Source organism: Photorhabdus luminescens subsp. luminescens, from assembly GCF_001083805.1.
GTDB lineage: Bacteria > Pseudomonadota > Gammaproteobacteria > Enterobacterales > Enterobacteriaceae > Photorhabdus > Photorhabdus luminescens.
In genome coordinates, this window is record NZ_JXSK01000001.1 from 1,038,088 (window position 1) to 1,093,580 (window position 55,493).

General features: G+C 47.8%; 69 protein-coding genes and 2 pseudogenes (2 of these 71 only partly in view). 60 read left to right on the forward strand and 11 right to left on the reverse strand.

What is annotated here, in order from left to right; all coding sequences use genetic code 11:
- The 18 genes from fliF to TI10_RS04240 form a co-directional block, all read left to right on the forward strand.
- A protein-coding gene (fliF, locus tag TI10_RS04155) for a flagellar basal-body MS-ring/collar protein FliF (protein ID WP_049581950.1) crosses the window boundary here: on the forward strand, window positions 1-1,043 show its 3' portion. 661 nt of this gene lie to the left of the window's left edge; the window shows 1,043 of its 1,704 coding nt (coding positions 662-1,704); its start codon lies beyond the left edge, outside the window; its stop codon occupies window positions 1,041-1,043.
- Window positions 1,040-2,032: a flagellar motor switch protein FliG gene (gene fliG, locus TI10_RS04160; RefSeq protein WP_049581952.1), complete on the forward strand. Its 993-nt coding sequence runs from the start codon at window positions 1,040-1,042 to the stop codon at window positions 2,030-2,032. The genes fliF and fliG overlap by 4 nt, the downstream gene beginning before the upstream one ends.
- Entirely contained in the window at window positions 2,025-2,729 is a 705-nt protein-coding gene (gene fliH, locus TI10_RS04165) for a flagellar assembly protein FliH (RefSeq protein WP_049581953.1), read from the forward strand. Before fliG ends, fliH begins: the two co-directional genes overlap by 8 nt.
- Window positions 2,729-4,093, forward strand: coding sequence for a flagellar protein export ATPase FliI (fliI, locus tag TI10_RS04170; protein WP_049581955.1), 1,365 nt, complete (start codon window positions 2,729-2,731; stop codon window positions 4,091-4,093). Before fliH ends, fliI begins: the two co-directional genes overlap by 1 nt.
- Window positions 4,094-4,135: 42 nt before the next feature.
- The gene (fliJ, locus tag TI10_RS04175; RefSeq protein WP_049581956.1) at window positions 4,136-4,579 is read left to right on the forward strand and encodes a flagellar export protein FliJ; all 444 of its coding nucleotides are present in this window, start codon (window positions 4,136-4,138) and stop codon (window positions 4,577-4,579) included.
- Window positions 4,579-5,895 (forward strand): flagellar hook-length control protein FliK, encoded by a 1,317-nt coding sequence (locus tag TI10_RS04180; protein ID WP_049581957.1) that lies wholly within the window; start codon window positions 4,579-4,581, stop codon window positions 5,893-5,895. The genes fliJ and TI10_RS04180 overlap by 1 nt, the downstream gene beginning before the upstream one ends.
- A gap of 314 nt (window positions 5,896-6,209) precedes the next feature.
- The gene (gene fliL / locus TI10_RS04185) at window positions 6,210-6,686 is read left to right on the forward strand and encodes a flagellar basal body-associated protein FliL (protein WP_049581958.1); all 477 of its coding nucleotides are present in this window, start codon (window positions 6,210-6,212) and stop codon (window positions 6,684-6,686) included.
- 5 nt (window positions 6,687-6,691) lie between these two features.
- Entirely contained in the window at window positions 6,692-7,696 is a 1,005-nt protein-coding gene (fliM, locus tag TI10_RS04190) for a flagellar motor switch protein FliM (protein ID WP_049581959.1), read from the forward strand.
- Window positions 7,689-8,108, forward strand: a complete 420-nt coding sequence (gene fliN / locus TI10_RS04195) for a flagellar motor switch protein FliN (RefSeq protein ID WP_049581960.1) — start codon at window positions 7,689-7,691, stop codon at window positions 8,106-8,108. Before fliM ends, fliN begins: the two co-directional genes overlap by 8 nt.
- Window position 8,109: 1 nt before the next feature.
- Window positions 8,110-8,562 (forward strand): flagellar biosynthetic protein FliO, encoded by a 453-nt coding sequence (gene fliO / locus TI10_RS04200; RefSeq protein WP_049581962.1) that lies wholly within the window; start codon window positions 8,110-8,112, stop codon window positions 8,560-8,562.
- Window positions 8,563-8,611: 49 nt separating this feature from the next.
- Window positions 8,612-9,328 carry a flagellar type III secretion system pore protein FliP gene (fliP, locus tag TI10_RS04205; protein WP_049582171.1) on the forward strand — a complete coding sequence of 239 codons (717 nt, stop codon included), beginning with the start codon at window positions 8,612-8,614 and terminating at the stop codon, window positions 9,326-9,328.
- A 20-nt stretch (window positions 9,329-9,348) separates the two neighbouring features.
- Window positions 9,349-9,618 carry a flagellar biosynthesis protein FliQ gene (fliQ, locus tag TI10_RS04210; protein WP_049581963.1) on the forward strand — a complete coding sequence of 90 codons (270 nt, stop codon included), beginning with the start codon at window positions 9,349-9,351 and terminating at the stop codon, window positions 9,616-9,618.
- Between the two features lie 2 nt (window positions 9,619-9,620).
- Window positions 9,621-10,403, forward strand: a complete 783-nt coding sequence (fliR, locus tag TI10_RS04215; protein WP_049581964.1) for a flagellar biosynthetic protein FliR — start codon at window positions 9,621-9,623, stop codon at window positions 10,401-10,403.
- A 191-nt stretch (window positions 10,404-10,594) separates the two neighbouring features.
- Window positions 10,595-11,002, forward strand: a complete 408-nt coding sequence (locus tag TI10_RS04220; protein WP_049581966.1) for a cytidine deaminase — start codon at window positions 10,595-10,597, stop codon at window positions 11,000-11,002.
- A gap of 583 nt (window positions 11,003-11,585) precedes the next feature.
- Window positions 11,586-11,822: a hypothetical protein gene (locus tag TI10_RS04225; protein ID WP_049581967.1), complete on the forward strand. Its 237-nt coding sequence runs from the start codon at window positions 11,586-11,588 to the stop codon at window positions 11,820-11,822.
- 204 nt (window positions 11,823-12,026) lie between these two features.
- On the forward strand, window positions 12,027-12,584 hold the full coding sequence (locus tag TI10_RS04230) for a LemA family protein (RefSeq protein WP_049581968.1): 558 nt from the start codon (window positions 12,027-12,029) through the stop codon (window positions 12,582-12,584).
- A 17-nt stretch (window positions 12,585-12,601) separates the two neighbouring features.
- A complete protein-coding gene (locus tag TI10_RS04235) occupies window positions 12,602-12,877 on the forward strand; it encodes a hypothetical protein (RefSeq protein WP_049581969.1) in 276 nt (91 codons plus the stop codon).
- A gap of 311 nt (window positions 12,878-13,188) precedes the next feature.
- On the forward strand, window positions 13,189-13,764 hold the full coding sequence (locus TI10_RS04240) for a recombinase family protein (protein ID WP_049581970.1): 576 nt from the start codon (window positions 13,189-13,191) through the stop codon (window positions 13,762-13,764).
- Between the two features lie 44 nt (window positions 13,765-13,808).
- Here TI10_RS04240 and TI10_RS04245 read toward each other — a convergent pair whose 3' ends face one another.
- Both TI10_RS04245 and TI10_RS04250 read right to left on the reverse strand, forming a co-directional pair.
- Entirely contained in the window at window positions 13,809-15,164 is a 1,356-nt protein-coding gene (locus TI10_RS04245; protein WP_053093416.1) for a transposase domain-containing protein, read from the reverse strand.
- A 39-nt stretch (window positions 15,165-15,203) separates the two neighbouring features.
- Window positions 15,204-15,431 carry a helix-turn-helix domain-containing protein gene (locus tag TI10_RS04250; RefSeq protein WP_036775847.1) on the reverse strand — a complete coding sequence of 76 codons (228 nt, stop codon included), beginning with the start codon at window positions 15,429-15,431 and terminating at the stop codon, window positions 15,204-15,206.
- Between the two features lie 150 nt (window positions 15,432-15,581).
- Between TI10_RS04250 and TI10_RS04255 the strand changes: the two genes are divergently transcribed.
- The 42 genes and pseudogenes from TI10_RS04255 (at window position 15,582) to TI10_RS04450 (ending at window position 44,381) form a co-directional block, all read left to right on the forward strand.
- Window positions 15,582-16,226: a helix-turn-helix domain-containing protein gene (locus tag TI10_RS04255; RefSeq protein WP_049581971.1), complete on the forward strand. Its 645-nt coding sequence runs from the start codon at window positions 15,582-15,584 to the stop codon at window positions 16,224-16,226.
- Window positions 16,227-16,482: 256 nt separating this feature from the next.
- On the forward strand, window positions 16,483-17,163 hold the full coding sequence (locus TI10_RS04260) for a Mu transposase C-terminal domain-containing protein (RefSeq protein WP_074525113.1): 681 nt from the start codon (window positions 16,483-16,485) through the stop codon (window positions 17,161-17,163).
- Between the two features lie 248 nt (window positions 17,164-17,411).
- Window positions 17,412-17,870, forward strand: a complete 459-nt coding sequence (locus TI10_RS25825; protein ID WP_244161515.1) for an AAA family ATPase — start codon at window positions 17,412-17,414, stop codon at window positions 17,868-17,870.
- Window positions 17,845-18,294 (forward strand): annotated as a pseudogene (locus TI10_RS04265) (DUF3164 family protein); the annotation flags it as partial. The gene TI10_RS25825 and the pseudogene TI10_RS04265, both read left to right, overlap by 26 nt.
- A 1-nt stretch (window position 18,295) precedes the next feature.
- Window positions 18,296-18,484 (forward strand): hypothetical protein, encoded by a 189-nt coding sequence (locus TI10_RS04270; protein ID WP_049581974.1) that lies wholly within the window; start codon window positions 18,296-18,298, stop codon window positions 18,482-18,484.
- Between the two features lie 75 nt (window positions 18,485-18,559).
- Complete coding sequence (locus tag TI10_RS04275) at window positions 18,560-18,988, forward strand: hypothetical protein (RefSeq protein ID WP_049581976.1); 429 nt, start codon at window positions 18,560-18,562, stop codon at window positions 18,986-18,988.
- On the forward strand, window positions 18,985-19,335 hold the full coding sequence (locus TI10_RS04280) for a DUF4406 domain-containing protein (RefSeq protein ID WP_049581977.1): 351 nt from the start codon (window positions 18,985-18,987) through the stop codon (window positions 19,333-19,335). Before TI10_RS04275 ends, TI10_RS04280 begins: the two co-directional genes overlap by 4 nt.
- Window positions 19,328-19,852, forward strand: coding sequence for a gp16 family protein (locus TI10_RS04285; protein WP_049581978.1), 525 nt, complete (start codon window positions 19,328-19,330; stop codon window positions 19,850-19,852). The genes TI10_RS04280 and TI10_RS04285 overlap by 8 nt, the downstream gene beginning before the upstream one ends.
- Window positions 19,849-20,358, forward strand: coding sequence for a hypothetical protein (locus tag TI10_RS04290; RefSeq protein ID WP_049581979.1), 510 nt, complete (start codon window positions 19,849-19,851; stop codon window positions 20,356-20,358). The genes TI10_RS04285 and TI10_RS04290 overlap by 4 nt, the downstream gene beginning before the upstream one ends.
- A gap of 1 nt (window position 20,359) precedes the next feature.
- On the forward strand, window positions 20,360-20,824 hold the full coding sequence (locus TI10_RS04295) for a hypothetical protein (protein ID WP_049581980.1): 465 nt from the start codon (window positions 20,360-20,362) through the stop codon (window positions 20,822-20,824).
- A 10-nt stretch (window positions 20,825-20,834) separates the two neighbouring features.
- Complete coding sequence (locus TI10_RS04300) at window positions 20,835-21,257, forward strand: Mor transcription activator family protein (RefSeq protein WP_049581981.1); 423 nt, start codon at window positions 20,835-20,837, stop codon at window positions 21,255-21,257.
- A 99-nt stretch (window positions 21,258-21,356) separates the two neighbouring features.
- A complete protein-coding gene (locus TI10_RS04305) occupies window positions 21,357-21,866 on the forward strand; it encodes a glycoside hydrolase family 108 protein (RefSeq protein WP_049581982.1) in 510 nt (169 codons plus the stop codon).
- Window positions 21,866-22,123: a hypothetical protein gene (locus tag TI10_RS04310; RefSeq protein WP_049581983.1), complete on the forward strand. Its 258-nt coding sequence runs from the start codon at window positions 21,866-21,868 to the stop codon at window positions 22,121-22,123. The genes TI10_RS04305 and TI10_RS04310 overlap by 1 nt, the downstream gene beginning before the upstream one ends.
- Window positions 22,117-22,377, forward strand: coding sequence for a hypothetical protein (locus tag TI10_RS04315; protein WP_049581984.1), 261 nt, complete (start codon window positions 22,117-22,119; stop codon window positions 22,375-22,377). Before TI10_RS04310 ends, TI10_RS04315 begins: the two co-directional genes overlap by 7 nt.
- The gene (locus TI10_RS04320; RefSeq protein WP_049581986.1) at window positions 22,370-22,972 is read left to right on the forward strand and encodes a hypothetical protein; all 603 of its coding nucleotides are present in this window, start codon (window positions 22,370-22,372) and stop codon (window positions 22,970-22,972) included. The genes TI10_RS04315 and TI10_RS04320 overlap by 8 nt, the downstream gene beginning before the upstream one ends.
- Window positions 22,969-23,196, forward strand: coding sequence for a TraR/DksA C4-type zinc finger protein (locus TI10_RS04325; RefSeq protein ID WP_049581988.1), 228 nt, complete (start codon window positions 22,969-22,971; stop codon window positions 23,194-23,196). The genes TI10_RS04320 and TI10_RS04325 overlap by 4 nt, the downstream gene beginning before the upstream one ends.
- Window positions 23,180-23,482, forward strand: a complete 303-nt coding sequence (locus tag TI10_RS04330; protein WP_074525114.1) for a DUF2730 family protein — start codon at window positions 23,180-23,182, stop codon at window positions 23,480-23,482. Before TI10_RS04325 ends, TI10_RS04330 begins: the two co-directional genes overlap by 17 nt.
- A gap of 8 nt (window positions 23,483-23,490) precedes the next feature.
- Window positions 23,491-23,778, forward strand: a complete 288-nt coding sequence (locus TI10_RS04335; RefSeq protein WP_036845708.1) for a VpaChn25_0724 family phage protein — start codon at window positions 23,491-23,493, stop codon at window positions 23,776-23,778.
- A gap of 2 nt (window positions 23,779-23,780) precedes the next feature.
- Window positions 23,781-24,353 (forward strand): DUF3486 family protein, encoded by a 573-nt coding sequence (locus TI10_RS04340; protein ID WP_049581990.1) that lies wholly within the window; start codon window positions 23,781-23,783, stop codon window positions 24,351-24,353.
- A complete protein-coding gene (locus TI10_RS04345; RefSeq protein ID WP_139180583.1) occupies window positions 24,353-25,915 on the forward strand; it encodes a terminase large subunit domain-containing protein in 1,563 nt (520 codons plus the stop codon). Before TI10_RS04340 ends, TI10_RS04345 begins: the two co-directional genes overlap by 1 nt.
- Window positions 25,906-27,486, forward strand: a complete 1,581-nt coding sequence (locus TI10_RS04350; protein WP_080984986.1) for a DUF935 domain-containing protein — start codon at window positions 25,906-25,908, stop codon at window positions 27,484-27,486. The genes TI10_RS04345 and TI10_RS04350 overlap by 10 nt, the downstream gene beginning before the upstream one ends.
- A complete protein-coding gene (locus TI10_RS04355; RefSeq protein WP_049581991.1) occupies window positions 27,470-28,795 on the forward strand; it encodes a phage head morphogenesis protein in 1,326 nt (441 codons plus the stop codon). The genes TI10_RS04350 and TI10_RS04355 overlap by 17 nt, the downstream gene beginning before the upstream one ends.
- A gap of 134 nt (window positions 28,796-28,929) precedes the next feature.
- Entirely contained in the window at window positions 28,930-29,400 is a 471-nt protein-coding gene (locus TI10_RS04360) for a phage virion morphogenesis protein (RefSeq protein WP_049581992.1), read from the forward strand.
- Window positions 29,401-29,563: 163 nt separating this feature from the next.
- A complete protein-coding gene (locus tag TI10_RS04365) occupies window positions 29,564-30,760 on the forward strand; it encodes a phage protease (RefSeq protein WP_049581993.1) in 1,197 nt (398 codons plus the stop codon).
- Complete coding sequence (locus TI10_RS04370; protein WP_049581994.1) at window positions 30,760-31,683, forward strand: Mu-like prophage major head subunit gpT family protein; 924 nt, start codon at window positions 30,760-30,762, stop codon at window positions 31,681-31,683. The genes TI10_RS04365 and TI10_RS04370 overlap by 1 nt, the downstream gene beginning before the upstream one ends.
- Before the next feature lie 59 nt (window positions 31,684-31,742).
- Window positions 31,743-32,177 carry an HI1506-related protein gene (locus tag TI10_RS04375; RefSeq protein WP_049581995.1) on the forward strand — a complete coding sequence of 145 codons (435 nt, stop codon included), beginning with the start codon at window positions 31,743-31,745 and terminating at the stop codon, window positions 32,175-32,177.
- Complete coding sequence (locus tag TI10_RS04380) at window positions 32,178-32,630, forward strand: gp436 family protein (RefSeq protein WP_049581996.1); 453 nt, start codon at window positions 32,178-32,180, stop codon at window positions 32,628-32,630.
- Window positions 32,630-33,181 carry a DUF1834 family protein gene (locus tag TI10_RS04385; protein ID WP_049581997.1) on the forward strand — a complete coding sequence of 184 codons (552 nt, stop codon included), beginning with the start codon at window positions 32,630-32,632 and terminating at the stop codon, window positions 33,179-33,181. Before TI10_RS04380 ends, TI10_RS04385 begins: the two co-directional genes overlap by 1 nt.
- 5 nt (window positions 33,182-33,186) lie before the next feature.
- On the forward strand, window positions 33,187-33,363 hold the full coding sequence (locus TI10_RS04390) for a DUF2635 domain-containing protein (RefSeq protein ID WP_074525116.1): 177 nt from the start codon (window positions 33,187-33,189) through the stop codon (window positions 33,361-33,363).
- Window positions 33,364-34,836, forward strand: a complete 1,473-nt coding sequence (locus TI10_RS04395) for a phage tail sheath subtilisin-like domain-containing protein (RefSeq protein ID WP_049581999.1) — start codon at window positions 33,364-33,366, stop codon at window positions 34,834-34,836.
- An 11-nt stretch (window positions 34,837-34,847) separates the two neighbouring features.
- Window positions 34,848-35,207 (forward strand): phage tail tube protein, encoded by a 360-nt coding sequence (locus TI10_RS04400; protein WP_049582000.1) that lies wholly within the window; start codon window positions 34,848-34,850, stop codon window positions 35,205-35,207.
- A gap of 2 nt (window positions 35,208-35,209) precedes the next feature.
- On the forward strand, window positions 35,210-35,560 hold the full coding sequence (locus tag TI10_RS04405; protein WP_049582001.1) for a phage tail assembly protein: 351 nt from the start codon (window positions 35,210-35,212) through the stop codon (window positions 35,558-35,560).
- Between the two features lies 1 nt (window position 35,561).
- Complete coding sequence (locus TI10_RS26325; protein WP_279615310.1) at window positions 35,562-35,693, forward strand: hypothetical protein; 132 nt, start codon at window positions 35,562-35,564, stop codon at window positions 35,691-35,693.
- Window positions 35,694-37,535, forward strand: a complete 1,842-nt coding sequence (locus tag TI10_RS04410) for a hypothetical protein (RefSeq protein ID WP_049582002.1) — start codon at window positions 35,694-35,696, stop codon at window positions 37,533-37,535.
- Complete coding sequence (locus tag TI10_RS04415) at window positions 37,535-38,881, forward strand: DNA circularization protein (protein WP_244161503.1); 1,347 nt, start codon at window positions 37,535-37,537, stop codon at window positions 38,879-38,881. The genes TI10_RS04410 and TI10_RS04415 overlap by 1 nt, the downstream gene beginning before the upstream one ends.
- The gene (locus TI10_RS04420; protein ID WP_049582004.1) at window positions 38,874-39,956 is read left to right on the forward strand and encodes a phage baseplate assembly protein; all 1,083 of its coding nucleotides are present in this window, start codon (window positions 38,874-38,876) and stop codon (window positions 39,954-39,956) included. The genes TI10_RS04415 and TI10_RS04420 overlap by 8 nt, the downstream gene beginning before the upstream one ends.
- Window positions 39,953-40,495 carry a phage baseplate assembly protein V gene (locus TI10_RS04425; RefSeq protein WP_049582005.1) on the forward strand — a complete coding sequence of 181 codons (543 nt, stop codon included), beginning with the start codon at window positions 39,953-39,955 and terminating at the stop codon, window positions 40,493-40,495. Before TI10_RS04420 ends, TI10_RS04425 begins: the two co-directional genes overlap by 4 nt.
- Window positions 40,492-40,932: a phage GP46 family protein gene (locus TI10_RS04430; protein WP_049582006.1), complete on the forward strand. Its 441-nt coding sequence runs from the start codon at window positions 40,492-40,494 to the stop codon at window positions 40,930-40,932. The genes TI10_RS04425 and TI10_RS04430 overlap by 4 nt, the downstream gene beginning before the upstream one ends.
- Window positions 40,933-42,005, forward strand: a pseudogene (locus tag TI10_RS04435) (baseplate J/gp47 family protein).
- Entirely contained in the window at window positions 41,996-42,583 is a 588-nt protein-coding gene (locus TI10_RS04440) for a YmfQ family protein (protein WP_049582007.1), read from the forward strand. The pseudogene TI10_RS04435 and the gene TI10_RS04440 overlap by 10 nt, the downstream one beginning before the upstream one ends.
- 2 nt (window positions 42,584-42,585) lie before the next feature.
- Window positions 42,586-43,755, forward strand: a complete 1,170-nt coding sequence (locus TI10_RS25665) for a tail fiber protein (protein ID WP_075262241.1) — start codon at window positions 42,586-42,588, stop codon at window positions 43,753-43,755.
- Entirely contained in the window at window positions 43,755-44,381 is a 627-nt protein-coding gene (locus TI10_RS04450) for a tail fiber assembly protein (protein WP_049582008.1), read from the forward strand. The genes TI10_RS25665 and TI10_RS04450 overlap by 1 nt, the downstream gene beginning before the upstream one ends.
- A 135-nt stretch (window positions 44,382-44,516) precedes the next feature.
- Here TI10_RS04450 and TI10_RS04455 read toward each other — a convergent pair whose 3' ends face one another.
- From TI10_RS04455 to TI10_RS04495, 9 genes are all read right to left on the reverse strand, one after another.
- On the reverse strand, window positions 44,517-45,092 hold the full coding sequence (locus TI10_RS04455) for a recombinase family protein (RefSeq protein WP_049581970.1): 576 nt from the start codon (window positions 45,090-45,092) through the stop codon (window positions 44,517-44,519).
- A 294-nt stretch (window positions 45,093-45,386) separates the two neighbouring features.
- Window positions 45,387-46,745 carry a hypothetical protein gene (locus TI10_RS04460; protein WP_244161504.1) on the reverse strand — a complete coding sequence of 453 codons (1,359 nt, stop codon included), beginning with the start codon at window positions 46,743-46,745 and terminating at the stop codon, window positions 45,387-45,389.
- A gap of 20 nt (window positions 46,746-46,765) precedes the next feature.
- The gene (locus TI10_RS04465) at window positions 46,766-47,692 is read right to left on the reverse strand and encodes a DUF4123 domain-containing protein (RefSeq protein ID WP_049582009.1); all 927 of its coding nucleotides are present in this window, start codon (window positions 47,690-47,692) and stop codon (window positions 46,766-46,768) included.
- Window positions 47,692-49,662 (reverse strand): type VI secretion system Vgr family protein, encoded by a 1,971-nt coding sequence (gene tssI / locus TI10_RS04470; protein ID WP_074524875.1) that lies wholly within the window; start codon window positions 49,660-49,662, stop codon window positions 47,692-47,694. The genes TI10_RS04465 and tssI overlap by 1 nt, the downstream gene beginning before the upstream one ends.
- 572 nt (window positions 49,663-50,234) lie before the next feature.
- On the reverse strand, window positions 50,235-51,200 hold the full coding sequence (gene flgL, locus TI10_RS04475) for a flagellar hook-associated protein FlgL (RefSeq protein WP_049582011.1): 966 nt from the start codon (window positions 51,198-51,200) through the stop codon (window positions 50,235-50,237).
- Between the two features lie 138 nt (window positions 51,201-51,338).
- Window positions 51,339-52,982 (reverse strand): flagellar hook-associated protein FlgK, encoded by a 1,644-nt coding sequence (flgK, locus tag TI10_RS04480; protein ID WP_049582012.1) that lies wholly within the window; start codon window positions 52,980-52,982, stop codon window positions 51,339-51,341.
- A gap of 130 nt (window positions 52,983-53,112) precedes the next feature.
- The gene (gene flgJ / locus TI10_RS04485; protein WP_049582014.1) at window positions 53,113-54,054 is read right to left on the reverse strand and encodes a flagellar assembly peptidoglycan hydrolase FlgJ; all 942 of its coding nucleotides are present in this window, start codon (window positions 54,052-54,054) and stop codon (window positions 53,113-53,115) included.
- On the reverse strand, window positions 54,054-55,163 hold the full coding sequence (locus TI10_RS04490; protein WP_049582015.1) for a flagellar basal body P-ring protein FlgI: 1,110 nt from the start codon (window positions 55,161-55,163) through the stop codon (window positions 54,054-54,056). Before TI10_RS04490 ends, flgJ begins: the two co-directional genes overlap by 1 nt.
- Before the next feature lie 12 nt (window positions 55,164-55,175).
- Window positions 55,176-55,493 carry the final stretch of a flagellar basal body L-ring protein FlgH gene (locus tag TI10_RS04495; protein ID WP_049582016.1) on the reverse strand. It continues 435 nt past the right edge of the window, so only the last 318 of its 753 coding nucleotides appear in the window; its start codon lies off the right edge, out of view; it ends in the stop codon at window positions 55,176-55,178.

Consider the following 55,493-nt stretch of genomic DNA (forward strand, 5'->3'; position numbering starts at 1 on the left):
TGTTGACCCAAGCCGATGCTACTGGACGCGATCTAAATACCAGCCAACTGAAATACATTCAGGAAGTGGAAAATCGTTTCCAGCATCGTATCGAAGCGATTCTATCCCCAGTTGTCGGTCGTGGTAACGTTCACGCACAAGTGACAGCACAGGTGGATTTTTCACGCCGTGAAGAGACAGCGGAAGAATATAAACCTAACCAACCTCCTAATCAGGCTGCGGTTCGCTCAAAACAGTTGAGTGAAAGCGAACAGAGCGGCGGGCCTATGGTTGGCGGTATTCCCGGCGCGCTTTCCAATCAACCGAGCCCGCCGCCGAGTGCGCCGATTGATAAACCAAATACCAAAGAGAACAATAAAAACGACAAGAGCGATAAGAAAGCCTCATCCGCTGGTAACAGTAACGAGCGCGTGGTGAACAATAATCGCAATAACCGCCGTGACGAAACCACAAACTATGAAGTGGACCGGACTATTCGCCATGTGCAACAGCAAGCCGGCGGTGTTGAACGCTTATCTGTCGCCGTTGTCGTCAATTATGTCACGGTGGAAGGCAAAAATGGCCCGGAAACTCAGGCATTAACACCTGAGCAATTGGCAAAAATAGAATCGCTGACCAGAGAAGCGATGGGCTTTTCTAAAGAGCGTGGCGACAGCTTGAATGTGGTTAACACGCCATTTACGGAAAGCAAAGAAAATATCGAAGTTATTCCTGTCTGGCAGAATCCGGTTCTGTTGGAAAAAGCCTTTGATTTTGGCCGTTACCTGCTATTGATTCTGGTGGCATGGCTGCTGTGGCGCAAAATGGTGGTTCCTCAACTTGCCAAAAAACGCGCTGCGGAAAAAGCCGCCCTTGAAGCACAGAAAGTTCAGAAAAAACAAATGACTGAATCGAGTGCGGAAATGGATGAAAAAACACGCCAGAGACTGACGCGTCAACGAGTCAGTGCTGAAATTCAAAGCCAACGCATCCGCGAACTGGCAGAAAAAGATCCTCGCGTAGTGGCGCTGGTGATCCGTCAATGGATGAGTAACGAACAATGAGCCTGAACGGAACAGAAAAAAGCGCCGTCATGTTAATGACCCTGGGAGAAGATCAGGCGGCCGAGGTGTTTAAACACCTGAACTCCAGGGAAGTCCAGCAACTCAGTATCACAATGGCGGGTATGCGCCAAGTTTCTAACCAGCAACTGGTGGATGTATTGGCAGAGTTTGAAGAAGATGCCGGCCAGTATGCAGCACTGAGTATCAACGCCAGTGACTATTTGCGTTCGGTGCTAATTAAAGCGCTAGGTGAAGAACGTGCTTCCAGTCTGCTTGAGGATATTCTCGAATCCCGTGAAACCACTACCGGTATTGAGACCCTCAACTTTATGGAACCTCAAATGGCAGCCGATATGATCCGTGACGAGCATCCACAGATTATCGCCACCATTCTGGTCCACTTAAATCGCGGGCAAGCAGCCGATATCCTTGCTCTGTTTGATGACAAATTACGCAACGACATCATGCTACGTATTGCGACTTTTGGCGGCGTACAGCCGGCGGCACTGGCTGAACTCACAGAAGTGCTCAATAACCTGTTAGACGGCCAGAATCTCAAACGTAGCAAAATGGGCGGCATTCGTACCGCGGCTGAAATTATCAACCTGATGAAAAGTCAGCAAGAAGAGAATGTTATCGAAGCCATGCGCGCCTACGATAACGAGCTGGCACAAAAAATCATCGATGAAATGTTCCTGTTCGAAAACCTTATCGATGTGGATGACCGCAGTATCCAACGCCTGTTGCAAGAAATCACCACTGACTCCCTGCTCATTGCACTGAAAGGCTGCAACCAGCAACTGCGCGATCATTTCCTCAACAATATGTCTCAACGTGCCGCAGAGATTATGCGCGATGACCTGGCAAACCGTGGTCCGGTACGTATGTCGCAAGTGGAAAGCGAACAGAAAGCGATTCTGCTTATTGTTCGTCGTCTGGCGGAAAGCGGCGAGATTATTCTGAATGGCGGCGACGATAGCTATGTCTGATAAGTTAAACAATGCTGACTGGCAACCCTGGAAACCAAACGAACTGACACAGTGGGAAAAACTACGGGCCAAACCAGAGCCCGTTGATGACTCACAGGAAGACTTGGAGCGTAATGAAATCCTTGAACAGGCGGCAATGCTGGATAACCTGAAAGAGCAGGCACGGCAGGCAGGCCATGAACAGGGATTTAGCGAAGGTCAAGCGCAAGGTTATGAAAAAGGCTACCAAGTCGGCTTAGAATCCGGTTTGGAACAGGGGTTACAAGAAGCTATTCAGCAACAGCAACCTATCACAGAGCAGTGGCAAAATCTGCTGGCCGATTTCCAACATTCACTGGAAGGACTTGACACGATCATTGCATCCCGCTTGATGCAACTGTCACTGACCGCTGCAAAACAGATCTTAGGTCAAGCTGCGATTTGTGATGGCACTGCCCTACTCAATCAAATCCGCGAATTTATTCAACAGGAGCCGATGTTGAGTGGTAAACCTCAATTACGGGTTCATCCACGAGATATGCCAATGGTTGAACAACAATTAGGCAACACGCTCTCGTTACACGGCTGGCGCTTACTGGCAGACAACAAACTGCATCCTGGCGGCTGCAAAATCAGTGCAGATGAAGGCGATTTAGATGCCAGTCTGGCAACCCGCTGGCATGAACTATGCCGACTAGCCGCACCGGGGGAATTGTAATGACAGCAAGACTCGGGCGCTGGCTGGCGACACTGGATGCTTTTGAGCAGAAACTAGCGAAAACCTCGCCAGTGCGTCGTTATGGACGTCTGACCAGAGCGACCGGACTGGTGATGGAAGCAACGGGTTTACATCTGCCTCTGGGGGCAACCTGCCTGATTGAGCGACAAAATGGCAGCAATATTGAAGAAGTTGAAAGTGAAGTTGTCGGTTTTAATGGCGAAAAACTTCTCCTCATGCCACTTGAAGATCTGGAAGGGATTGTCCCCGGCGCCCGTGTATACGCCCGCCCGTACAGTGAAGATTGCGGCAGCGGGCGTCAGTTACCGCTTGGCCCGGAACTGTTAGGCCGGGTTTTGGATGGCGCTGGTCGTCCACTGGATGGTTTTCCTTCGCCAGATACCGGCTATCGTGCGCCACTCGCCACACCGCCGATCAATCCTCTGCAACGTACGCCAATCAGTGACGTACTGGATGTCGGTGTACGAGCGATTAATGCCCTACTGACCGTAGGTCGCGGGCAACGTATGGGATTGTTTGCCGGCTCCGGGGTCGGTAAAAGTGTCCTGCTTGGCATGATGGCCCGTTATACTCAGGCTGATGTGATTGTCGTTGGCTTGATTGGTGAACGCGGCCGAGAAGTTAAAGACTTTATTGAAAACATCCTTGGCGCCGCCGGTTTAGCACGCTCAGTGGTTGTCGCCGCGCCAGCCGATATCTCGCCTCTGTTACGTATGCAAGGCGCTTCCTACGCCACCCGTATCGCTGAAGATTTTCGTGATCGGGGTAAACATGTATTGCTGATTATGGATTCATTGACCCGCTACAGTATGGCGCAACGTGAAATTGCCCTGGCAATTGGCGAACCGCCGGCAACCAAAGGTTATCCGCCTTCGGTTTTCGCCAAACTGCCGGCGCTGGTGGAACGTGCAGGGAATGGAGTCAACGGCGGCGGCTCAATTACCGCATTCTACACCGTACTCACCGAAGGTGATGATCAACAAGACCCGATAGCCGATGCGGCCCGCGCAATTCTAGATGGCCACATCGTCCTCTCCCGTTCGCTGGCAGAATCAGGGCATTACCCGGCAATTGATATTGAAGCCTCGATCAGCCGCGCGATGACCTCTCTCATTGATAAGCCGCACTACCGGCGGGTACAGCAGTTCAAACAACTACTCGCGAGCTATCAGCGTAACCGTGATCTGATTAACGTCGGTGCTTATGCGGCAGGCAGTGATCCGCTATTGGACAAAGCCATTGAACTCTATCCCTACATGGCGCAATTTCTACAGCAAGACATTGAAGAGCGTAGTGAATATGAGGCGGCCTGCATTCAATTACAACAGTTGTTACCTACGTAACGTAACGATTTTCTGGGTGTTGCCATTAAAGCGAGGAATAAGATGCAGCAACAATCACCTCTCATGACCTTGCGTGACCTTGCACAAAATGCAGTGGAAAAAGCCGCCACTCACCTGGCGCAAGTTCGTCAGAACCATCAGCAAATGGAGCAACAACTCGCAACGTTGATGGGCTATCAGGATGAATACCGGGAACGCCTGAATGACACACTAAGTCATGGTATGCCATGCACCACTTGGCAAAACTATCAGCAATTCATGAAAACACTGGAAAAAGCGATTGAACAGCACAAATTGCAACTCAATCAATGGCAACAGCGGCTTGATACGGCTTTATCACAGTGGCGGGAAAAACAACAGCGCCTCAATGCTTTCGATACCTTGCAACAACGGGCAGATAACAACCGAAGATTACATCAGAACAGAACGGAGCAGAAACAGATGGATGAGTATGCTCAACGTAGCGCACAACGGAGAAATAAATAATGAATCTCACTCTTTTGCCTGCCGACCTGAAACCGACAGAAAACCAACCCACTCGCAGTGATTCACTCACCGATGCCGATCAGACTTCGGATTTTGCTCAGTTTCTTAATCTGGAAACCGAACTAGCACAAAAAGGTGCGGTTAAATCAGGAAAAGTATCATCCAAAAAAGAAGAAAAAGAAATTACAGATGATACAGACAACGGTTTGTCGCCACTATTATCTACTTCAACTGAATTATCTATCTCAAATAAATTATCTATCCCAAATGAAATGCCGATGGAGTCTATTACCTCCTCGCTGATTCCTCTTGATGTAAAAACAGATGCAAACAAACAACCAGTTCCTGTTGATGAAAAGCTCATGTCAGCAGAAGAGCTGGCGGCAAGTTTACCCATACAATTATCCGGGTTAGCTATCAAATCAGAAAACCAGAAAAGTGGCCTCCAACCTGACGGGCTCACCAAGCATAATGATAAAAACCGTCAAATTAACGCTAAAGAGTTAGTCTCTACGGGATTATCGACTGAGGAGAATCCTCTGACAGAGATTGCAGAACAGCCAGAACAAACAGAAGAAAAAGCAGAAGTTCTTTTTAAAACCAAACCGGAAAACGGACTTGGGCAAAATTCTTCGGTAAAACCCAAGATTGCTGCCGCAACCCTCCAGCATGAAACGGCCACTCAGCCTCATCCGCGTGCATCAGTACTGATTCAGACCACCGCTCAAGCTGAGATCCAACACGCGCCGACCGCCACTGAAAATCAACAAATCGGGCAAATCTCCTCTGTAACAACCTCTCCCGTGCTCTCCGCAGGGCACAATCAGACAGCCCAGTTTCAGTTATCCAGTGCTTCTACCCCCTTACTGAATGCCCTGTTGGGTAGTGAAGAGTGGCAACAACAATTAAACCAGCAAATTATTTTATTCAACCGCAACGGCCTGCAACAAGCAGAGTTACGCCTGCATCCACAAGAGCTAGGCGCATTGCAAATCCGTATGTCCGTTGAAGATAATCAAGCGCAATTACATCTGGCATCGGCTCACAACCATGTCCGGGCGGCACTGGAAGCCGCATTACCCGGGCTTCGCCACGCACTGGCAGAAAGCGGTATTCAACTGACCCAAAGCAGTGTCAGCAGTGACAACGCTAGTCCGTGGCAACAAGAACAACGCTCTGATTCACAACATTCAGGCGGAACCGCAAGTCACAATGCTGATACCACCTCAGAAAACCATTCCGCTCCTGAATCCACAGTACGTTTAACCCCTGATCAACTGGCATCGGCTCGAGGAGGTGTGGATATTTTCGCCTGATGATGGAAGGTATATACCCTATGGATTTCAAGATGCATCGCGACGGCAAGGGAGAGAATCCCCGGGAGCATAGCAAACTATGTGACCCGAGTGACCAGGGTGAGCGAGCGCAGCCAACAAAGAGGCAACTTGAAAGATAACGGGTATAAACAAGACTCACAACAAACGAACGAGTTAGTAGTTTTTTCCCCGTTTGTTCCAGCTATTGCCTACGGAAATACGCGGGATAATGATCATCGATATTGATGGATAAGTCAGTCCACCACGGAACGCGTGGACATTTATCCGCAACAAAAACAGGAATTTGTCTGTCCATGTCTGACTATAGCTACGAGCGTAAACGCAAAAATCCATTTGGGATGATACTGTTAGTACTGATTGCCGTTATCGGCGCCGCCATCGGGGGATACAGTTGGTGGGCGCTTAAACAGGCAAAAGAGAGTGACTCTACAGCATCCAAGGCCATAGAAACCCCGGTCTTTATGACTCTGGAGCCTTTTACCGTCAACCTGATCGACAATGAAGATCACTTTGACCGAGTGCTCTACATTGGCGTGACTTTACGTTTAGCCGATGAAAAAACTCGCCAGCGCTTCCACGAGTATCTGCCGGAAGTTCGTAGTCGTATGTTATTGCTACTATCACGCCAGAAATCAGCCGATCTGGCGCATGATAGCGGTAAATTGCGTCTGATGGACGACATCAAGCAAACACTTCGCCCAACCTTGGTGCCCGGTGAGCCGGATCAGGTCATCACCGATGTGCTGTTTACCACGTTTATTCTGCGATAATCACCATGAGTGACAATATTCTTTCACAGGCAGAGATTGATGCTCTGCTCAATGGCGACAGTGCCAGTGACGACGCAGAAAATACCGCGTCCCGGGAAAATGAGATTCGCCCTTATGATCCTAATACTCAACGCCGTGTTATTCGGGAACGTCTGCAAGCACTGGAAATTATTAATGAACGCTTTGCCCGTCATTTCAGGATGGGGCTGTTTAACATGCTCCGCCGTAGTCCTGACATTACTGTCGGCGCCATAAAAACTCAGCCTTATCACGAATTCGCCCGTAATCTGGCAGTACCGACCAACCTTAATCTGGTTCATCTGAAACCGTTGAGAGGAACAGCGCTGTTTGCATTCGCGCCAAGCTTGGTTTACATCGCAGTAGACAACTTGTTTGGCGGAGATGGACGTTTCCCGACCAAAGTAGAAGGCCGTGAATTCACCCATACTGAGCAACGAGTGATTAACCGGATGTTACGTATGGCGTTGGATTCCTATCGTGACGCCTGGAGCGCCATTTTCAAAATTGAAGTGGAATACATTCGCTCTGAAATGCAGGTGAAATTCACCAATATTACGACATCGCCGAACGATATTGTGGTGACAACGCCGTTTCAAGTGGAAATTGGCGCGTTGAGTGGTGAATTTAACATCTGTATTCCGTTTGCCATGATCGAACCCCTACGGGAACGTCTAACCAATCCACCGCTGGACAATGTGCGGCAAGAAGACAGTCTGTGGCGAGAAAGCCTGGTAAAACAGGTTCAGCATTCAGAGCTGGAATTGGTCGCTAACTTTGTTGATATCCCGCTGAGGCTGTCAAAGATCCTGCAACTCCAGCCGGGGGATATCTTACCTATTGATAAACCCGAACGCCTGATCGTTCACGTCGATGGTGTGCCGGTGCTCACCAGTCAGTACGGAACATTAAACGGGCAATATGCCCTGCGTGTCGAACATCTTATTAACCCTGTTTTAAATGCTCTGGATGAGGAACAGCCCAATGAGTGATGCTAAGCAACCCACAGATACCGCTTCAACCGGATCTGCCGAAGATATGTGGGCAGAAGCTCTGGAACAACAGGCCGCGCAACAACAAACCTCTGACAGTAGCGCGTCAATTTTTGAATCTCTGGAGCCTCAGGATACGCTGGCTCACTTATCGGATATCGACCTGATTCTGGATATTCCGGTCAAATTATCCGTAGAACTGGGCCGGACCAAAATGACCATCAAACAGCTATTGAGATTGTCTCAAGGTTCGGTTGTTTCCCTTGATGGTCTTGCTGGCGAGCCATTGGATATTTTAATCAATGGATATCTGATCGCTCAGGGTGAAGTTGTGGTTGTATCCGATAAATACGGTATCCGTATCACCGATATCATCACCCCTTCTGAACGTATGCGTCGCCTGAGTCGCTAATATGGCTTTCCAGCCCTCTCTGCATAATGGCGCGGCGGAACCTGTCGCGCAAACCCAAGCGGTTACTCAAGTCGCCACATCCGCGCCACTGCCCGCAGGTCAGACACTGATGCAAGTCAGCAGCGCACTGGCGGGAGTGTTGCTATTGATTTTCACCCTCACTTGGCTAATACGACGTATGGGGCTGTTTTCCAGCAAAGGAAAAACTCAGCAACAATTGAGTATCAAAGCCAGTTGTTCTCTGGGACAACGTGAACGCGTCGTTATTGTGGAAGTTGAAGATAACTGGCTGGTACTGGGCGTCACTGCTCAGCAAATTAATTTATTACATCAGATGCCAATACCTGAATCCAACCGTGATAGCACCGAAGAACAAGTTATAAAACCAGCGCTGTTTGGTCAGATTTTAAAAAATACGCTGATGCGACAAGGCAAAGATGATGAAAAAAAGTAGTTCTTTCTTTATACCAAGGAATAAGTTTGCCTTGTCATGCCGCCTGGGGATGATACTCGTTGCGCTTATTTTACCGCTGGATGCTGCGGCGCAATTGCCGGGCATAATCAGCCAACCACTGGCAAACGGCGGGCAGAGTTGGTCACTACCGGTTCAGACCTTAGTTTTCATTACCGCGCTGACTTTTATTCCCGCAGCCTTGCTCATGATGACCAGTTTTACCCGCATTATTATCGTGTTGGGTTTACTGCGTAATGCTTTAGGCACCCCATCGGCGCCGCCTAATCAGGTTTTACTTGGACTGGCGCTATTTATGACGTTTTTCATTATGTCGCCGGTTTTCGATAAAGTGTATCAAGATGCTTATCTGCCTTTCAGTGAAGATAAAATCAGTCTGGAAACCGCTTTAGAAAATGGCGCCAAGCCATTACGGCAATTTATGTTGCGTCAAACAAGAGAAAACGATTTAGCGTTATTTGCTCGTCTTGCTGATCAACCGCCATTTGAAACTGCCGATTCCGTTCCTATGCGAGTATTAATGCCGGCATTTATCACCAGCGAATTGAAAACCGCTTTTCAGATTGGTTTTACGCTGTTTATTCCATTTTTGATTATTGATCTGGTGGTCGCCAGCGTATTAATGGCGTTGGGGATGATGATGGTGCCCCCCGCCACTATCTCACTGCCCTTTAAACTCATGCTATTTGTCTTAGTTGACGGCTGGCAATTACTACTGGGTTCTCTGGCGCAAAGTTTTTACGGTTGACCTGAAAAGAGACAGACATTATGACTCCTGAATCAGTCATGGCATTGGGAACAGAAGCCATGAAAGTGGCGCTGGCGTTAGCGGCGCCGCTACTGTTAGCGGCTTTATTATGTGGTTTAATTGTGAGCTTGTTGCAAGCTGCAACACAGGTTAACGAAATGACGCTGTCATTTATTCCCAAAATTCTGGCGGTATTTGTCACGACCGTTATCGCCGGCCCCTGGATGTTAAACCTATTGTTAGACTACATGCGTGAGCTCTACAGCAGCATACCCGTGATAATTGGCTAATTATGATCTCTTTTAACAGTGAAATGCTGATCCAGTTCGTCAGTGAATTTTTCTGGCCGCTGGTTCGGGTGCTTGCGCTGTTCAGTACTGCGCCATTATTCAGTGAAAAACAGGCGCCTAAGAAAGTCAGAATCGGACTGGCAGTGATGGTAACGCTGCTCTTGATGCCAAACCTGCAACCTGCGCAAGTGCCTATTTTCTCTGTTGCGGCATTCTGGGTGATGCTCCAGCAAATCTTAATTGGGGCATCACTTGGCCTGACAATGCAAATTGCCTTTGCCGCAGTACGTCATGCCGGTGAAATAATTGGTTTACAGATGGGGCTTTCATTCGCTACCTTTTTTGATCCCTCCGGCGGCCCTAATATGCCTATATTGGCACGAATCTTTAACCTATTAACCTTATTATTATTTCTGGCCTTTGACGGTCATCTATGGCTATTATCAGTTCTGGCTGATACCTTCCAGATTCTGCCAATACAACCATTACAACTCAGCGCCGAAGGATTTTTATTGCTAGCACAAAGCGCCAGCATGATATTTATCAACGGCATGATGCTGGCTTTACCATTAATAACGCTATTATTAACACTGAATTTATCATTGGGAATTTTAAACCGGATGACACCACAACTTTCCATCTTTGTGGTTGGCTTTCCGTTAACGCTGACTACCGGTATATTAGTACTCACGCTTTTAATCCCGATGTTAGCGCCATTTACCGAGCGTATGTTTAGTGAATTATTTAACCGACTGGCAATTATTATCAGTGGTATGGTTATTTAAAGGCATTTTTAAAACCGGAATTGATCTGAAAAAATTATAAGTATTCTATACAACATAAATCGTACTGTTCTATACTATAAATTCTGTCGATAAGAAAAAGACAAGCGCATTTTATTATCAACTAACCGCTTATTTTCAAAGATGTTATTAACATAGAAAAAATAAGCTAATTAGAACGGAGTAATAAATTAATGAATATAGAACAAGAGTTATATAATGCCGCAGTTAACTTAATTGAAAAACGATACCCTAAAGGATGGGGTGGCGCTGCCTCAGTACGGACAGAATCGGGAAAAATCTTAACCAGCATTGCCCCTGATACCAAAATTGACGCATTATCCCTTTGTATGGAAGTTGGCGCTTATTTAGAAGCCCATAAACTGAATGAAGCGGTAACACACTCTTTATGTCTCTACCGTGAAGATGCCGGCTGTGAATATATCATTTTGACGCCATGTGGAATATGTCAGGAGCGTTTGGTTCATTGGGGAGGCTCAGTAAAAGCCGCGGTGACTAATGATAAAAATGAACTGTTATTTAAAGCCATACGTGAACTGCAACCTTATCATTGGTCAGCCGTTAATGGAGAGAAACTCTAATATACCCGTTATCTTTCAAGTTGCCTCTTTGTTGGCTGCACTCACTCACCCCGGTCACATAGTTATCTATGCTCCCGGGGATTCGCTCCCTTGCCGTCGCGATGCATCTTGAAATCCATTGGGTATATATGTGATTTATTTTAACTTGGTTATTTATTTTATTGCCAAGTATTAACTATTCATTGTGGTTAATACTTGGTTATATTAAATGAAATTATATTTTAACAAAACATTACCACTAAGACATTAAAATAATATAACAATAATTTAATCATCAAGGTACATTAATTTTAAGCTTTAACAAGCCAGAATTAAAAACAATGACTATCATTTTCATTTATTAATTTAACTAAGGATTATCAATATACCATCTCACTCATTAAAGATATTTTAAATAAAAAATTCACAATATTATTTACGAGAATAAATAACAGACAATAATAAATTTTTTACAAATAGGTGACACTATTTCGGATTTAAATTTATCTAAATATTATATTTTACTATCCTTCTGGTAGTATTCTACCCACTTAAGTACTACACTATACTTACTTTGTAACACATTACAGTGGAATCATTAGCTATGAGCGAAACTACTTTTACCTTTAGGGTCGATGATGCCCTGAAAAATGATTTCACCGCGGCAACGAATGCCCATGATGCTTGGTTCCGCAGGCAAATAGAAATAGGCCAAGTTTCTGCCGATGCTGATAATCTAATTCCAGCCGAACAAGTTGAGGATAAATTTTTAGCCCGCCGCAAAGCTACACTCCGCCGTTTTGAGGCCAAGATAACTTTAATATCCCTTGAATTCTCATAGCAAGCGCAATTAAATCTTCTTTTAAAAAATTTCACTTATTGAATTAACTCTGCCCTCGATATAGTATTCTTAATACTTCTGTATTTTCATTTTTAAATGATTATGGCAGGTTAAACAAAGTGGGACCCTTCCCTGATGCTACGCCAATCAGCAGGGAGGGCATGACTTAACAATAAATATAACCGAATTCTCGTGGAGAAAAAGATGACAATCACCACTATTATTATCTCTCTCATTGCTGTAGGACTTATCGGCTGGGGGATCACAATTTATAATCGCCTGATTGCCCTGAAAGAACAGACAAGCAATACATTTGCCAATATCGATGTTATTTTAAAACAGCGTGCAGAACAGATCCCGCAGCTTGTAACCGTGTTGGAAAAGTCTATGGCACATGAACGTGATATTTTTACTCGGTTAAGTGATGCACGGCAGGTATATCTTAATGCCGATACCCTCACAGATAAAATCAAAGCCTCCAATGAAATGCACAATGCATTCCGATCTGTACTGGCCGTAGCGGAAAACTATCCGACACTGATTTCAGGTTCCCAATTTTCACAATTGCAGACATCGGTGACGGATCTAGAAAATAAAATTGCTCATCGCCGCGAAATGTTTAATGATGCAGTAACGGAGTATAATACGGCGATTTATCTATTCCCTGATCTGATTTTTGCCCGCATGTTTCATTATCAGAGGCTGCCTTTATTAGAAATCTGTCAGGAAGAAAAAGCCTATAACGGTATCAAATTTAAATAAATCAGATGGTAAACCTTATGATGACTATACTATTTTTTACTTTTATTTTTGTTTTTTCCTGTGTATTAATCTTTTCATTTGGGAAAAACGCGGCAGAGTATTATAGACAAGAACGGCAGTCCGGTAAATTTGCCAGCAAGGAAATTTGGAAAGTGATTTTAGGCTCGGCGGCTATTGCCATTTTTCTGATTGCCTTTTTTGTTTCACCCGGCGCCTTATTTGGTTTAATTTTATTACTATTTATCTATAACGGTCTGAAAACAACACCGGATGTAGCGAGCCGCGTAAATTGAAAAAGCGCGTCATTTAAATTGATAAAATTTCCGCGCCGCGCTTTTTATCAAAACATGTGGTTTATTTAGACCCTTTTGCAGTCAATGATTGGCTGCTTTTTGCTCATTTCTTTCTCCATTCTTGCAAACGCTCATTTTGAACGTTAATTGATCTAAAAAAGGCCACTTGAGAGACCTTATCCAGCGGTTAAATTAACAGGTCACCTATTCAGATGGAAACACTGTAAATCAGCGTGAGGTTTTCCGCACACTCACACATAGAGCTAATTTTGATAAATACAATTTATTCTATGTGCTGCGACGGAATTTACATGTCAAAGATTGGTTATATCCGGGTGTCAACAAATGACCAAAACAGCGATTTACAAAAAAATGCGTTGATAAGTATAAATTGTGAGCAAATTTTTGAGGATAAATTAAGTGGAAAAACAACCAACAGACCTGGTTTAAAGCGGGCTTTAAAACGACTTAAGAAAGGAGATACTTTAGTTGTTTGGAAGCTAGATAGGCTTGGTCGTAGTGTAAAGCATCTGGTCGATTTAGTTTCCGATTTAAGTGAACGTGGCATTCACTTTCAGAGTCTGACTGACAGTATTGATACTGGTACAGCAATGGGGAGATTCTTCTTTCACGTTATGAGTGCACTGGCAGAAATGGAACGGGAGTTGATAGTTGAAAGGACAATCGCTGGATTAATAGCTGCTCGTGCGCAAGGGAGGGTTGGAGGCAGGCCAATAGCATTATCAGTTGCTGAACAACAGCAAGCTGCTAGATTACTGGTAAAAGGTCACACACGTAAACAGCTATCGCTGATTTACAATGTTTCCCTCTCCACTATTTATAAATATTTACCAATAGAGAAAACCAGGCAAGAACAGCTAAAATAAATCACATATTTTGATAAAAAGCGCGGCGCGGAAATTTTATCAATTTAAATGACGCGCTTTTTCAATTTACGCGACTCGCTACACTCAGCCAGGGCGTTTAAAAATGTTTCGGCATCAACCACCCGTTCACCATAATTATCCGGCTTTGCCATCGGGTTAGCGCCCGTGTAAGCACCCGCTAAAGCGGGATGCTTATCAACCACTTCACCCAGCCCCCCATGAGAAAACGCCCGTTCAACCGGTTTGGCCTGCCCATGACCGCGACCAAATAACACGCTCGTCCAGTGCAGTTGAATGCCCAGTAGCGGAATGATGCCTTTCGGGTCATCTTCTTTGACTTTGAAGCGATAACGATTTGGTACACCGCCCGTCATCCATTTATTGGCGGCGGCCCGGGTGTTATCAATAGTGATGTGCTTTGGAATACCGTATTGCTCAACCACATCGGCCAGAGCCAGCCGGATGCTGTCACTGTTCTCTGACACATCAGTACGCCAGGCCAGAATTTTACGGGTACGGATATCCTGCCAAATCCAGGTCTTAGGCGGGATAACTTCACCGTTAAACCATTTAACAAAAACGTTATGCTGGTAACCGTCGCCGTTAATCCATTCCATCGCATCCAGTTCAAGCACAGTACGCTCTTGCGCAGGATAGAGCCGCATCAATGCGTGCTCACCTTCACGCAACAGAACCACCTGCTCGACTGGCACTTCGCGTTCAAGTTTCCGGCGCAGCGAGGAAAGGCTAGGTATCGTCCAGCCGTGTGCTGCTGCCGCTTCCTCAAGGCGGGCGTAGCAGGTCCGCAGCGCCGGTTGTTCCGGGCGCAGATAATCCGCTAAGAAGAAATCCCAGGCGGCAGATGTACATTCCGCTTCTTTCGCTTTGCGGGCTGCTACGCTGTGACCGTGTTTGCCAATCAGTGCCGCCAGCCAGTCGGAACGATCAAAAGGTTTAGCCTGATAGTACCAACGACGGATACTCGCGGGAGGAACCTGGAGTACATCACTGACAGAATCAAATGCGGTCAGCGTGTCGATACCGGTTTCAATCATGCCTGCAACGGCAATGACGGCTTCACATTTTTGGCGTGCTTTTTCACGCTGATTATTGTTCGCATTATTCCAGTTCTGCCACAACAGCTCGCGCGAGTAGCTTTCAGTCCGCTGCTTTTTAATGTCAAAGCGCCGGTTATTAATCTCTACCGCCCCTTGCTGTTTTAGTATTGCTGCACGGGCTACGGGAGGCAGGCAATTTATCGGGTATTCAAATGATTTTGAACCTGAGCGTGTGCGACGCTTCTCGCCTGCCAGCTTATCCAGATTTGCACGAATGTTATGTTGCATGCTGGGAAAGCCTGGCAAACCAATACACTCTTTAGCAGTAACCCAAATATCCATCAGTTCACACTCCCAAAATGAAGGGGATTGTTCCCGTAATTATTCTTTTGCATGGTTATAGCGACTCGGCCAGATAACTGAGGGGTCAACCCCAATTGCCTGGGCAATCAATCTTTCCCCCTTGGGCCAGGGGCGAACTAGCGCATTACGCAAAGTATCCTTAGCCAAACCTGCGCTGACAGACAATGCGCGTAGATTTGTGCCGCGTTTTTCTAAGGCTGCGCGGATATCTGCGCGATGCCAATCTGCTTGCTTGCTTGTCTGCATTGTGAAATCCTTATAAGTTTATCGGCACGGATAATCAGTATTGATTATCTGTGTGAGTATGAATATAAGGCACAAAAAACCGAATGTAAAGCCAAGTTCGGTTTTTTGTGCAAATTAATTTTTATAGGGCTTTTTTGGGGGAACAGTTCAATGGTAAGCTCTTACAAAGAAAAAACTGACGATAAAGAGAATAAACTGAATCGGATTATTCCAGATGAGCGAATAATCCGTTTTGGTGAGCGTTTACGTGAAGCTATGAAAGGAGAGTCTAATAACTCGTTTGCAAAGCGTTGCGGTATGTCTGAAAGGGTAATTAGGAATTATTTAGATGGCTCAACGTATCCATCAATTGATAGATTGGCTGTTCTAGCCAAAGCAAGTAACACTTCATTAGAGTGGTTAGCGACAGGTCAAGATGCCTCGGTTAAAAATGCAGGATCGGTTTTATATGCTGAACATGATGAACAATTATCCCCTTCACAAAAACAACAGCAAGCATGGTCTGAGATTTTAGAAAGAATGACTCCAGAGGAAAGAGAATCAGTTATTGACAGGGTTTTCAGACAAGGTATTAGTACATTACTGGTGCCTCCCCAGACAAGCATTCAGCAATCAGAATCGCAATTTCCTTGGCCGGAAGAGCTACCTGCAAAATTAGGGGTATCTAACCACTCATTGGTGTTTGCTCAGTTGTATGAGTCTTTAACTGATGAACAACGACAGAGATTTTTGGAATCTATCAGTGATAAAGAATGTCTCCCGGCAAACCACAAGATGAGCAGCAAAGCAGGTTAGCATTGGTTCAAAGCAGCCGATGTTTTAAAGTGTATTTAAAGATGTTTTAAATGACTGATAAGGCGAGTCCTGGTTTTATTAAAATAAGTGGCACAAAAGCAACAACCACAAAAATTTTCTCATTTTAGTTAGTCTGCCCGTCAGGGCAGGAATAAACTTACCATACTCACGCAACACCGCACCACCACTGAATTTATGCCCGCGAACTCCCGTTTATTTTCACCAATTCCCTATTTCTTTTTGTTTCTCATTACTTGTGGTTCAATACACTGAGGGGATTGCATTCTGGAACCGGCGCTCAAAACGCGATACCGAAGTTTGCCGGGGAATATTGTCTTTTGATGACGCCTTTGCGCAGAGTTACACGGAAAGCACGGTACGTAAAGCCACTGCCGAACAACGTCATTTACTGCTACTGCCCTCAGAGGCTGTCACGGTCAGTAATGGGGCCTTTACGTTAAACGCCGGCGGCAAAATCCGGTCACGCCGAAACCGGTACTATAACGAGCAGTTGCTGGGGATTAAGCCTAACAAAATCGTTATTCGTTTTGACCCGGCAGCCCTGCATGACAGTGTGTTGTGCTACACGCTGGATGGCCGATTTATTTGTGAAGCTCAGTGCATTGAGAAATCCGGGTTTGGTGATTCCCAGGCTGCGCGTGAGCATGACCGTAACCGGACCCGGTTTGTTAAACGCACCAAGGAAGCTACCGCTGCACAACGCCGCATGACAGCGTTAGAAGTGGCTGAACTGATGCCGGAAACTGTCCCGCCAGCACCGCCTGAAAGTCGGGTAGTCGAAATCTATCACTCGGCGGGTAATACCGTGCGGCGTGTACAGGTCGAAGCACAGACTGAGCCGGACACCGATTATGACTACGCGTTTGAAAATGCAGTGGCGCAACTGCATGAACAACAGCAGAAAAACACAATTTAATTTAGGAGACTAGGATGACCAATATTATAGCGTTGACTCAGATACAGACAGAGCAGGCCGATGTTCGTGCCGCTATCCGAACCCTTGTTGAAAGTGACGGCCTGACTTACAGCAATGTAGCCCGCGAGAGTGGCATATCCAGTACCGCGTTATCTCAGTTTATGAATGAAAGCTACAAGGGGGATAACAGCAAAGTTGCCAGCCAATTATCTGTCTGGCTGGAGAATCGCAGCAAACGCGTTAATGAAATGCCGGCAGCCCCGGATTTTGTCCAGACCAAAACCGTGCGGCAAATCTGGAGTGCGTTGCAATATGCCCAGCTTGCGCAATGTATCAGTGTGATTTACGGCAGTCCGGGAGTCGGTAAAACCAAAGCCTTGCAGCAGTTTGTGGCTGAACGGCCTAACGTGTGGCTGATAACCGTGTCACCCTCCCGCGCCAGCCTGAGCGAATGCCTGTACGAACTGGCTTTAGAGCTGGGCCTGGGTGATGCGCCTCGCCGGGCCGGTCAACTGGGGCGGGCAGTACGCAGAAAATTGCGCGGTACATCGGGGTTATTGGTGATTGATGAAGCCGACCATCTGGATTATCCGGTGTTAGAAGAATTGCGCATCTTGCAGGAGGAAACCGGGATTGGTCTGGCTCTGGTCGGTAATCATCAGGTCTATGCTCGTCTGACTGTTTGCCGATATCCAGGCTTTTGTTGATTTGTCAGCAGAAAAATACGGTACTGCGAAAGGCGGGAAAAAAGGCAATGTGACACTCTATTCTTATGACGGCCGTTTTAAAATTCAGCGTGCGATGCAAGACCGTATTGCTTTTGACGAGCGTTTGCAAGCGGCGAAGGAGCTGATTGACAATTGCCTGGCTGACTGGACAGAGGGCGCTCGCCCTGAAATTCATGCGCTAATTAATCAGGCGTTCTCCACCGATAAAGAGGGTGATATCAATACGGGGCGTGTTCTGGCACTGCGGCGGCTGGATATTGATGACGAGCGTTGGCAACAGGCAATGGTAGCCATTGGCGAAGCCTTGCAGGTCATTGGCAGTAAGTCTTATATCCGGGTCTATGAGCGGGTTGGGAATACTGACCAATATAAACCGATTTCGCTCGATATTGCCGGGGTTTGATATGAAAGCGAAACAGTTTAATCAGCGTTATCGGATTGGGGCCAGTTTTATTTATCAGCCCAATAAAATATTACGCGGCGGAACACCAGTCAAAACCGTTGATAAAGCGAAAGATTTAACAAACTGTACGGTAGTTGAAATCAGTACTGAACCTTATTTTGTCAGAACGGATTATTTAACTCCGGCGTAATTTTACACCCTACAAAATTAAATATGGCGTAAACCCGCCAGGGGCGCGCTTACGCCAAAATTGAGGACAGTAATAATGAATATTGATAAATCAGAATGGAAAACCATTGAAGAAGAGCTGAAAAGTCTATTTTGCCACGTTAGTTTTCAGTATCAGGGCGTTGTCATTAGTGTTAACCGGGAAAGGGTCAGCGAGAGCAGGAGTCAATTATTTGTTTATTTCAATAATAAGATGTGCCTTGCATGGGGTGACAAAGTCCATGATATGTATAACCCATTAACTGAATTATTTTGGCGTACAGTTACCAAGCCATTGTATAGCAAAGCAAGAATTGCAGAAGTAGAAAAGATGTTGGGTAAGCGTCATGCGAAAAAAGAATTGCCATACATCTATAAAAACTACACTTATCTTTCTCCTGGATTTATCAACGCCGTTCAATTAATCCGACAATACAAAAAGATTGCAGGGCTTGAATGGATTAAAGAATCGGAGGTTTCATCATGACACCCGTTGTTTTTATTTCAGGCCCAATGACCGGTAAACCTGATTTCAACCGTAGTGAATTTAATACCGTGGCAAAAATGCTAAGAAGCCAGGACCTTATTGTTCTGAATCCTGCTGTCTATCCTGACGGATTGACGCATGATCAATATATGCGTATGTCGCTGGCAATGCTGGAACAAGCTGATGCTATTTATCTGCTTGACGGCTGGGAACACAGTACGGGGGCTGTCATGGAGTTTGATCGCGCCAAAATGCACAATTTGATGTTTATGTATAACTCATGGGAAGCGTTCCGTGCTGCGGCTGCCCGAAGTCGCCAACAACGTGGGAGAATGAACGATGAATAAACAACAGTTGATCCGTCTTATTCATATCGCCAAAACGACGCTTAAGCTTGACGATGACACTTATCGCGCGGCACTGGCGACAGCAACCGGCGGGAAAACATCCTGCCGTGATATGTCCCATCATGAATTAAAGCAGGTATATGCGGCGTTTGTTGAACGGGGATTTAAACGCCGTTTTAAACGTGATTATCCGCATGTTAAAGGCCGCATGCGCACAGCAGAAATCAACAAAATTCGGGCTATTTGGATCACCATGTATCAGCAGGGGTTTATTGATGACGGGTCAGAGTCAGCGCTGAATAAATTTGTGATGCGCCAAACAGCCAAAATCAATGGCGAAGGAGTCGCGGAAGTCGGCTGGCTGACGCCAACACTGGTTTATCCGGTTATTGAGAGTTTGAAAAAATGGCATATCAGGCTGATGACAGAAGGCATGGCAGCCCGCAAGCAACCACTGCCCGCCCGCCGGGGATACGATGCGATATGTCACGCCTTTAATGTGGGGAAATCATCATGAAAATAGCCCGTTGCCCTATTTGCCATTCTGACTGGCATTTAGATGCGTTATGTGAAGATGACGCCAGCCGTCAGTTACTGAAAATACTCGCTGAGTTACCGGGCAGTTGTGCTCGGCATTTGGTGGCTTACATCGGTTTGTTTCGCCGTGAAAAACAAAATTTATCAAACAGCCGGGCATTAAAACTAGCGGAGGAAGTGCTGACGCTTTACACACCCAGTCGGGTGCTGGCTCATGCCTTGAGTGAAACTGTTGAACGTATCCGGGAAAAGCGGGCACAAGGGGACAAGAAACCGTTATCCAACCACAACTACCTGAAAACTGTCTATCAGTCAGCCGAACAGGTTATTGCCCAAAGCAGTAATATCAATGCGCGGGAGAAACAACAAGTTTCTGGCTCTGATAGTCGTGATGCCTATTTCAGACAAATGCAGCAATTGGGTATAGATCTTGCTAAGATTTCAGGCGGTTTAGAGTGGTTGAAAAGTCAAGGTGAGGAAACATGAGATGAAAAATATTTTATTTATTTTCTTACTATTGCCGCTTTCTGCAATAGCAAACATGAAAGATACCGTAATGGAATATATGAGGGTTAGTGCACAGTATCAGGTAAAAGTAACGGATTGGTATAAAAAGAATGATACATGGATTACTGAGTTAACAATCCACCATAACGAAAAAATGAAAGTCACAATATCGGGTGATAGGGTTGCGGTTCATTCGCATTTTTCAAAACCCATTTCAGATATGTTTTCCTCAGGTTGCGCATCAATTTCTAAGGAAATTATTCCTGAGGCGGGTTACTGGGATGAAAACGCTACTGCCAATACCAAGGCCATAAACCAGTTGTGGTCTGATAAAGATTGGCAGGAGAAGTTTCAAACTAAGACAGTGGTTATCGATGGTTGGAAGATTATTGCTATCAAAAAACCCTTAGAACTGTCATGTGTTATTGAGCCTGTATCTGTATAACGAGATAGCTATGAACCTAGAACTTTTCGACCACGACCATAAAGAACTTGGTGAATTATTAGATCAAATGGATGCCATCCCATTAGATGAGCTACAGACAAGGTGGCCGCAGTTATTGGCCGATATTGTTGATCTGTTTTCTTGTGAGCTACAACGGCAAAATACCAGTAGAGACAAAGCAGAACTTGCGGCGTGTAAGCTGGCAGGAGTATTAGCTCATTACTACGGTGGCAGAGCTGTTTATTTACCTACCGGCGACACATTGAAAATCGCATTACGTGATAATCAGTTATTTAATGAGTGGAGTTGTTCACGTGGTGAGGTTGTACAGTTAGCAAAAAAGTATCACCTTACTCATTCGACGGTATATGCTATTCTGCGTCAGCAATTAGCGCTCCACCGTAAACGCTATCAAGGTGAGCTTTTCAAGTAATCACTTGTTCTGATGGGGTTTGTTTGACCTCCCACAAACCCACTTTCTCCTTACTAAACACGATGATGAGCTACCGATTATCAACAACAGGTAGCCATCATGACTTACCATTACAGCGTTTCCTTTATCCATGCTATCCATTACTTACTGCCCGTAGAGGGCGGCTATGTCAATAACCCCAATGATCGGGGCGGCCAGACCAAGTTTGGTATCAGTCAGCGCAGCTACCCTCACCTCAATATTGCCGCATTAACCGAAGACGATGCCACAACACTCTATTATCGGGATTTTTGGCTGAAAGCCGGTTGCGATAAGTTACCCGCAGGTCTCTCGCTGGCGGTGTTTGATGCCGCCGTTCAGCACGGAATCAAGCCCGCCGTACAACAATTACAACAGGTGGTGAGCGTGCAGGATGACGGCGTTATCGGTCCTGACACGCTGAATGCCGTTGAAGCCTTTGCCGCGCCATATCTGTTTACCCGGCTGCTGAATCAGCGTGCGCGAACTTACGCCCGTATCATTGCTGTAAACCCGACACAAAAAGTCTTTCTTGACGGCTGGTTTAACCGCCTTGATAAGCTGGCATCCGCCGCGTTAGAGGTGTTGTGATGCTGCCGCCGCCAATTTCAGACAATCTGTTAAAAAGGCAAATCGCTGAACTGCGTAACCCGCGTTATCTCAGTATCTATGAAGCCGGGCGGGAACGTTGTTTACAGCAGGCATTGGCCGGCAAAGATATCAGCGACATGCCAATTTATAGCTATAACGCCACGTATCAATCGCTATTTTGCCGTGGCTGGCAATCCGTTTCTGCTCAAGATATCCGCTTATTACGGGCTGAACGCAACAGGAGGCCGGTATGTTAGCGCACTTAAAGCAGCTTATCAGCAATCCGGCAACCGGTCGCCTCTCAACCTCTGATACCACCTTATTTGGGGCATTTATTGCCAGCACAGCCGTTTTATTGTGGTGTGCGCTCGCCGGCAAGATGGATGAGTATCTGTTCGTCGGCTATCTGGCGGCGTGGGTCACCCATTCACAGGCATCAAAACAAGCCGCCATTAAGCGTGACAGAGAACTCAATGTGACAGAAAACCGCGAGGTGTTTGCCCGTGATTAATCCTATCCAACTCCGGCGCTATAGTAGCGTTGTAGTGGTGTGCTGTGTGGCTTTTTGGTTGGGTAATAAGCTCGCTGAATCACGTTTGCAACCACAAATCAATCAGGAAATTGAAAACCGTCAAGCGGCAGAACTGTCTTTTTATATGGCACAAAAAGCCACCGCCGAATTAAACGCCGGCGCGTTGCATGATTTGATTGAAAAACAGCAGGCACAGCAACATGCAAATGAAAAGGTTTCAAATGACTTATACGCCGCTATCACGCGTTTATCGCAAACCACACAGCGCCTTGAGCAAACGATTCCTGATGCTCTTAACCGCGATGGCAGTGCTTACACAGGCATCGGCCCTGACGGGTTGCGGCTCTACCAAACCGCTCTCGGTTACCGCCACGCCGCCCCTGGTGATTTCAGCCTGCCCGACCATTCCGCCCCAGCTGTTACAACTGCCGCCGAAACCGCCGATGCCCCGTTCCGGGGAACCCCAGGCGCTGCTGACCCACGCCAGCCGGTACGGGCAATGGAGCCAGGAACTGGAGCACAAGCTGCGGGCAATCAAAACCTGGGCCGGCCAACAACGGGGAAAACAAAATGAGCAGACTGATTGATAAAGCCTGTGAAGCAGAACAATGCCAGCGCGAATTGGCCCTAAAAGCCCATATTGAGCGCCCGGTTCAGACAGGGAACGGCATTTGCGGTCACTGTGGCGCGGTCATTGCTCCCGCCCGGCTGGCCGTGAATCCCGCGTTTGAACGCTGTATTGACTGCCAAAAACAGGTTGAATTCTGGGAGAAAAAATTTGGTGCTGGCCCTGCTTAAAGAAAACTGGTCGATGGTGTGGGCGGCAGTCACGGTCACCTTTAACGTGGTGCTGGTGTTGCTCAGTAAAACCTACGCCAAACGTGATGATGTGGAGTTACTCAAAGTGCAGGTGCGCCAACTTGAAGGTTCATTATCCACACTGCCTAATCAGAAAGAATTACACGCTTTACAGTTGGAAATGGCGAACCTGCGTGGGGACTTAAAAGCCGCCTTGCCAGAACTGCGTCAGCTACGCCACCTGAGCGATCTGTTATTGCAAAATGAATTGAAGGAAAAAAATTAATGTCATCCATGCGTGAAATCTTAAATACCGACCAGCGATTGGTGATTTTGCGGTCGCTGGCTGAGTGTGGCGGTGATGCTAATGAATCGGTGTTACAGACTTGCCTTGATGCCTACGGCCATCGTGTCAGTCGTGATGTTGTACGAACGCATTGCCACTGGCTGGCTGAACAAGGGCTGGTTTCGGTCAATGATGTTGCCGGTTGCCTGGTCATGACTTTAACCGGGCGTGGCGTGGATGTGGCAGAGGGTCGCAGTACCGTACCCGGTGTAAAACGGCCACGGCCTAGGGGATAATCATGAATGATAAACGGACACGTGGCCGGCCATCCAAGATTGATTTGTTGCCGCAGGCCATCCGGGACCAGTTGCACGGTTTGCTGCGTGACAAACGGCATACCCAGGAAGATATCCGGGCGGCAGTGAATGAATTGATTGATGAAGAGGGCTTACCGGATACGCTGAAAATTTCCCGTACCGGACTGAACCGTTATGCGTCCCGCATGGAAACGTTGGGTGCGCGTATTCGCGAGGGACGGGAAATTGCCGATGTGTGGGTCTCCCGGTTGGGTTCCGAACCCACCTCTGACGTTGGAAAACTGTTGCAAGAGTTTGTGAAATCCCTGGCGTTTGAAACCAGCATGAAGCTGGCCGAAGGCGGGGAGCCGGTTGAACCGAAGGCCTTGTCTCAGTTAGCCCTGGTGGCTGCCCGGATTGAACAGGCCGCCATGACCAGCACCAAGCGCGAAAAAGAGATCCGCGCGGCCTTTGCCGCGGAAGCGGCAGAACAGACAGAAACCCTGGTCAAACAGGCCGGCCTTACCGCAGCAGCAGCGGCAGAGATCAAGCGGCAAATTTTGGGGATTGCTTAATGTTGGTACAGGAATTAAATCCAGCGACGGAATTTATTCTCAACGCGGTTAACGATGAGACGTTTGATCCCCATGCCGTCTTGCTGGGTTATCAGCGACGCTGGATAGCAGATAATTCTGTCCTCAAGATTGCGGAAAAATCGCGGCGTACCGGGTTAACCTGGGCCGAAGCGGCGGATGCCTCATTGACGGCGGCTCAATCACGTGATGCCGGCGGCACAAACCATTTCTATATCGGTTCCAATAAGGAAATGGCCCGTGAGTTTATTGATGCGGCGGCCATGTGGGCCAAAGCCTACGGACTGGCGGCGGGTGAAGTGGGTGAGGAGGTCTTTGAAGATGAAGACAAAGCTATCCTGACGTTCGTCATTTACTTTAGCAGCGGATTTAAAGTCCAGGCCTTATCCAGTAACCCCAAGAACTTACGCGGGATGCAGGGGAATGTCACTATTGATGAAGCGGCTTTCCATGAACAACTGGCTGAAGTGCTGAAAGCCGCGCTGGCCTTGACCATGTGGGGTGCAAAAGTACGGATTATTTCTACTCATAATGGCGCTGAAAACCTGTTCAACGAGTTGCTCCAGGATTCCCGCGCCGGGCGTAAGCGGTACTCTGTGCATACCATCACATTAGATGATGCTTGCAATGACGGGCTGTATAAACGTATCTGTCAGGTCAGGCGTCAACCGTGGTCACAGGAAGCAGAGGACGAATGGAAAACCCATCTGCTCAACGATACCGCCACGGAAGAGGATGCGCTGGAAGAATATTATTGTGTACCGAAGCAAGGCAGCGGGGCCTATATTCCCCGTGTACTGATTGATCGGGCAACCGACGCCCGGTGTGTTGTTGTCCGTTTTGCTATGCCCAAGGGCCATATGACCTGGACAGAAGACGAGCGTAAAAACACGGTACTGACGTTTTGTGAAGAGATGCTGTTACCGGCATTACAAAAACTTGATCCCGATACCCGGCATGCTTACGGGCAGGATTTTGCCCGTTCCGGCGATTTGTCTGTCATCGGGGCCGGGAGTATTGAGCCCGACACTCGCCGCATTCTGCATGTCACCGTTGAACTGCATGATGTGCCTTATAACCAGCAGCGCCAGATAGCCTTTTTTATCATTGACCGACTCCCCCGCCTGGTCGGTATCGCCATCGACTCGACCGGGAACGGTGGGTATTTAGGGGAGGCCATGTTATTACACTACGGTGAAGATATGGTTGATGCTATCCATGTCACCGATAATTTTTATCGTGAGTGGTCGCCGAAATACAAAGCACTGTATGAATCCAATGATATCAGCATCCCGAAAGATGAAGACATTATTACTGACCAGCGTCAAATTCAGAACATCCGGGGCGTGCCCAAAATTGATAAAACCCGCCGGACCGGGACCGACGGTAAAAAACGTCACGGCGACAGTGCCGGCGCGTATCTGATGTTTACCCGCGCGACCTATATGGAGGGACAAATGATTGACTTTATTCCGTTGCCGGGTAAACACACCGTGGCAAATGATGATGACGATTTACCGACCTTTGAGCGAGGCTGCTGGTGAAAATATTAAACAGGTTAGTGGATGCGGTAGGTCGCCGGTTTTGGTTTAAACACGAGATGCAGACTCAGGATGATGAGTCACGCGTATCGCAATTACGCCGATACTACGGTGATCATCCGGTCAGTGGTTTGACCCCCGCACGCGCGGCTGAAATTCTGATCGAAGCCGAGCGCGGCCAGTTACTGGCACAGTGTGAACTGGCGGAAGATATGGAAGAAAAAGACGCGCATTTGCAGTCAGAATTGGGTAAGCGCCGGCGGGCTATCCAGTCGCTTGACTGGTCGATTAAACCACCTCTGCGGGCCAGCCGTGAAGAAACCCGGGATGCGGAACTGCTGACCGAAATCTTATCGGATGCCAGTTGGTTGTCGGATTGTCTCTTTGATGCCACGGATGCCATTCACAAAGGTTTTTCCTGTCAGGAAATTGAGTGGGAAAATGCCGGCGAGTTGATTATCCCACGCGCGGTGGAATGGCGTGATCCGTCCTGGTTTCAGACGCCCCAAGATAAACGTAATCAGTTGCGCTTGCGGGATGGGACCGCCAACGGAGAAGATTTGCAGCCATTTGGCTGGGTACAGCATATCGCCAAATCAAAGTCAGGTTATCTTGCTCGCACGGGGTTAATCCGAACCCTGGTCTGGCCGTTTATCTTCAAGAATTATTCGGTCCGGGATTTAGCCGAGTTTCTTGAAATTTACGGTCTGCCTATTCGTGTAGGACAATATCCAGCGGGCGCGACAGACAAAGAGAAACAGACGCTGCTCCATGCGGTCATGTCTATCGGTCACAATGCCGGCGGGATTATCCCGCGCTCCATGCTGATTGATTTTAAAAATGCCGCCGATGGCACGGCAGATCCGTTTATGGCCATGATGAGTTGGGCGGAATTGAGTATGTCCAAAGCTATCTTAGGCGGCACACTGACCAGTCAGGCCGACGGTGCAACCAGCACTAACGCGCTGGGTAACGTGCATAATGAAGTCCGTTTTGAAGTGCGCAACAGTGACGCAACCCAGCTCGCTGCTACACTGACACGAGACCTGGTATTTCCTTTGTATGCCCTTAATTGTCGATCGTTTGATAATCAGCGTCGCAAGCCGGTGTTTGAATTTGATTTGTCCGAACCTGAAGATGTGAGCGCCTATGCAGCGGCATTGCCCTCACTGGTCAGTCTGGGGATGAAAATTCCGGTGCAATGGGCGCATGATAAGCTGCAAATTCCTGTTGCCGCGGATGATGAAGCCTGCCTGAAAGCACCCGAACAACCTGCAACCCCCAATTTCTCTGCCTTTTTAAACGCCAAACCCAGTTGGACCGCATTAACGGCGGCACCGATGACGTCAGTCAATACCATGCCGGGCGCGGTAAGCGGGCAGGAATGGCAAAACGCGGTTGATCCGTTGCTAACCCCTGTCATTGAGGCGCTCACTACCGGCGGTTATCAGGCGGCAAAAAACAAAGCGTCTGAACTCTATGCTGAAATGGAGGATGAACAGCTTGCAGATATGTTACACCGGGCGATGTTTGTCGCCGAACTGTGGGGGCGTTTAAATGCCACAGCCGGTTGATTTGGGTATTGCCGCTAAATTGGAGCCAAAGCTGGCTGTTGATTACTTTCGGGCTAAAGGCTATGACATTAGCTGGAACTGGTCGGAAACCGATGCTGCCGCCCATGCGCGGGCATTCACAGTAGCCAAAGCGGCGCGGATGGACATTCTGACGACTATTCGTGATGAGGTGGATAAAGCGCTGAGTCAGGGCACCACCGAACGCGATTTTATCAAGACCTTAAAACCCCGTTTGCAAGAGCAAGGTTGGTGGGGGAAGCAAATTGTTGTTGATAGTGACGGTCATGCGGAAACAGTCCAACTGGGCAGCCCGGCCCGGCTGGCAACGATTTATCGCACCAATTTAGCAACCGCGTATCAGGCCGGGCGATACCAGCAGCAACTGGCAAGTACCGAGACTCACCCTTATTGGCAGTACATTGCCGTGATGGACAAGAACACCCGCAAAAGCCATGCCGCCATGCACGGGCGGGTGTTTCGTTTCGATGATCCGATTTGGAACACGCTCTATCCGCCCAATGACTGGGGGTGTCGCTGCCGCGTTCGCGCATTGACTGCCGCACAGGTTAAACGGATGGGATTAACGGTCGAGTCCAGTCTCGGTGCGGTGAGCACCCAACTTGTTGAAACGGGGATTGATAAGCAGACGGGGGAAGTTTACCAGTCGGAAGTCACGACGTACCGCCACGGCAAGCAGCGCATGACCACCGGCGCGGGCTGGTCAAACAATGCCGGGCAATTGGCAATGGGGTCGGATATCAGTATTGCGCGCAAGCTGATTGCATTGCAGAACCGCGAGCTCCGTCAGCAGGTTATCCAGTCGTTAAATAATGCCCCGGTACGACAACACGCGTTCGCGCAATGGGTCGGCCAGGTACTGACGCAACGGCGCCCTGGAAACAACATTCAGCCGCTTGGATTTATGACAGACGATATTGCCGTGGCGGTGGAAGAACGGACGGGTAAGCCTGCCGCCCGCGTGCTGGCTATCAGTGAAAAAGACCTGGTGCATGCTGACAGCCTTAAACACCAGAAAAAAGGCGTCGCATTGACGATGGCTGAATATCAGGCGCTGCCGCAGGTGGTCGCTAATCCCTCGGCTATCCTCTGGGATAGGCAGAATCAGAATTTATTGTATATCCGCAGTGATGATAACCACACCATTAAAACGGTGGTCAATGCGCCCTGGTCTGTACGCAAACAACCGGATGCCTTAGATGTGGTGATTAATACCTACCGGGTGCCGTTAACTGAACTGAAAAAAGGCGTAGCCGGCGGAAATTATGAGTTACTGAAAGGCACGCTATAACAACAAAGCCCCGAATAACGGGGCTTGTACAGTGGCGGGAGTTGAACCCACATAAACGTATGGCGCTCTGCGCTGACGTCGAATTACCGGTTATTCGTACACTGTTTAACCTATTTTACCATGAGTAAGAATGAATGCAACTTGACTATCAATTTGACGATGCGGCGATACAAGCAGCCTTTAAACGTGTTCAAAAGCTGGGGCGGGATACCACGCCGATCACCCGCGCGATTGCTGCTGTTCTCGCCAGTGAAAGCGAAGAGGCATTTGCAAAAGAAGCTGACCCGACAACCGGTAACCCCTGGCAACCGTTAACCGAGAAATATAAAGCGAAATTAGCCAAAAAAGGGAAGACGGGGCCGATGTTACAGCGCTCACAGGGGGGGCTGGCGATGTCGTTGTCAACCGCGTATGACGCAGTGAGCGCGGCCATTGGCGCCAATAAAGTTTACGCCGCAATCCATCAGTGGGGCGGGTTACCCGATATGCCTCCGGGGCCGGCAGCAGTCCCTGCCCGCCCGTATATGGGGCTGTCAGCGCAAGGCGTGGCGGATATTATCGACATTATCGATACGCAGCACGCAGCCGCATTGAAGCCGCGTTAGCCTGCCAGCCTTACAGAAAAAAAAGTTAAACGTCCCCCGGCATTTTTAAACGGGTTTTAAACGGGGTATAGTGTCACTGCTCACCCCCGTTTTATCTTTTCTTCCCAAGCAGGTGTGATCCGCCACAAACCCACCTTTTTTTCACATTGCCCAAAATGGCGATATGAAAACCAGAATACCCACCCCAAAAAAACGTGTCGCCATTTTGAGTGCCGTGATTTCAAACAGCGCCGATGGCTGGTATCAACTCCTGCCCGCCGGGCATTTCAGCGCCCGGGATGGTCGCCCGGACGATGTGCCTGGCGGGCAGTGGTTTATCGATACCAACATTGCTGAACAGTTTATTGCTGCTACAGCGGCCATCGGTCAGCCCGTGCTGTTTGATTACAACCATGTGACATTAAAACAGGATGAAGATGCTGCTGCGTGCAAAGACGCTATTGCCGCGGCGTGGCTGAAAAATCCCGCAACAGATATGCAGTGGCGCGAAGGTTTGGGGCTGTTTGTTCGCCTGTCGTTAACGCCTGCGGCTCAAACCGCCATCGATAACAGCGAATGGGCTTATCTGTCCGCCGTATTTCCTTATAACGAACTGGGCCATCCCCTTTATTTGAGGATGGGTGCGCTCACCAACGACCCCGGTTTAACCGGCATGCAATCCCTGGCCGTACTCGCGGCATCTGACTTATTCCCCAAATCTGAGGATACCTTTATGAATGACATTCTACTCCAGTTACTGGAGCAGTTGGGTATTGAACTGCCCGACGACACCGCCGAACTCAGCGAGGACGCGCTCAGTGATTTACTGAATCAGGCGTTGTCCGCGATTGAAACATTGAAAGCCTCGGCGCAAGCCGCTGTTGATACGCAGGACGTGATTGAAAACACCGCAGATCCTGCCAGCGTCACCAGCGGGGTAACTGATATCGTTGATGATGCCGCCGCCGATATCACCGAAGCGGAGCAAATCTTAGAAGACGCTGCATTGAGTGGTGTGGATTTAACTCAATTTGTTCCTGCTCGCGCGTATCAAATTCTGGCCCGTCGTGCGGCAGTATTAAATGCCCGTTCCGGCGCACAAAGTGCCGAGTCGATTATTACCACGGCCCGCAGACAAGGGCGGGTTGTCGCGGCGGAGGTCCCTTATTTGCGGACGTTAGCGCGACAACATGGTATTGCAGCACTGAATGCCGCCATTGCGGGCCGTACCAGCATTACGGCACTCACCAGCCGCCAAACACTGAGAACGAAAACCCCATCGCGTATGGCCGTTTTGTCCGCATCTGAAAAAGAAGCGGCCCGTCTTCAAGGGTTATCTGAAACCGAATTCCTGAAACGTAAACAAAAAGGAGCCAAATAATGGCGATTGTGACCCCTGCGCTGATTAAAGCGTTATTCACTGGCTGGAACGGCGATTTTCAAAACGGTCTGGATGACGCGCCGAGTCAATATGAAAAAATCGCGACCGTCGTGCCCAGCACAACAAAATCCAACACTTACGGCTGGTTGGGAAAATTCCCTGGTATGCGCGAATGGATTGGTGACCGCGTTATTAACGACATGCAGGCGCACGGTTATCAAATCATTAACCGGCCGTTCGAAGGCACAGTGGGCGTTGATCGGGATGACATTGAAGACGATAACGTCGGCATTTACTCGCCGCTGTTTACGGAGATGGGCCGTGCCGCCGGTGTACAACCGGATGAGTTGGTCTTCGGTGCGCTGTCAAACGGCTTCTCCAGTTTGTGTTACGACAAACAGAACTTCTTTGATGCCGACCATCCGGTCTACCCAACAGTCGATGGTAAGGGTGAAGCCAACTCGGTCAGCAATATCTTAACTGACGGCAGCTACAAAGGGCTGCCGTGGTTTGTGCTCGATAATTCCCGCGCGATTAAGCCGGTCATTTTCCAGCAGCGTAAAGCGCCGGAACTGGTGGCGATGGATAAAGTCGATGATGAGCAGAACTTTATGCGCAAGCTTATCAGATACGGTGTCGATACCCGTTGCGAGGCCGGTTACTCATTCTGGCAACTGGCTTACGCCGCTAAAGCGTCATTGACTGCGGACAACGTCTGGTCGGTGATTTCCGCCATGCGTCAGTTTAAAGCGGACGGAGGCCGCCCGCTGGCTATCCGGCCTACTCATCTGGTTGTGCCGCCGGCCATGGAAAAAGAAGCAACCCAGCTCCTTGAGCGTGAACTGACCGTAGACGCCAAAGGCGGCACTGTCAGCAATGAAATGAAGGGCCGCCTTGAGCTGATTGTAGCGGACTACCTCTAATCCCCTGTTAAACGGGGTATTAACCCCGTTTAAACCCTGTTTAAAGGACATGAAATGTTATGTCAGAGAAAATTTCAATGGCTGAAAACGCCGAAACAATGGGTGTTTGCGTGGTTAATACCGCCCATGATGGCTATCGCCGTGCCGGGTTTGTGCTTGTTCGGGGAGAAAACACGTTGCCGGCCGTTGATGTTGACCAGCGCCAGGCGCTGGAAGCTGATCCCCGTCTGTCTGTCACGGTTATTACGACAGATACCGATAATGACGAACCGAGGCGGCTGGCTCATCAAGATGATACAGCTACGTTAACCGGGTCTTATCAGCCCAGCCGTGATGAGCAGCTATTAGGAGCCGTGATGTGTGCCGAACAGGAAACAGACCCGCTGGTCTTTTTCACCAAAAGCGGTACGCCGCGTCTGGAAAAATGGCGTGAAATCGTCGGTGACGATATTACCGTTGATGAAATCACGGCGGCACTGGCGCGGGGTAAATAAATGAGTTATGCCCGGCTTGCTGATATGTACGCGCGTTACAGTCGTGACAGCCTGAACACGCTGACGGATGTCAAGATTGATAACTGGGCGGCATTAACTGATGACGAACTGACGATGGCGCGTCAGCAATTGATACAAACGGCGCTGGATGATGCTTGCGCGACGATTGACGGCTATATCGACAGTCGCGCGACATTGCCGTTGAAAACGGTTCCGTCTGTTCTGGTCAGAGTGGCCTGTGTGCTGGCGCGGTTTGCGCTTGAAGACGGCGCGGCAACAGAAAAAGCCACGAAAGACGGTGAAGATGCGATCCGTCTGCTGGAAAAAGTCGCCGCCGGGGATGTGAGTTTGGGCCTCAGTAAAGAGGCTGAACGCCCCGAGGGCGGTGATATTGCGCAAATCACCAGCGCGGGTAGCGTCTGGCAGCGCGAGAAATCGCGGGGATTTATCTGATGAAGACACCGGCCTCGATCACCAGTGATATTTCAGATGCATTGTTGGCGGGTATTCAGCAGTTGTTTGGTAAGACACTGCGCAAAGTGGATACCCACCCCGGCCAGTGGAGCGACAGCGCCGTCAAGCTGATTATCAATACCGCGCCGGCGGTTTACGTTGCCTGGCTAGGCAGTCGCCAGGGCGAGATACGTCATACCGCGATTAGCACCTGGGGCGTCTTTGTCAGCGCCAGCGTGTTAAATGGTCGGCAAACCCAGGCGCCGGGCATTTATCAGATTGTTGAACGACTCACCGCCTGGCTGAATAACCGCCGGATTGCCCCGGCGGGTAACTTCACACTGACTCAGGTTGGCAACCTGTGGAGCGATACGCAAAGTCAGGCAGGCGTAGCGGTGTATGGGCTGTATTTTGATGCGCCGCAACCGTTGCCGGACCCAATGGCTATTGACGATTTAGACGATTATGAAACGCATTATCAGCAATGGGGGCAGCCAGCGGGGACGCCTGAGCAGGAAGCCCTTATTGATTTACCTATTCAGGATAAATGAAAACCATGACTGAATTGCATATTAAACCCACACCGGGGTTGGTTGTTCGTGACCCTGAGACCTACGAACCCCTGGCTGAAAAAGGCGATAAAAAGCCGCGTATTGGGTACTGGTTACGTCGCCTGAAAGAGGGTGATGTAGTTGAAATTCCTGCTGTATCAACGAAAAAAGGAGCGCAATAAATGGCTCTCTCATTTAATGAAATCCCATCCAATATTCGGGTGCCGCTGTGCTATATCGAATTTGATAACAGCGCCGCAGTGACTGGCACACCGCAGATGTTGCATAAAACGCTGCTCTTAGGATTGCGTATGAAAACCGGACGGGTGCCCGCCGGGCAACCCTTTCGTGTCACTTCTGCCAGCGCCGCCGAAACCGCATTTGGCCGTGGCTCGATGCTGGCTGAAATGGCGGCGTCATTTATCAAAGGCAACGCGTTTGCTGAACTGTGGGCGCTCGCCCTTGACGATACTGACGATGGCGTCAAGGCTGAGGGGAAAATTCAGCTTATCGGTAAGGTGGCCCAAACCGGGCAAATTGCGCTGATGATAGCCGGCGTTCCTGTGCGTGTTACGGTGAAAGCCGGTGATGATGCGGGCGCGATGGCTGGCAAAATCCGCGAGGCGATTAACGCAAATGAAAAGTTGCCGGTGACGGCGAGCGCGGAAGCCCTGGCCGATACTGTGATGTTGAAGGCCAAATGGGGAGGTGAAACCGGTAATGATATTGATGTCCGGATCAACTACTACGACGGGGAAATGCTCCCGGCGGGCATCAATTTAGCGATCACCCCGATGGGTGGGGCCACGGGCAACCCCGATTTAGCGGCCGCCATTACCGCTTTCGGCGATACCTGGTGGAACTATATTGTTAACCCCTTCACGGATACACCGAACCTCGATTTACTGCGTGATGAGCTGAAAACCCGCTGGGGACCGCTGCGGATGATTGACGGGATGTGCTTTCTGGCCTACCGCGGCACACTGGCGCAAGCTTCAACGTTCGGGACGTTACGCAATGATTATCTGTTTTCAACGATGGCAACGGGTATTTCGCCGCAGCCAACTTATATCTGGGCGTCCACCCTGGCGGGCGTGGCGGTGGGTTCACTGAGTATTGACCCGGCCCGCCCGCTTCAAACGTTGCAACTGCCCGGTATTTTGCCGCCTGCCGCGAGTGACCGCTGGGCACTGAATGAACGTAACTTGCTGCTTTATGACGGGATGTCAACATTCAATGTCGCGGCGGGCAATGTCGTGCAGATCGAGCGTATGATAACGATGTATCGCCAAAACAGCTTCGGCGACCCCGACCCCAGTTATCTGGATGTTGAGACTATCGCGACACTTTCGTATCTGCGTTACTCAACCCGGGTGCGTATCACGCAAAAATACCCGCGCCATAAGCTGGCTAACGACGGCACGCCGTTTAGTGCCGGTCAGGCGATAGTCACGCCGTCAGTCATCAGAACGGAGTTGTTAGCCTTATTTACCGAACATGAATTTGCCGGTCTGGTGGAAGATTTCGACGCTTTCAAAACGACGCTGATTGTTGAACGCGACAGCAATGATCGCAATCGGCTTAATGTCCGTAGTAACCCGAATCTGGTTAATCAGTTCCGTATTTACGCTCACGCTATCCAGTTTATTTTGTAATAAGGAAAAATATGGCAAGCCCCTATCAATACACCGGTATTGCGTATATCCGGCTGAATGGCAAAGAGATTCCAACCAAGGACGGCGCGCAACTGACGCCGGGCGGCGTAACCCGCGACCCGGTTATCGGCGCCAGGGTTTACGGCTGGCAGCAGACACCAAAGGAGGCCCGGTTGAGCTGTGTTATTTCACAAGGTCCCGGCGTCAGTCTGTTTGTGATTAAAAATATGGTGGATGCGACCATTGAATTTGAATGTGACACCGGCGAGCGTTTTATGCTCGCCAATGCCTGGTGTGACGGCAATGTGTCCCTGACCAGTAAGGGTGAACTCTCCGCTGAATTTATCGGCATTGAATGTAAGGAAATTTAACCATGTTTCAGTTAAAGCACGGCCTGCAATACGGCCAGGATGACGAGGCCGAAAAGCAGTTTGATGTCGAGCTGCGCCAGCTCACCGCCGGCGATTTGATTGATGCCGAAACCGCCAGTGAGCGGGTCGTGATGACGGAAAAAGGCCCGGCGCTGCTCTCCAGTCCCGCCTTAATGGGCTATGAGCTGTTACGCCGCACTATCGCGCGTGTCGGAAACATCAACGGCCCGATCCCGATGGCACTGTTAAAAACACTGCATCAGGACGATTTGGAGTTAATCGCCGGCCAGGCTGGTTTACAGCGTCATGTCGCGATGGAAACCATGAAACAGGTGGCCGACGAGGGGCGATAGTTTGCAGTGCGTTCGGGCTATCGAGCGCACTGCCTTATCCGTCGGTATCCGGCTTAAAAGTGGGCCAACCTGGGCGCTGGCCTTACCGTTGCCGAAACTATTGCTGTACTCACACTGGCTGGAGAAACGTTAAGTGACAACGAAAAATCGCGCCGAATTTATTGTTAATCTGGTCGGCAATGTGACGCAAAAATCCCGGCAATTCGGGGCCAGTATCCGCCGGTTCGGCACAGAGGGCAGTCGCTCAATGCGGCTGTTTTCCAGTGCGGTCACGGGGGCGAACGGTATTCTGGATAAATTTGATAACCGCATGGTGGGATTCGTCACCGGCGGCGGGCTGGCAATGGCAGGGAAACAGGTTGCCGACCATCAGCAGACCATCACCGAACTGGGCACAACCTATAATCTGACGGCCGACCAGGTGATGAAACTGGATGCCGCAGTAACCAAAGTGGCCGCGCATCGTAAACTCAGCACTTCCGATTTAACGACCGGGGCAGAAGCTTTCCTGGGCAAAACGAATGATTTTGAGGCCACGTTAGCGCAACTGGACAATATCGCGCTCAGTATCAATGGGATCAAAATGGAAGCCAGTGCTGCCGGGAATGAATTGGGCGGGATGTTTAATGTTGGCTTTAAGTCCCCAGAGAAAATGCGAAAATGGCTGGACAGTGTAGTTTCTGCCAGCAAAGAGGGAACGGGCAATATCGGTGATCAACTGGCCGCATTAAGGGGATTGGGAAAAGATACAAAATGGCAATCCCAGTTAGACCAGCAGCAAATGCTGGCAATGCTGCGTATTGCTAATGCCGAATTCAATGATCCAGAGCAGGCAGTTTCTGCCATGCAGGGTTTTTACGACGTTATTAATGATAAAGAAAAGCAGAAAATTTTAAAACGAAAAGGCCGAATTAATGTAAAAGATAAAAATGGGCAGCTAAAACACCCTGCTGATCTCGCATTTGAAATCAGTAATGCAGCCAAAAATAAGGAACACAATTTAAAAGATGTTTTTGATGGCGACACCCTGAAACTGGCCATGGTTTTTGCTGATCCCAAAAAACGAGATTTGGTAAAAAAACTCGCACACCCAAATAATATTGAAGAGGGATTGCTGGAGAAAAAAGCCACGCAGAATGTCCAGACGTTTAATGGTGCATTAACGTCTCTAGCGAATACCGGGGAACGATTTGCGCAGTTAAAGCTGGCTAAGCCGGTTCAAGACCTGGCCGATGCCATTCATTCGCTGACGCCGGAAGAACTAGACAAATACGCCGCTGCTGTTGAAAAAGCCGCGTATGCGATAGGGGCGGCTGTGGCGGCGCGTTATGTGTATCGCGCCGGTAAAGGGGTATACAATTTTGCTAAATATATTAAGGGCGGTCCAGCGGGTTCAGCAGGCGGGGATACCTCTTCGGGAACATTAAGCGGTGCTGATGTGGTGCCCGTTTATGTCACGAACTGGCAAGACCAGCACAACAATAATCATGCCACTGGCCCTGATGATATCTTTAAATCAAAAAAAGGCAGGCTCCGCGGAGCGGCAATTACATCAACCGTCGCGCTGCCCTTGTTGTCATCCGAAGAAGCAAGTAAAAATCTTAATAAGTATTTTGAACAGATGCGTGAAAAATACCCTCATGCATACGATAAGAACGGTCAAGAACGCGGCTCTAAACTATTCCCGGTTAGCCTCAAGGAGTGGTGGTATAAGCGTAACGATCAGATAGTTAATGAAGGACTCAAACCCTCCCCTTATTTAACCGGAAATTGGGAGCAGAAGTCTCCCCCGTCGTTGGCAGAACCTGCAAACCCGCAGCCCCAACCGCAGCAAAATCCGCAAAAATCCCCAGAGGGGAAGATTGTTATTCAGGTTGAAACGACTGGGGATATCAAAGCGAAAACGAAATCAGTCAAGGCTGAGAATGTCGATTTGCGAGTGAACACAGGTTACAGCTACGGGAAAAGTTATTGATGGAAATTGATTTTGACCAGGTTATGACACTGTTTAATGACAATTCATGGCGCAGCCGCGTCGGTAACGGTAAGGGAACCTTTCGCGGTCAGACTTTCTATATTATTGATGATGCAACGCTGACCGGTGGTCGTCGCGTTGTCCGTCATGAATATCCCTTGAGGGACGATGGCGAAACAGAAGATATGGGGCTGACTACGCGCGAGTACTCATTTACCGCGGTGGTATTTGGTGATGATTACTTTAATCAGCGTGATGCGCTGATAACGGCACTTGAAGCCCCCGAACCCGGCGAAATCGATCATCCCTACTGGGGTAAGCAACGGATTCAAATCGAAACCTACACCGTGCGGGAATCCTGCTATACCGGTGGGGTTGCGATGTTCTCGGTCACCTTTGTGCCGGCAGCGGATAAAACAGCCCCAGTTGAAGCACACAAGCCCGAACTGAACAGCGACAGCCTGACGAACCGCGTTCTGTCCGATGTCACAGCAGCATGGAATACCGTAACCGGCGCAATCGCTAAAGTCACGGATACGCTGAATACGGTTGAAGCCACAGTTAACACCATTGTTAACGGTATTCGCAGTTTACCGGCCACCTCTGGTATGAACCAGTTGTTGGGGTCTGCGTTAGCGCTGAAAGGTTCCTTAAAGAACCTGGTTAATGCCCCGCATCAACTCTTTGATGATATTGCTAATTTAGTCAGTGGCATGGCGGAAGTTGCTCCACCGGCGGTTGCCAGTCGGGCGTTACGTAAAACCGGCAGCAGTATTCAGGTACAATCAAAACCGAATGTGCCGGCAGTGGCGCATTTACAGCATGTGGTTAATACCACAACCACCGTTTTTATTGCGGCTCAACTCGCCGAGTTAGTGTTAAACGCCGCGACAGAAGCCGCGAAAACCAAACCGCCGGCACCTTCATTAACTCTGGCCGGAATGTCTTACACCGTTTTTTCTCTGTCAGCCGTTAATGCTCAGTCATCCGAGGGTCCGGTAATTTCCATTCCTCTGATTGAAACCCTGGATGATACCCGCAAAGCCAGCGTACAGCTTGATGACGAGCTGATGCAGTTACTGATAGCGACCGGTGATTTGGGCTGGTTTGAGACCTCAAATCAGCTCCGGGATTTTCGCATTACTTTTGTGCAGCAAATGCAAGCCACGGCGGGGGCGTTACCTAGTGCCAGACATATTGCGCTGGCGGGGACGGAACCGGCTTTAGTGACACTTTACCGTGAAACCGGTGATGTGCGGCAACTGGACCGTTTTATCCGCCGCAACGGTATCCGACACCCGGCGTTCGTGACCGGCGGCGTAGAAATCGAGGTCATCAATGGCTAACACGATTGAATTAATTTTGGGTAACAAAATCTATTCAGGCTGGAAAACACTGGATGTCACCCGCAGCCTGGAAGATATGGCCGGTCAGTTTTCGTTAGGCGTCACAGTTAAAGGCAGTGACTCACCACTGGTACTGATACCGGGTCAATCTTGTCAGCTTGAAATCAACGGTCAGCGGGTAATTACAGGTTATGTGGATACGGTGGAAACCAGTATTGATGACGAGCGAACTATTTCGGTATCTGGTCGGGATAAAACCGGTGATTTAGTCGATTGCGCGGCCATTCATGGTAAAGGCCAGTGGCGTAATGTCACCCTGGAAACTATCGCCAAAGACTTGTGCAAGCCGTTTGGTGTGACTGTTCGCTGGGAAGTTAAAGCAGCGTCAGCAGCAACAGTATTCAAGCAGTGGCAAATTGAACCCGGCGAAACTGTATTTGATAATCTTTCCCGCGCGGCCCGGCATCGTGGTGTGCTGGTAACCAGTAATGCCCTTGGTGAACTGGTTTTTACCACTGCCGGCACGGAAAAAGCCGGTGTCTTAGTGCTGGGGCCGGCAGACAGTCAGGGCGTGAAGATTCAAACCATTGACGCTTGCCTGTCCTGGGTTGACCGGTTCAGTCTGTACCGCGTTAAGGGCAGTAATGCCGCCGGCGGTTTATGGGGTGAAACCCAAACCCCGGCACAATCTACCGCGATTAATATTGATGTGCGTGATGCTGAAATTACCCGCTATCGCCCGACAATTATTCTTGCTGACGATAACCTGACTGCCGCAAAAGGTAATGCGCGTGGCTCGTGGGAACAGAAGCGTGCATTGGCGCATGGCGTAACCGCCACGGTTGGGGTGACAGGCTGGTTCAAGCCAGACGGCCAGCTTTGGCAGCCTAACGAACGGGTGACGTTAAACGCCCAGCCAGCCGGATTGAATGAGAAAGAATTGTTGATTGTCTCGGTGAATTATACGCTCGATAACGATGCCGGCACAGTAACAAAGCTTGAACTGATGCCGCGGGAGGGTTTTAACGAACCCGCCCAGCCTGAACCCAAAACCAATAATGGGGTATGGAAATGATTAATCAGATTAATAAGCTCACCGCCAGCATTCAGCGCCGTGTCCGGCTGCTGATTTCGCGAGGCGTGGTTAATATTGTCAATGACTCGCTGAAACAACAAAACTTGCAGGTTTCCCTGCTTGCTGATGAAGCTGCTGACGATGTAGAACGGTTTCAAAACTATGGTCATAGCAGCGTTCCGCCCGCGGGCAGTGAAGCGATTGTCTTGTCTGTCAGCGGCGTTCGCCAGCATCTTGTTGCGATTGCCGTCGATAATAAAAACAGTCGTATGGGTAAGCTAAAGGCGGGAGACAGTGCGCTTTATCACCTGGAAGGGCATCATGTTTTACTGACTGAAAATGGTGTTGTTCGCATTCAGTGCAAACGGCTGGAAGTTATGGCGGATGAAATCGTGTTTGACACGCCCCAAACCCGCTTTACAGGCAATGTTGATATAAAAGGTGTGAGTTCAGCCGCCAATCATATGTCAGGCTCAACCAGCGGTAAAGACCATATTCACACTGAACACGACGGATACAGCACGAGCAAACCACAATGAATGACATCGCGCTTCAATGGCAAACCAACAACGCTGACATTGTTATCGAGAGTGCTGATATTGTGCTGGATAACTCATTAGCTACCGCGGTCATTATTTCCTTGTTTACTGACCGTAGGGCGCTGGATTCTGACGAACTCCCTTCGGGAGCCGGTACTGACAAACGCGGTTGGTGGGGAGACTCATTTAATGCGCGGCCAATCGGCAGCCGTTTGTGGTTGTTATCACGAGAGAAACAGTTGTCATCGGTTTTGCATCGTGCCAAAGCCTATGCAGAAGAAGCGCTGGCCTGGTTGATTGAAGATAACCATGCAAAGCAAATCAATGTTGCTGCCACAGCCCCCGCCCGCGGGATTTTACTGTTAACAGTGACTATTACTCTATTCAACGGCAGTGTGTTGCCATTGTCGTTTAAAGCTCATTTAAGTGTGATTTAAATGCCGTATAAAGCTCCCTCACTTAGCGTGTTACTGGCTCGCACTCAGTCAGATATTGAAAGTCGTTTACCCGGCACCTTTGCCCGTTCTGCATTCAGTACAACGGGGGCAATTGCTTTTGCTAATGCGGGTAACGCAGCCGGATTGCATGACCATCTCGCATGGACTAGCCGACAGGTTGTTCCGCATCTTTCAGACGATGACAAGCTGCTTGAACATTGCGAGTTCTGGGGGGTATGGCGTAAACCCGCCACCCAGGCGATAGGGAGTATTACAGCGACTGTACTGAATGAAACTTTGATACCAAAAGGGACACGTTGGCAGCGCCCAGACAGTGTTGTTTTTGAGTCTGCCGATGATATATATGTGGCTCCTGGGGAAACCCTGGTTTCTGTTATTGCTATTGCCCCGGCAGGCAGGGCAATACCGCGTCTGGTGTTGAATTTGAGTTAGTTTCGCCGGTGGTGGGTGTGAAAACTCAAGCGATCAGTCAGTACATCGGTGGCGGTGCAGAACTGGAATCGATGGACTCACTGCGTTCTCGTTTGTTGTTTAGAGTGCAATATCCACCTTCTGGCGGCAATAGATACGACTACGAACGCTGGGCAAAGGAATGCGCTGGGGTTACTCGGGCGTGGTGTATTCCGCGCTACCGGGGATATGGTTCTGTTGGCGTTTTATTCGTGATGGACGAAGAAACAAACATATTCCCACGTGATGGTGATTTAACGAGAGTGAAAGAATACCTGACCGGGCATATCAACCCTGTCACAAACCAAGCGGAAGGCAAAACAACAGGCGCGGAATTAATTGTTGAAAGCCCTGTTGCCAAAGTCATTAATTTTCGCATTCGTTTATCGCCGAATACTGAAACGGTCCGCCATGCCGTAAAAACCAGTCTGAAAAGCTATCTGGAAAATCTGCCCCACGGCGGGCTGGCTTTGCTGTCAGAAATGCGAGCGGCAATTTCTAATGCTCCTGGCGAAATTGATAATACCGTGATTTCGCCCGTTGTTGACGTATATGCGGCAGAGAATGAGATTTTCGTGCTGGGAGGTATCGAATGGCAATGACAGCCAAAGACTATCAAAAATCCGGTCTTGATTTACTGCCCGTCGGCAAAGCCTGGGTGAGAGATCCCGATAGCGATTTGGGTAAATTAATGCTTGCCTCCGGCGAAGAATTTACCCGTATCGACGTGCTCAATGACGCTATTTTAAATGAAATTTATGCCGACCGGGCTTTTATGCTGCTTGAAGATTGGGAAGACTTTGCCGGGCTTCCAGATTGCAGCATTGACGATGAGTCAACGATTGACAGTCGCCGGCAGGCAGTAAAAGCAAAATTGGTCATATCGGGTAGTCTTTGTAATCAATTTTATGAACACTTGGCCGCAGAACGCGGCTATCGCATCAAAATCGAGGAGCATTACCCGCATCACTGCCTGCGGGGATGCAACTATCCCATTTACCCTGAAAAGAATTGGTTTCGTATTTTTGTTCATGTTTTTGAAAAGACAATGCGTTTTTCAACTGTACTGGATAATTGTCAGCAACGCTTGCGTGTTGCTGACGCGGCAGACCTTGAGTGTTTATTAGAACGATATGCCCCCGCCGAAACTGAATTTGTATTTATTTATCATGAGGATTAACGATGTTTGGACTTGATAATCCATCGGGCGTTAGTGTGATGCCGCCCATTACGCCCGCGAGTAACCCTAACCCACTCTGGTTTACGAATGGTGGTGCGGGCCTTGCTGTCAGCTATCCCGGCCAGGAATGGTTTAACATTGTGCAAGCCGAATTACTTGCCGTTTTGCAAGAAGCGGGCATTAAGCCCGACAAAAGCAAATTAAATCAACTTGCTGTGGCAATTAAAAGTATTGCGGCTGAAAGAGGTATTGAACTAACAGATAAACTCGGCAACAGCAGTGCATTAGCTGCATCACAAAAGCTTGTTTCTGATGTCAACGACAACGCAAATAGCAAATTGTCCAAAAACCAAAACGGCGCAGACATTCCCGATAAAAATGCGTTTGTGAAAAACCTCGGCTTGTCGGAAACCGTGGCACAAGCTCGAAATGCCGTACCGAGCAGCCGGAAAGTGAACGGCAAGGCGCTGACCGGGGATATCAGTTTGAGTGCGGGGGATGTGGGGGCTTTGCCAGCGCTTAAGTCTATCGACAAGATACCTGACTGGGGATATAACGGCCCTTTTAGAGGGAGCCGCACAGTGGACTACGCGCGCGGGATTAGCGTCGGCGATAATGACTACGGGCAAATCTGGGTTGATAGCTCTGGGCGGCTGTATGGCCGATTTTCAAATTCAACGAGTAAAGAAATCCTGGGCGGTGAATGCGCCTATACAAGTGATATTGCAGTCCCTGTCGGCGTCCCCGTTCCGTACCCCCATCGATACACGCCAGCCGGTTATCTTACGTGCAACGGTCAATCATTCGATAAGTCTTTATATCCAAAGCTAGCAGAAGCTTATCCTGATGGCAAAGTACCTGATTTAAGAGGCGAGTTTATCCGGGGATGGGATGATAGCCGAGGGGTAGATCCGGGGCGAGTGTGCGGGTCGTGGCAGGGTGACGCACTTCAAAATATTACCGGGTCACTCGGTATGTATAAAGGTGTTGAAGTTCCGCGTGCAAGCGGGGCTTTTACAGCGATATTTCGAAATGAAACGGTGTCAGGTCACGTGGGTGGAACATTCAACAGCAGTGGAGATTGGAATTTCGACGCATCACGAGTCGCGCGTACTGCAAACGAAACCCGCCCCCGCAACGTCGCATTTAACTACATAGTGAGAGCAGCATAATGACAGAACAGAAATACTCTTTAGAACATGAAACCGCCGTATTGGGTAAAGATGGATTAGCGATTCAAGCCGGCTGGATAAAGGTTTATCACTCGAATCAAATCACACGAGAATTCACAAACTCTGATATTGAGTATGTCATGCTCGGTGTCAGCTTATCAGCCGGTGCTTATCCCGATGCGCCACAACTTCCCGATTCTCACGATAAAGCTGTTTGTCGCAGTGAAGACGGTAAGTGCTGGGAAATACTTCCTGATTATCGCGGAAAAATCGCTTACGACACGTTAACTCGCGCTCCGACTGAGATAACAGAAATCGGTGAACTGCCGGATACGCTAACCTTCAAGAAGCCTCCCACAGACTTCGATACGTGGAACGGCAAAGAGTGGGTAGTTGATAAAGACCTTCTCAAATCCCATCAGATTAATGAAGCTAAGCAACAACAAGCAGCACTGTTACAACAAGCAAATGAAACACTTTCATTGCTGCAAGACTCTGTTGACTTAGAAGTTGCTACAGACTCAGAGAAAGCCGCTTTGCTCGAATGGAAAAAGTACAGAGTATTGCTGACTCGTGTAGATGTGAATCAAGCGCCGAATGTGGAGTGGCCGGAGGTGCCGAAATAAAAGACATGTTACATGTTTGATGTTCACTGCCGCACAGGCAGAACGGAGCCGGTGTAGCGAGTCGCGTAAATTGAAAAAGCGCGTCATTTAAATTGATAAAATTTCCGCGCCGCGCTTTTTATCAAAATATGTGATTTATTTTAGCTGTTCTTGCCTGGTTTTCTCTATTGGTAAATATTTATAAATAGTGGAGAGGGAAACATTGTAAATCAGCGATAGCTGTTTACGTGTGTGACCTTTTACCAGTAATCTAGCAGCTTGCTGTTGTTCAGCAACTGATAATGCTATTGGCCTGCCTCCAACCCTCCCTTGCGCACGAGCAGCTATTAATCCAGCGATTGTCCTTTCAACTATCAACTCCCGTTCCATTTCTGCCAGTGCACTCATAACGTGAAAGAAGAATCTCCCCATTGCTGTACCAGTATCAATACTGTCAGTCAGACTCTGAAAGTGAATGCCACGTTCACTTAAATCGGAAACTAAATCGACCAGATGCTTTACACTACGACCAAGCCTATCTAGCTTCCAAACAACTAAAGTATCTCCTTTCTTAAGTCGTTTTAAAGCCCGCTTTAAACCAGGTCTGTTGGTTGTTTTTCCACTTAATTTATCCTCAAAAATTTGCTCACAATTTATACTTATCAACGCATTTTTTTGTAAATCGCTGTTTTGGTCATTTGTTGACACCCGGATATAACCAATCTTTGACATGTAAATTCCGTCGCAGCACATAGAATAAATTGTATTTATCAAAATTAGCTCTATGTGTGAGTGTGCGGAAAACCTCACGCTGATTTACAGTGTTTCCATCTGAATAGGTGACCTGTTAATTTAACCGCTGGATAAGGTCTCTCAAGTGGCCTTTTTTAGATCAATTAACGTTCAAAATGAGCGTTTGCAAGAATGGAGAAAGAAATGAGCAAAAAGCAGCCAATCATTGACTGCAAAAGGGTCTAAATAAACCACATGTTTTGATAAAAAGCGCGGCGCGGAAATTTTATCAATTTAAATGACGCACTTTTTCAATTTACGCGGCTCGCTACAATGGTAGCCAGCCAGATCGATCCCTTTATCATGTTGATCAAGTTCAAAACCCGCCGCTGTTTTTACAGCCACGCCCGCTCCCATTGCGACTTCCATTATCATAATATGGGTCTTAAAGGCGACATTCACTTTTCCTACCAGACTCAATTTCAAATCATTCTTATTACCGGCGTCAAAAGTCCACTGCTTTTGTTTATAAGCGGCACCCAACTGAAAGGACAGATTGCATGTCAAAATAATGCAACATTCCAGATCTAAATAGTTTTTATCATTTGAATTCCTGCGGGCCACCGCCTCCCTGAATTTGGCTGCCACACGCTCTATCTTGCAATACGCCGCTCCCATTTGGATAAGATCCAGTTTTGCCGTCATCCCCAAAAAAGGAGCGGCACTGAAACCCAAAAAATGGGTACGGTCATCCATCGAAGTGGTTCGGTCATAAGCATAAGCCAGTCCAATATTGATGGGGTCCACCTTGAGCTCAAGCAGTTGGTAACTGCGGGTGCCTTTTGAATCCGGATCGGGGGCCAGGTATTCTTTGGTGTAACCCAGTAACTTTTCCACCCGATTGATGGCCTCTAAATTGGGCAGGTTTTTCCTCACCTTATTAATTTCCGCAAACTTCGCCGAATAATCCATATCCTGAACCTTTAAAGCATATTCGACGTTAATGGCCGTCTGTCGGGTCAGATAAAATGGGTCTGTATGGGTTGTCCACCCACTGCGCAGTTTATTGCCATTTTTAGGCTTGACATTTTCCATCGCCTGACGCGCTTTTTTCTGTTCATCACGTCGCTCTTTTACAGTGCGTTCTCCATGAGAAAAATCAAAGCTCAATCCAACCGAAACCATAAAACTGACCGACGGGTAAACCGCTATCGTCGCGTACTGTTGACTATCCAGGCAGCCCTGGGTTATTAACTTATAATAACGCGGTTCACTGTAGATATCTGTCGGGTTGGCAAGATTAGATAAATAAAACCAGACACTTTCCAAATCACTTTCAATCTCAGCGTCTGCCAACTGATCTTTATAAAATAATGTCACCTCCTGCGGAGCATTAAATTCCAGCGTTTTCTCTTTCTGTCCCCCCGTTAGCACCGCATGATGTTTAGCCGCATTATTACATTTAGTTTCAATCTGTATCGTCCCTTTTTGACCTTTTCCATGATCAATCAGGCTCATCTTAATTGCCGGCTTTTCAGGCCAAATCTGAGTATTCTGACCAAAAGTGACGCTGATTTTATAAATACAGGGGTCCGGGTTGTCGCATGTCATGCAGGCAACACCGGCACGGGATGAAATAGTTTGCTCAGCCATATCAATTACCTTTTAATTACCTAATCGGGGATAAAACCCAATTCGCTTTTTAATAATGTTTCCATCCGATAATAACCCGGCCACTGGGGGTCTCTGAGTGCGGTTAACCATGCCCGCGGGATTTGCTCAAACTGATTGATATGTCTCTCCATCAGTAAATAGAGAAACCCTCCAATGGCGCGTTCATCAGTGATTTCATTATCACGACAAAAATAAAAACAATCCTCTGCTAAGGTTTTATGTTGAATAAATGTCGCCTCATCCATGTAAGCGGGAGAATAATGTGTCTCAGGGAACGGGTTTTTCAATATCCGGTCTGAATGTGCCGACAGGGAGTCGTATGGCAGATCTATCGTACCGGCGCCATTATGGTAATTGACTTCATTAATAAATTGCGTCAGTTTATTAATATATCGTTGCTCGAATAGCTCATTTAACTGAGCATATTGCTTTGTTGTGATCCGCAACATCTTTTGTCTGGAGCATGCCTCTGCGGGAAATGGTTTTCTGACCGCGTGAAAATTATCTTCATGCTTAACGCCCATCAGAGAAGTGCTAATTTTATTTATCGGCCCCAGAAAACAGTGAATTTCCCAGTCACTGAGGACACTGAGAAACTCCCAGATATTGCGCGGATCATAAAATCGGAAAAATACCGGTTTATCTTGATCGGGTAATAATACTTGAAGATATTTGCGTAAATGTTGACGCAATGTTTTCATATCCGCTTTTGAGTGAAGACAAATTCCCCAGCATGTTTTCCATTCCTCTAAATACAGTCCGACTTTTTCTGTTACCTCCACCAAGTAAGGCGCCACCTTAAGCAGTTCAGGTGATAAAGATTCGTCATAAAGACAAACCGCAGGGGGATTAAAATTTTCCAAGATAAAAAACAATCGGTATTCAATCGCACCGTCAATGACGGCATAATATTTTTCAGCGGCCATCAGTTGTTATCCTCCTTCGGACAGTGTGCAACAAACAAGGAACCGGCACTGGCGGCAGCTTGCAAAATAACCGGATTCGCCGGTCGCAATAAATCTCCAGGACTCCCCCCTGAGTTCAGATTAATAGATGGACCTTTAATATCGACACCATCAGCATGAATAACAATAAAGCTATTACCTACTTTCAGACTGATTTTATTGCCGCTTTGCACCGTAATATCACCATTGGTATCAATACTGAGCATACCCTGAACTTTCTGTGCCACATTGCCGCCAGCTTGCAAAGTTTTGTCACCCTCAACCTGAACAACGTAGTTCCCGGTGGTTTTATGCTCCTGCTGCCCATCAACCGTTATTTTACGGTTGTTGGCAATCACCAGTTCGTCATCATGGCCAATGCTGGTTGTACGGTTGTAATTAATTCGCTCATCCCGGGAATTAAGCACCTTAATCGCCAGATTCTTCTGAGCATGAATAAATACCTCTTCCCGATCTTTTTCATCTTCAAATCTCAGTTCATTAAAACCATCCCCTTTATGAGTTTTTGAACGAATGGACATCTGGGTTTTTGATATCGGCAGAGGATTAGGCACAACATTAGCGGCATGATAGGTACGCCCAGTAATAATTGGCTGATCGGGATCGCCATGTAGAAAATCCACCAGCACTTCCTGCCCTACACGCGGGATAGCAATCATACCCCAACGCTTGCCGGCCCAAGCCTGACTGACTCTGATCCAACAGGAACTTTGGTCATTGAATTTGCCATATTGATCCCAGGCAAACTGCACCCGCACACGCCCGAATTCATCACAAAAGATCTCTTCCCCCTCAGGGCCAACCACGGTCGCAATTTGTAGGCCGTCAATGCGCGGCTTAGGATAAGGCGAGGGACGCCATACCCGGTTACGATCGCCAAAGGTGAAATCATTCGTTAAGGTCGTCCCCATTTCACCAAAACGGGATTCATCCGCCTGTGGTTGTCTACCGTGATGGCTGATGCTAATGACCAGCCACAAGGCATTAAATTGCGCTTTCGGATGATCAGTCAGCGTAAACCCTGATGCCGGCGCCAGAGCAAAACAGTCACTTTGCCCACGGCCAAACATAGCATCAGTACGGAGCGCTTCCAGACGATATTGACTCAGGCGCTCGCCAATCGCACCTTTTTTAAAGCGCCCGGGAAAATCATAGTAAGTGTAACTGGGTAAATCTGAACGCTGGTGGTTAATTTGGCGTTCGTGATATTCATATTCAGCCCCCCACAGTGGATTTTTAAAAGTACGATCCTTCAACTCAATATTGGCAATCCCGACCTGTTCACGCCAACAGAATCGACTGATACTGCATTGGCTTCCTGTCGCATCCAATTCTGGATGATAAGGCAGTGAAAGGTTGCTATTTATCCGATAAGAATCAGTAAAAACAATTAATGGCTCTCCCCGCTCTTCACTAAAATCAAAATAATAAAATATTCCTTCATCAGCTAATAAACGATGAAGAAACGCCAGATCACTCTCATCGTATTGAACACAAAATTCCCGTTCAGGATGTTCATAACGCAATAGGAAATGGAAGTTTCTAACGCCATTTTCTTTCAACAATTTTTCGACAATCTCGGTCACAGATTGACGCTGGAAAATACGGGAATTAACCCGTAATCCCGCACGCCATAAACTAGGGTGAAGGGTCAAGGAATAATAACTGCGATGACGACCTGTCGTACCTTGTTCAAACTGAGTCACAATCCCAGTGACACTGCGTTCTATTTTTCCATCGCGATAAACGGTTAGTGTCGCAAAATGATCCAGAACATCCGCAAAATCAATATCCGGGTCAGCACTGGTTAATGTCACCTCCAGACAAAATAATGTTGATAGCGCTTCATCTAGCGTAAAGTCAACCACAACAAAAGTTTTCTCCGGGAGACTACCCGCAGTAAGTGTAAAAACCAGCCCTGAATCTGTCATGACATTCCTCCTGATTGCAGGAAGTGGAGATTCAGGGAATTAAGCAGATCATGTAAAACAACCATAATTTCACCCTCTTTGACTTAAATGATTACCGCACCTATTCACTGGCATATTCATTAACCACACTTTTCTCTGTTCAACATATGAGCGGGAGAGTAGAAGATGAAAGAAATAATCAACTTATTTTTTAAAAAAAATGATATTTTATTCTGGTGAAAACAGGGGTTTTGGCGTAAAATTTCAATATATTGAATAGGTTATGTTAAAACTAACTATAATGATTTTATTAGCCAAAATCGCTGACCTGAATCAGTAATAAAAACAAAAGAGGAAACTGAATTAACGTAATATTTCAAACGATATATTTTTCTTTTCCACTTATTAGTCGAATCCGCCGTATATATTTAATTGCGAAAAAATATCATTGATTTTATTAAAATAAATATCTATAGGAGTATTAATTCAGAAATAAAAACAGAACTATTTAAATAATAAATAATGACGTAAGATATTTAATTGAAAAATCGCTGGCCTGAAAACCAGCGATTAAAGTAAAAATGCAAACCAAATTAGCGGAATAGTTCAAACAACGACATGCCTTTCATATCGACAAATGTCTTATACGATGCTTGAAGTATTGTTTGTTGCTGATAATAATTCGAAATTGTTGAATTCCATTCTACGTCAACCAGCTCACTCAAACGGCTTTTATTAGCCAGGCTGCGTTCTGCCCCCAAGCTATTTAATTCTTCCATTTCTCTCAGTTGTAAACCCAATACCGATTCCACCGAAGAGATATTATTCAGCGCGTTGCGGGCGCCGCGGTTAGCCTTATTCAACAATTCCAATGCATCATCACGCGTCTTTTGATCTGCCTCGGCCAAAGGTGTTTTTAATGACTGAATCGCCATGTCTATGGTTTTAAATATATCAGATTCACTTGGGCTGCCATCCGGTTCTTTTATCGGATTGCTGGTAGACGAGAGAAACACTTGAGCACCAGTATGTCCAACGATCATAGAGCGGTTGCTATCCACTTTCTGAGTCATTTCCTCAGAACCGCCCCGATAGCTAACTGTACCGCTTGTACTCTCATCAAAAGGTTTCACATCCGTTTTATAACCGGAAAAAATATAGCGGCCATTACCATCGGTGGAGTTACCCAAATTCACCAGTTGTTCTTTAAATCCTGTCAGTTGAATAGCCAGCGAGTTACGATCTTCATCGCTCAATATGCCGTTTACTGTGGCTACCAGACTTTCATGAACATTTTGAACCACACCGACAGCTTTGGCTACCACACTCAATTGCATGGAAATCGCGTTCTTAGCAAACGAGCGAGCGGTCATATATTGCTGGTTCTGAGATTCAGCCTGAGCAACCATCACACCCTGAGATGCCGCCATCGGATCATCGGATGGATTTATTACCCTCTGACCACTGGATAGCTGTGCTCCCTGCTGCATCCATTTCGATTGAGCAGTAGTGATACCAGTCATTTTCTGGTCGTACAATATATTGGTACTTACGCGCACAATATCATTCCTTTTAAATATTCAGCTATACCCTTTATCTTTCAAGCTGCTGCTTTCTGCAACTCGAAATCTATTAGGTATACATGCCAAAAATATCCGAGTAATTCTCAGGCTATTTTTTATTAAATGGCACGTTTATTAACGACGGAGTTCCAAAATGGCATTAAACAGCGTTGTAGCAGTCTGGACCACTTGCGCATTAGCCAGATAGTATTGCTGTAAGTTTTGTAATGCGCCATATTCTTCATCTATGTTGACGCCGGAAACCGACTGCTGTTCAGCGTAAAGTTGTTTAGTAATATTATTCTGCGTTTCTAAATCAACATTCGCCGTGCTGGTCTGGTTACCAATGGTACTAACCATCGAAGCATAAGCGCCAGAAAATGATGCTTTACCCTCTACCAATTTTTTGCTCTGCAATTCAACGAGTTTTTTGACATTAACGTTATCACTCGGCCCGCCATCTTTAGTACCGGCAGCCGCCAATTGCGATGCATCTTTAATATTAACCGCCATACTGCCAATAACACCGTTGACCCCTTTCAGAGTATATCGATCGTGTTCTTTTGCATTTGTTGGATCAATTTCAACTTTTAATCCATCAAATTCCAGTGTATTACCTGTTACTTTGGCAGCAATATCCGCCTTATCAGAGGCCCGCTGGATTTTCCAATTAGTACCATCGTAGCGAATATGATAATCACTGGCTTTTATCGCTGAGGTATCGGTATATTCCACTTGAAAATCAGCCGAACCTTTATTTTTACTATCGGCAATCACATCCGGGTTATTAAATGTGAAGAAATCTTCACCCGGTTTGCCTTTTAAATCAAAACCAGAGCGGTGAACCTGATTAAATTGATCGCCCAATACCAACGCTAATTGGTTTAACTGATTACGAGAATTATCCAGCACTTCACTACGCGCCCGTAATGTACCGCTTAATTGCCCTTTATCAATGTGTCTTTCATCAATTTCAACAATGTCGCCAAAACCACGATCATAGCCTAATGTAATGCGACTACTGTCCGCATTGGATGAAATCGCTTCCACTCGATAAGCGGTTGTTCCCTGAACCAGCGTCAATCCACCGGCAAAAGTCACATTATAAGTGTCACCGTCCTGCTGAGTCACACTCACGCCAACCAGTTTATTCAGTTCATTGACCAATTGATCACGCTGATCCAGTAATGCATTCGGCTCAGCACTACCGCCGCCTCTCATACGGGTAATTTCACCATTGAGTTTAGCAATTTGCTGCGCATAGTTATTAATAGCCTCAGCCGAGTTATTTATTCCCCGATTAATGTTATTTTCCATTTTACGCAGGAAGTCATCCGCGCTTTTCAACTGGTTTACCAGCCCCTTTGATTTACCAATCGCTGTTGTTCTGGCTGCATCATCTTCCGCATTACTGACGACATTTTGTAAACTAGTAAAGAAGTCATCAATGGTGTTTGATAAGTTATTCGCTTTGTCTGCCAGCAAATTATCAACCTGGGAAATTTGCTGATAATAGGTGGTTAATGCGCCTTGTTTCGCCTGCGCAGAAGACAGTTGTTGATTAATAAATTCGTTATATTGACGGTTAATACTGGTAACAGTTACGCCATTTCCGATAAAGCCAACGGACGTCATCGTGCCGCCGTTTTGATTGATAACGGTTGATTGCCGGTTATAACCAGGAACTTTGGCATTTGTGATGTTATTACTCACGGTCCCCAGAGCAATCTGAGCAGCTTGAAGGCCGCTCATCGCGGTATTAATAAGACTGTTGGACATCAGAAGATCCTTTTGCGTTTTATTTATGTCTCCGCTGGCGGCGGCAAACAATCTTTCAGATAGCTAAAAACAACGTCTGAACTGCTTTTATTTATCGGCTGAACTCAATAAAACTTGAGCAAAATAGAGATCAGAATAGTTTACTCAAATCGTAGGTATACGCTTTTACCGCCTGTTCTCCAGCACCTTTTAGCTGTTGAATAACTGAGACCAGTTTTTTCGCATATCCGGGGTCCGTTGCATACCCCGCCTGTTGCAAGGAATAAGCCCCTTGCTCCGGGGTCATAGAGCGGGCAACGTTGGCGTAACGGGGACTTTCTGTCAGTAATTTGACGTAATCCTCAATCGCTTCCACGTAAGAGCCATAAACACGGAAGTTATCCTTCATTTTCTGCGGCTCGCCGTTGATATATTCTGTGGTTAAGATGTTAGTTACCGGCCCTTTCCAGCCTTTACCGGCTTTAATACCAAACAGATTATGGCTTGGCTTACCATCAACGGTCAGAATCTCTCTTTGTCCCCAACCGGACTCTAATGCGGCCTGAGCAATAATCAGCAAATGGGGAATACCACTGCGTTGGCTAGCTATCCGGGCAGGGGTCGAGAGCGTGGATACAAAATTCGTACTGTTCAGCGGTAGCGGTTTTGGCGCCGCCTCGGGTTTCGGTACCGTTCGACGTATAAATTGCTCAAGCGCCTGCCTTGGCAAGGTTTGCAAAATCTCGTTATCCGGCGTCATAGGTATTTTGCCCGCTATTTCATTGGGGACAGTTTTAGCGTTAGAAAGCTGCTTGAGCAGCATATCGGCAAAACCTAGCCCCCTCTGAGCGATATTCTGCGCGATTTGTTGATCGTATATCGAAGTATAGAGGCGCGTCTGTTCGCTGCTCAACATGCCATCTTTAGGCAGGGACGAACGCATACTTTTAAGCATCATCTGAACAAACAGCCCTTCCATTTGTTGGGCTACTTGCCGTAGCCCCTGTTGTGGATCTTTTGCCAGATTGGATTTTAATGTGTTAACCGACTGTACATCATAAGCCGCACCGGGCAGGGTTAAAAAATCATTCATCAAATGATCTCCAGCTTCGCCCGCAGACAACCTGCACTTTCCATTGCCTGTAAAATTGACATTAAATCATTCGGTGTCGCACCCAATGCATTCAACGCTTGAATAACATGGCTCAAACTTGCACTGGCGTTAACCTGCTGCAACGCGCCATTTTGTTCACGGACAGCAACAGCGGGATTACGGGTCACAACGGTACTGCCGCCGGCTAACGGTGTATTTGGCTGACTAATAACCACCTGATTATCGACAATGACAGAAAGATTCCCTTGAGCAACCGCGCAGCTATCCAGCATGACATTGCGGTTCATGACGACAGAGCCGGTGCGAGAGTTGATAATCACTTTGGCATCACCGACATCAACACGAACAGTCAAGTTCTGCACATGGGAGAGGAATTTAACCTGCTCGCTTTTATCTCTCGGCATACGCAATTGTACTGTGCGGGCATCCAGCGGCGTTGCGGTTCCCGTTCTGCCCGCACGATTGATCGTATCGCTGATTTGCTGCGCCAGTGAGAAATCTTCGTTATTTAATTGAAGATTCAGTATGCCATTTTCACCAAACTGCGTAGGCAATTCACGCTCAATCACGGCGCCGTTACTAATCCGACCACCCGCAAGCTGATTGACTTTTACACTGCTTCCCCCGGCGCTGGCGCCAGCGCCGCCAACCAAAATATTACCCTGCGCCAGAGCATAGACCTGATTATCAACACCTTTTAGCGGTGTCATCAGCAAAGTACCGCCACGTAAGCTTTTCGCGTTCCCCAATGAGGAAACCACTACGTCAATATTCTGTCCGGCACGGCCAAACGGCGGTAACTTCGCGGTGACCATCACGGCAGCCACGTTTTTCAACTGCATATTGGTTCCCGGAGGAACGGTAATCCCCAATTGGGATAACATGTTGCTTAAACTTTGGGTGGTAAATGGCGTCTGAGTAGTCTGGTCGCCGGTTCCATCCAGCCCAACCACTAATCCATAACCAATCAACGCATTTTCCCGCACCCCTTGAACCGTGGTGAGATCACGGATGCGTTCTGCTGATGCAGTCGTTGTCGCCAAAGCCAGCAATACCAGAAGAAGGCTGACAGCAAATTGTTTTATCATAACCATCCCCGGTTAAAATGGCGCGACATTGAGGAAGAAACGCTGTAACCACCCCATGTTCTGCGCTTCATTGATATAGCCATTCCCCACATATTCAATACGGGCATCAGCGACCTGATTGGAACTGACCGTGTTATTAGCATTAATTGTCCGCGGGTTAACCACACCGGAAAAACGGATAAACTCCGTTCCCTGATTGATAGCAATCTGCTTCTCACCGACCACATGTAAGTTACCGTTTGCCAGTAACTGATCGACGGTCACGGTAATCGTTCCTCTGAAGGTGTTATTCGCATTAGCGCCGCCTTTCCCACCAAAAGTATTCTCAGC

What these genes read in the sequence shown, in the direction of transcription:
- TI10_RS04365 (WP_049581993.1), top strand. Translation starts at nt 29,564, where the DNA reads ATGAAAACCAGAATACCCACCCCAAAAAAACGTGTCGCCATTTTGAGT.
- tssI (WP_074524875.1), bottom strand. Translation starts at nt 49,662, where the DNA reads ATGACAGATTCAGGGCTGGTTTTTACACTTACTGCGGGTAGTCTCCCG.
- TI10_RS04380 (WP_049581996.1), top strand. Translation starts at nt 32,178, where the DNA reads ATGAGTTATGCCCGGCTTGCTGATATGTACGCGCGTTACAGTCGTGAC.
- TI10_RS04345 (WP_139180583.1), top strand. Translation starts at nt 24,353, where the DNA reads ATGTTGGTACAGGAATTAAATCCAGCGACGGAATTTATTCTCAACGCG.
- flgJ (WP_049582014.1), bottom strand. Translation starts at nt 54,054, where the DNA reads ATGAATGATTTTTTAACCCTGCCCGGTGCGGCTTATGATGTACAGTCG.
- TI10_RS04415 (WP_244161503.1), top strand. Translation starts at nt 37,535, where the DNA reads ATGGAAATTGATTTTGACCAGGTTATGACACTGTTTAATGACAATTCA.
- TI10_RS04225 (WP_049581967.1), top strand. Translation starts at nt 11,586, where the DNA reads ATGAGCGAAACTACTTTTACCTTTAGGGTCGATGATGCCCTGAAAAAT.
- TI10_RS04430 (WP_049582006.1), top strand. Translation starts at nt 40,492, where the DNA reads ATGAATGACATCGCGCTTCAATGGCAAACCAACAACGCTGACATTGTT.
- TI10_RS04360 (WP_049581992.1), top strand. Translation starts at nt 28,930, where the DNA reads ATGCAACTTGACTATCAATTTGACGATGCGGCGATACAAGCAGCCTTT.
- TI10_RS04370 (WP_049581994.1), top strand. Translation starts at nt 30,760, where the DNA reads ATGGCGATTGTGACCCCTGCGCTGATTAAAGCGTTATTCACTGGCTGG.
- flgK (WP_049582012.1), bottom strand. Translation starts at nt 52,982, where the DNA reads ATGTCCAACAGTCTTATTAATACCGCGATGAGCGGCCTTCAAGCTGCT.
- TI10_RS04375 (WP_049581995.1), top strand. Translation starts at nt 31,743, where the DNA reads ATGTCAGAGAAAATTTCAATGGCTGAAAACGCCGAAACAATGGGTGTT.
- TI10_RS04235 (WP_049581969.1), top strand. Translation starts at nt 12,602, where the DNA reads ATGATGACTATACTATTTTTTACTTTTATTTTTGTTTTTTCCTGTGTA.
- TI10_RS04440 (WP_049582007.1), top strand. Translation starts at nt 41,996, where the DNA reads ATGGCAATGACAGCCAAAGACTATCAAAAATCCGGTCTTGATTTACTG.
- fliQ (WP_049581963.1), top strand. Translation starts at nt 9,349, where the DNA reads ATGACTCCTGAATCAGTCATGGCATTGGGAACAGAAGCCATGAAAGTG.
- TI10_RS04405 (WP_049582001.1), top strand. Translation starts at nt 35,210, where the DNA reads ATGTTTCAGTTAAAGCACGGCCTGCAATACGGCCAGGATGACGAGGCC.
- TI10_RS04285 (WP_049581978.1), top strand. Translation starts at nt 19,328, where the DNA reads ATGAATAAACAACAGTTGATCCGTCTTATTCATATCGCCAAAACGACG.
- fliP (WP_049582171.1), top strand. Translation starts at nt 8,612, where the DNA reads ATGATACTCGTTGCGCTTATTTTACCGCTGGATGCTGCGGCGCAATTG.
- TI10_RS04305 (WP_049581982.1), top strand. Translation starts at nt 21,357, where the DNA reads ATGACTTACCATTACAGCGTTTCCTTTATCCATGCTATCCATTACTTA.
- fliO (WP_049581962.1), top strand. Translation starts at nt 8,110, where the DNA reads ATGGCTTTCCAGCCCTCTCTGCATAATGGCGCGGCGGAACCTGTCGCG.
- TI10_RS04395 (WP_049581999.1), top strand. Translation starts at nt 33,364, where the DNA reads ATGGCTCTCTCATTTAATGAAATCCCATCCAATATTCGGGTGCCGCTG.
- TI10_RS04425 (WP_049582005.1), top strand. Translation starts at nt 39,953, where the DNA reads ATGATTAATCAGATTAATAAGCTCACCGCCAGCATTCAGCGCCGTGTC.
- TI10_RS04490 (WP_049582015.1), bottom strand. Translation starts at nt 55,163, where the DNA reads ATGATAAAACAATTTGCTGTCAGCCTTCTTCTGGTATTGCTGGCTTTG.
- fliJ (WP_049581956.1), top strand. Translation starts at nt 4,136, where the DNA reads ATGCAGCAACAATCACCTCTCATGACCTTGCGTGACCTTGCACAAAAT.
- TI10_RS04310 (WP_049581983.1), top strand. Translation starts at nt 21,866, where the DNA reads ATGCTGCCGCCGCCAATTTCAGACAATCTGTTAAAAAGGCAAATCGCT.
- TI10_RS04180 (WP_049581957.1), top strand. Translation starts at nt 4,579, where the DNA reads ATGAATCTCACTCTTTTGCCTGCCGACCTGAAACCGACAGAAAACCAA.
- TI10_RS04250 (WP_036775847.1), bottom strand. Translation starts at nt 15,431, where the DNA reads ATGCAGACAAGCAAGCAAGCAGATTGGCATCGCGCAGATATCCGCGCA.
- TI10_RS04455 (WP_049581970.1), bottom strand. Translation starts at nt 45,092, where the DNA reads ATGTCAAAGATTGGTTATATCCGGGTGTCAACAAATGACCAAAACAGC.
- TI10_RS04295 (WP_049581980.1), top strand. Translation starts at nt 20,360, where the DNA reads ATGAAAAATATTTTATTTATTTTCTTACTATTGCCGCTTTCTGCAATA.
- TI10_RS25665 (WP_075262241.1), top strand. Translation starts at nt 42,586, where the DNA reads ATGTTTGGACTTGATAATCCATCGGGCGTTAGTGTGATGCCGCCCATT.
- fliN (WP_049581960.1), top strand. Translation starts at nt 7,689, where the DNA reads ATGAGTGATGCTAAGCAACCCACAGATACCGCTTCAACCGGATCTGCC.
- TI10_RS04270 (WP_049581974.1), top strand. Translation starts at nt 18,296, where the DNA reads ATGAAAGCGAAACAGTTTAATCAGCGTTATCGGATTGGGGCCAGTTTT.
- TI10_RS04290 (WP_049581979.1), top strand. Translation starts at nt 19,849, where the DNA reads ATGAAAATAGCCCGTTGCCCTATTTGCCATTCTGACTGGCATTTAGAT.
- TI10_RS25825 (WP_244161515.1), top strand. Translation starts at nt 17,412, where the DNA reads ATGCCGGCAGCCCCGGATTTTGTCCAGACCAAAACCGTGCGGCAAATC.
- fliR (WP_049581964.1), top strand. Translation starts at nt 9,621, where the DNA reads ATGATCTCTTTTAACAGTGAAATGCTGATCCAGTTCGTCAGTGAATTT.
- fliH (WP_049581953.1), top strand. Translation starts at nt 2,025, where the DNA reads ATGTCTGATAAGTTAAACAATGCTGACTGGCAACCCTGGAAACCAAAC.
- TI10_RS04465 (WP_049582009.1), bottom strand. Translation starts at nt 47,692, where the DNA reads ATGGCCGCTGAAAAATATTATGCCGTCATTGACGGTGCGATTGAATAC.
- TI10_RS04340 (WP_049581990.1), top strand. Translation starts at nt 23,781, where the DNA reads ATGAATGATAAACGGACACGTGGCCGGCCATCCAAGATTGATTTGTTG.
- TI10_RS04335 (WP_036845708.1), top strand. Translation starts at nt 23,491, where the DNA reads ATGCGTGAAATCTTAAATACCGACCAGCGATTGGTGATTTTGCGGTCG.
- fliI (WP_049581955.1), top strand. Translation starts at nt 2,729, where the DNA reads ATGACAGCAAGACTCGGGCGCTGGCTGGCGACACTGGATGCTTTTGAG.
- fliG (WP_049581952.1), top strand. Translation starts at nt 1,040, where the DNA reads ATGAGCCTGAACGGAACAGAAAAAAGCGCCGTCATGTTAATGACCCTG.
- TI10_RS04280 (WP_049581977.1), top strand. Translation starts at nt 18,985, where the DNA reads ATGACACCCGTTGTTTTTATTTCAGGCCCAATGACCGGTAAACCTGAT.
- TI10_RS04385 (WP_049581997.1), top strand. Translation starts at nt 32,630, where the DNA reads ATGAAGACACCGGCCTCGATCACCAGTGATATTTCAGATGCATTGTTG.
- TI10_RS04315 (WP_049581984.1), top strand. Translation starts at nt 22,117, where the DNA reads ATGTTAGCGCACTTAAAGCAGCTTATCAGCAATCCGGCAACCGGTCGC.
- TI10_RS04240 (WP_049581970.1), top strand. Translation starts at nt 13,189, where the DNA reads ATGTCAAAGATTGGTTATATCCGGGTGTCAACAAATGACCAAAACAGC.
- TI10_RS04230 (WP_049581968.1), top strand. Translation starts at nt 12,027, where the DNA reads ATGACAATCACCACTATTATTATCTCTCTCATTGCTGTAGGACTTATC.
- TI10_RS04390 (WP_074525116.1), top strand. Translation starts at nt 33,187, where the DNA reads ATGACTGAATTGCATATTAAACCCACACCGGGGTTGGTTGTTCGTGAC.
- TI10_RS04460 (WP_244161504.1), bottom strand. Translation starts at nt 46,745, where the DNA reads ATGGCTGAGCAAACTATTTCATCCCGTGCCGGTGTTGCCTGCATGACA.
- TI10_RS04275 (WP_049581976.1), top strand. Translation starts at nt 18,560, where the DNA reads ATGAATATTGATAAATCAGAATGGAAAACCATTGAAGAAGAGCTGAAA.
- fliL (WP_049581958.1), top strand. Translation starts at nt 6,210, where the DNA reads ATGTCTGACTATAGCTACGAGCGTAAACGCAAAAATCCATTTGGGATG.
- TI10_RS04355 (WP_049581991.1), top strand. Translation starts at nt 27,470, where the DNA reads ATGCCACAGCCGGTTGATTTGGGTATTGCCGCTAAATTGGAGCCAAAG.
- TI10_RS04245 (WP_053093416.1), bottom strand. Translation starts at nt 15,164, where the DNA reads ATGGATATTTGGGTTACTGCTAAAGAGTGTATTGGTTTGCCAGGCTTT.
- TI10_RS04255 (WP_049581971.1), top strand. Translation starts at nt 15,582, where the DNA reads ATGGTAAGCTCTTACAAAGAAAAAACTGACGATAAAGAGAATAAACTG.
- fliM (WP_049581959.1), top strand. Translation starts at nt 6,692, where the DNA reads ATGAGTGACAATATTCTTTCACAGGCAGAGATTGATGCTCTGCTCAAT.
- TI10_RS04300 (WP_049581981.1), top strand. Translation starts at nt 20,835, where the DNA reads ATGAACCTAGAACTTTTCGACCACGACCATAAAGAACTTGGTGAATTA.
- TI10_RS04450 (WP_049582008.1), top strand. Translation starts at nt 43,755, where the DNA reads ATGACAGAACAGAAATACTCTTTAGAACATGAAACCGCCGTATTGGGT.
- TI10_RS04325 (WP_049581988.1), top strand. Translation starts at nt 22,969, where the DNA reads ATGAGCAGACTGATTGATAAAGCCTGTGAAGCAGAACAATGCCAGCGC.
- TI10_RS04400 (WP_049582000.1), top strand. Translation starts at nt 34,848, where the DNA reads ATGGCAAGCCCCTATCAATACACCGGTATTGCGTATATCCGGCTGAAT.
- TI10_RS04420 (WP_049582004.1), top strand. Translation starts at nt 38,874, where the DNA reads ATGGCTAACACGATTGAATTAATTTTGGGTAACAAAATCTATTCAGGC.
- TI10_RS04220 (WP_049581966.1), top strand. Translation starts at nt 10,595, where the DNA reads ATGAATATAGAACAAGAGTTATATAATGCCGCAGTTAACTTAATTGAA.